This is a genomic window from Streptomyces sp. V1I1, from assembly GCF_030817355.1.
Classification (GTDB): Bacteria; Actinomycetota; Actinomycetes; order Streptomycetales; family Streptomycetaceae; genus Streptomyces.
The window spans coordinates 171,898-226,493 of sequence record NZ_JAUSZH010000001.1 but is presented as its reverse complement, the minus strand read 5'-3'; the positions used below and the strand labels follow the sequence as shown (position 1 = coordinate 226,493).

Here is a 54,596-nt window from a genome sequence, read left to right as displayed (position 1 = left end):
CGCCGCCCGCCACGGCAAAGCCCCCAGCTACCCGCACTCCGATCTCGAACCGGTGCTGTCCGATACGTACGGGGTGGTGATCTGGCACGAGCAGATCATCGACATCGTCGCCACCCTGACCGGCTGCGACCGGGCGCTCGCCGACATCGCCCGCCGCGCCCTCGGCGATACGGAGCGCATGCCCGAGGTCCGCGCCTGGTTCCTCAAAGAGGCCTCCGCCCGCGGCTACCCGTCCGACGTGCTGGACAAGGTGTGGGACACGCTGGAGGCGTTTGGCGCCTACGGCTTCTGCCGCGCCCATGCGGTCGCCTTCGCCGTCCCGGCCCTGCAGTCGGCCTGGCTGAAGGCCCATCATCCAGCCGCCCTGTATGCGGGCTTGCTCGAGCACGACCCGGGCATGTGGCCCAAGAGGGTCATCGTGGCCGACGCTCGCCGCCACAACGTCGCGGTGCTGCCCGTCGACATCAACCACTCCAAGCCCACGCACACCATCGAACAGGCCCCGGACGGCACCTGGGGAGTGCGCCTGTCCCTGTCCGGCGTTCGCGGCATCAACGAGGGCGAGGTTTCCCGGATCGCCGCCGGCCAGCCCTACACGTCCCTGTCTGACCTGTGGCAGCGCGCCCGCCCCAACCGGCCGACCGCCGAACGCCTCGTCAGCATCGGCGCCCTGGACGCGCTGCGCGGCGCCCTCTCCCGCCGCGATCTGCTGCTGAACATCGCCGAGCTCCACCGCCAGTACCGCGGACGCCGCCACGATGACGGGCAGCTCCCGCTCCACACCGGCGACGAGGCGGCCGGGCAGGCAGCCGGGCTGCCGGAGATGACCAGCCGCGAAGCCCTCAGCTCGGAACTGCAGATCCTCGGCATCGACGTGTCGCAGCATCTGATGGACCACCACCATCAGCTGCTGCGCGAGCTCGGTGCCACCGACGCCGCCCACCTGCGTGCACTGCGCCCAGGCCGGCGCGTTCTGGTGGCGGGCGTGCGGGCCTCCACCCAGACGCCGCCCATCCGAAGCGGCAAGCGGATCATCTTCGTCACCCTCGAAGACGGCTCCGGCATGGTCGACCTGGCCTTCTTCGAAGACAGCCACGACGCCTGCGCGCACACGATCTTCCACAGCGGGCTGCTCCTGGTCCGCGGCACCATCCAGCGCCGCGGCGGCCGCAACACGATCACCGGCACCATGGTCTGGGACCTCGACAAACTTGCCGCCGCCCGCCGCGACCACGGCCCCGAAGCCGTTCATCGCCTCCTCGGCCCCGACGCCACCCCCACCCCGGCCACGCCGACGGCCAGGGGCGATGCGCCGCAGCGCACCATCACACAGGAGACCGGAGCCGAACTGCACCCGTGGGCCGACCTGCAGCCGGCCGGGCAGCGTTCCGCCGACCTCAAAGCCCTCGGCTACACGAGTCCAGGAAGCGCCGGGTGACAGTCATGACGGAACGGCATATTCTCCGGATTCACTTCCATCTGCCCGACACGTCTGACGCCGATGTGTATGAGCGGCTGGTGGAGCAACTGCACGGCATCAGCCCCCGCACCCAGGCCCTGCCGCCCGCGGACGCCGACTGCGATGTGACCGGCGCCCTGCGCTACTACGGCCGCACCCCGTACGAGTTGGCGCAGCTGATCCAGCTGCGCGCCCTGGCCTTGTACGGCATCGCCACCACCATTGGCTCGGCGGGCAATCGCATGCTCGCCGCCATGGCCGCCGACGCCACCGCCCCGGGCGGCATCAGTCACCTCGACAACAGCCCCGAGGCGATCGCCGGCTTCCTGCGCCCCCGCCCCATCGGTGCGCTGTACGGAGTCGGCCCGGCGACCGCGAACCTGCTGGCTCGGCACGGCCTGCACACCATCGGCACGGCCGCCGACACACCGCCGGGCACCCTGCAGCGGCTCCTCGGCAAGACCCACGGCCGCCTGCTTCACGAGCGCGCCCGCGGCATCGACGACCGTTCCGTCGTCCCGCAGGCCACGGCCCGCTCCTGCAGCGCCGACCATGTCTTCGACCGCGATGAACTCGACCCCGACCGGCACCGCCAGGCCCTGCTCGGCCTCACTGAACACCTCGGCACCATACTGCGCACCGAGCGGCAGATCGTCCGGCGGCTCACCCTGACCGTCCGCTACGCCGACCGCACCGCCACCGTGCGCACCCGCACTCTGACCGAACCCACCCACCACACCGCGGCCCTCACCCGCGCCGCGTACGACATCTATGCAACGCTCGGCCTGCAACGGGCCCGGGTCCGCGGCATCGCCCTGCGCGCCGAAGACCTTCAGCCGGCCGAACGCGCCACGACACAGCTCACGTTCGACCCCGGCGACGACAAGCGCCGACGGATCGAGGCCGCCGCCGATAAGGCCCGCGCCCGCTTCGGCCCGGCCGCCGTCATCCCCGCCACTACAGCCATACCCGGAACCCCTGGGCCCTGCCGATCCTACGAATGACCGGCTCGGAACCACGGCTGAAACGTAGGACAAGCTGCACCGAGTCGGACACCCTTTCCGACGCTGCCCGATGCCGCACCCTGTACGGGAAGTTCGCCGAGTTCGTGGTCGACCCCGAAGCACCCGCCAGCCAGACCCGAGGCATCAAATACCAGATCGACGACAGCTACCTCGAGCCCTAGGCAGTCCGCCAATGGTGGCTGTGTCTGTTTCTTCAGGAGGCGTTCTGGGAGCGTTCACTAGATCAACATCGCTGGGAGATTTGATGTCACTTGGGCAGCGGTCTGCCGGGGTGGGAAGGCCGTGAAGCTGCGCGAAGTGTGCGCGTCTGGCATCCGGTGGAGACTGGCTGAGGGGGGACTGGACGGTGAGGACTTATGCGGGCGGCTTATCACGAGGAGTTGGCGTCGATCAGAGACGGCCTGGTGGAAATGGCACACCTGGCCGGTTCGGCCATGGGTCGGGCCACCAGCGCTCTACTGGATGCGGATCTGCAGCTTGCGGAGAGTGTGATCTCGGCCGATGTCACGGTCGATGCTCTGCAGCGGGATCTGGAGCACCGGGCGATCGCGCTGCTGGCGCGGCAGCAGCCGGTCGCCACGGATCTGCGCCTCGTGGTCACCTCGCTGCGCATGAGCGCGGATCTGGAGCGCTGTGGTGATCTTGCCCAGCACGTGGCCAAGCTGGCCCGGCTTCGCCATCCCGAACGAGCGGTGCCAGGCGATCTGCGGCGCACCATTTTGGAGATGGGCCAGCTTGCGCAGCGTCTGATGGCGCAGGCCGCCGAAGTGCTCATCACTCCGGACGTCGATGCTGCGCTGCAGTTGGAGAAGGACGACGACCGTATGGACGAGCTGCATCGCGTGATCTTTGAGCACCTGCTGGACGACCGGTGGCAGCATGGTGTGGAAACGGCCGTGGACGTCACGTTGGCCGGCCGTTATTACGAGCGTTTCGCTGACCATGCCGTCTCGGTGGCCCGCCGCGTGGTCTACCTGGTCACGGGCAAGTACGCGGACGAACTGGCCACGGATCCGCCCGCGCCTGCGTGATCACTCCGGCCCTTGGACAGGAGCGCAGCGGTCGAAACACTGGCAACTGTTCCGGCGCCATGCTCAGGCGTGACCCGCTGAAACCGCCGCGCCGCGGCGGTGCCCCGTGGCCCATATGACTAGAGATACGGGTAACCGCAGCATATGAACGTGCCAGCCGTTCTTGCGGCCGACCGGGCCCAGCAGGCCGCGCAGGTAGTCGCGCATCCGCCGACGCGGCTCGATGCGCGAGAATCTGCTCGCCGAGGAAATGGTCCGCTGCGCTCGGGCGCGCCGAGCCCGCCGGGCCCGATGACGCGTCAACGCAGCCACGCTGCGAAGGCGACACGTCACCACTCTGCGTCGGCGCTGCTACCCCGGCTCATCCCCGGTTTGGGGCAGCTCGCGAGGTCCCAGAGGCCGGATGGCAGGCCCGTGCAGGACCGAGCCGTCCGTCGCAAGCGGGAGCCGTGGCATGGGCATTCCCAGATCCGCTCGGCATCGTTGAACTGCATGAGGCAGCCGAGGTGACTGCATCGTGCGGAGAACACGCTGGCGTGGCCCTGCTCGTCGCGGTACACGGCGCAGCGCCTTCCGTTCAGCCGTAAGACCGCTCCGTTGCCGGGCGGGATGTCATTCACCGAGTCGACGTGGCTTGTATGCAGGCAGTCGCCGACAAAAGTGCCGGGCGACAGCAGTCTGGAATTTCGCCAGCTCCGCTGTCTCGCTCACCCGAGGCAGGCTCCTCGGGTCGTACAGGTCGGTCCAGGCAGGCCGTGCTCCTCCGGTGGTGTGGGCTGCGAGCAGGCGGCCGGCCATCACTCCGTTGCTCAGCCCCAGCCGCCGAAGCCGGTGGCCACGTAGACGTGTTGGGTGCCGGGGTCGGCATGGCCGACGTACGGCAGGTGGTCGCTCGAGTCATTGTCCTGCGCGGCACAGTGATATGTGATCTCGGCCTCCGCGAAGCCGGGCATCCGCTAGCGGGCCCATGAGTCGAGGCGCGCGAACCGTTGCCGTACGGATCCGGCTACGGGATCGTGGCTGTGGTGTATCCGATCACTCCGGCGGCGATCCGGTCCGCCTCCAGAACGACGACGTCCAGCCACGCACTGACCAGTTCCCATGCTTGGCGCGACGGGGACGCCCGGCTCGTTCCCGGCAGCGGTGGTGGGCCAGGTCGGCATCGTAGATTCCGTAGTCGTGGGGCGGCTGTTGCGCCGCAGCTCCCGGCTGACCGTCGACGGTGCCCGGCCGAGCCGGGCGGCTATCTCCCGGATCGTCAGGCCGCGTTCGCGCAGCGAAGCGATCCGCTGGCGTTCCAGCAGGGACAGGTACCGCCCTGACCGGGACGCAGCCGGAACGTAGTCCGGCTCCAAGCCTCCATTCTCCGCCCGCCACCGGTACCCGGTCTTCCGCCCGATCCTCAGTTGCTTGCACGCGTCCACAGTGCCCACCCCGGCCGCCAGCAGACGCCAGACTCAGCCTCGAGCTCCAGCCTGCGTTTACGTCCCCGCCTCGCCACCAACACACCCCTAATGATCAAGGAATGTTGCGATAAGCGTTAGAACCCAAGCGTCGATACTGGTCCACTTTTCAGCCGTCGCCGACAGACGGTCCCGGTCAGGCGGCGGCTCTCAATTGGCCGGGCAGCACCGGCAGTAGCGCACACGGGCGGCGAATTGGTTCGCGGGTAATCGGCCAACGCGGAACGGGCCAGGTCAGCCCCGAGTGGCGCGAACCCGGTCACCTGGAGAACCCGGGGCCTGTCGGCGCAGTGCGTGCTCAAGGGCGAGACGGAGAGTGAGATCGATTTCGCCGGTGTGCGCCCAGGCAGTCAGGGCCTCCGCGAGGCAGCGCAGGTGAGGTGGGTGTGCTGAGAGACCTCCTGCAGGACACTCCAATGCCTGCCCAGTCACGATGCCGTCGCCTGGTCAATCACCGCGTGTGAGACCAGAGCCTGCTGCACTGTCCCACCTCCTGCAGCATGGCCACCGAGTCCTCGGGCGCCGGTGCGGGATCCCGGGGCCGGGTTCTCCCAGGTCGTGGGTTGCCTGTCGTGCGCCATGGCTCCTCCCGGGCCTTCGGAACGGTTGGCAAGGGCCTGCTGCAGCGCGGATTCCGGGTCTGTACCAGCAGCAATCGGACGGACACGCACCGTGGCGTCGCACGCCCCCGGCCGGAACCTGGTTCAGCTGGCAGCGAGTACTGAATCGTCCTCGGGACGGGCGCCGGGAAGCTGGTGGCGCGCAGCGATCAGGGCGGCATCCACGTCGCAGGTTCCAGTCGAGACGCACAACGTGTAGGCCACGTCCTCCATGCGCTGCCGCCCCGCAGGCCCGCCCTTCTCAGCATTCAGCGCCCGCAGCGTCTCGTACTTTTCGACCAGGTCCGTCAACACCGCCGGGTGAGCCATCAGCATGATGCGCCTCCTCCACAACAGGAACCACCCCCGTCGCCTATGAGCCGCATACCCGCGCCCTGCATCTACATGCGGCCGCTCCCCTCCACGCCAAGCGCTCCAGACTATGGAGTGGCTCGGCGAAGCCCTGGACAGCGCCGTCACACCCCGTCCAGGGCTTCGTCCTTACCCAGGGTGCTCCCGACGTGCCCACGTGCGCCATAGGTCTCAGACGCGCAAAAGAACCATGGTCCAGGCATCTGGCTGACGGACCGCAGGGCGCCGGTGCTGCCTGGTCGGTGAGAGGCCTCGCGTTTTCCGGACAGGCGTCTGACCGTCTATTTCACGCGGCGATTCGCAACTTCTCGTACTCGGCGTGGACTTCACGCGGAGGGCGGTAACCCACCGCCGAGTGGAGGCGTTTGCGATTGTAACAGAATTCAATGTACCGCGTGATGTCCTGTCGGGCAGCCTCTCGGGTCAGGTAAGTTCGTTCTTCAGCGTGCCGAAGAACGATTCGGCCATGGCGTTGTCGAAACATATCCCGGTGCGGCCGGAAGATCTGCGGAGTCCAAACCGGTGAGCACCTTCCCGAACTCGGCTGACATGTAGTTACTGCCGCGGCCCAGCTGGGCCCGGATGCGCCGGTGTCCGTAGGTGCTGTCGGATGTGTCGAAGGCCTTCTTGATGAGCAGTTTCAGATCTCCGCGACGCCGGGCCGTCGCGGATTCCGGGCGGGATCGCCAGTCGTAGTAGCCGGATCTGGACACGCCGAGTCGGCCGCACATGAACTCGACGCTGTATGCGTACTCCTCGGTGTCGAGCCGCACCTCGTCGATGAACTCGTACTTACTTGCTACCGGGGATCCTTCGCGAAGTACGCTGCGGCTTTTTTCAGGAAGGTAACTTCCATCTCCAGCTCGCGGTTGCGTCGTTCGAGCTCCTTCAGGCGCGTCCGCTCGTTCACCGTCAGTTCCGCATCGGGAGCCGGTTCCTGCTGCTTCTGGTGCTTCTTCACCCGGCCGCGTAACGTCTCCGGGTTCAACTCAAGCTCCCGGGCGACTTCGGAGATCGTCTTGCTTGACCTCAACACGATCTGGACGGCTTCCTCGCGGAACTCCGGCGAGTACTTACTGGGTGGCGCCACTTCTTCCTCGCTTCCTGTTCAGGACAACCCTATTGGGTGCCTGTCCGGAAACCTCGTGGCCCCTCATCGGCGGGGTTGGTCCAGCTGCTGCGATGTGCGTTCGGCGGAGCCTGTGACCCGGCCGACGTTCTCTGGGTTCGGCGTACGGCGGGCGCGATATCGTGGGGCCCCTGATATCCGCCTCTTATTGTGTCTGGCAGGAGCGCCCCGTGCCCGAGGACCCCATCGCTCAGAGCGAGATTGTTGCGCTCACCCGCCGTTTTGAGCAGGCGGAGGAGAGGACGGATCGGGAGTTCGGGATCGTCAGAGCGATCTCACGGCGGTGCGTCTGCAGGTCGGCAACTTGATCAGAAGGTGGGCAATCTCGATGGGAAGGTGGACCGGCTCGCTGATGACGTTCGGGGCCTGAACGAGAAGATCGACCGCAACCAGGCGCGATCGTCGAGCTACTGACGTAGCTGGTCGGGAAAGAGCCCGGACGCCGGTTGACCGTTGTGCCGCAGCCGCTACGGCAAGCGGGAGCAGGAAGGGCCCGAGCCCTGGTCACCGGGAGGTTCGGGCCTTTCTGTATGCCTATCTCTCACCCACGTCCGATGGCCAGAGACGTCATCGGGCCAGGTTCGTGTGATCACGCGGGCGGAGGCAAGGGTGAGCCACCGCTCGAGGGTGGGCTGTTCTCCATCGAGCCACCGGGCCGGTGAGGCCGTGTTGAGGGGAAGGTCGGCCATGAAGTGGGCGATGTCGACGTAGTACGTGTAGTCGCCGCTGCGGGTGAGGTCGTTCAGGCGCGCGATCTAGGCGGACACTGCGTGGTCAGCGCCTAGGACGGCGTGGTGGAAGCACAGGGCGAGTTCGGGGATGGGCTCGGCGACGGTGACGCCGGCGAGGCTGATCTCGGTGCGCAGCAGCTCGGCCCGGTTTTCGATGTCCTGGGTGGTTCGGCGTCGCGGATGAGCGCGGCGATGCGAACGGTCGCGCTGGTCACGTGCAGGACGAGTCCGGTGAGCAGTTGTTCGGCCAGCTCGATTTCGTCGGCGGCTTGGTGGGGTCGAATGAAGGGGAAGGTGAAGGCGCGTTGGGCTTGGGAGGTGGCGCGTTCGCCGGCGATGCCGTGTTCCTCGGCTTCGGTGCGGGCCGCGCCGTGCAGTTGATGAGGGAACAAGTGGTGCGCGGGCTGCCGGTCGTCGAAAACGGGCACCCGGTTGGCATAGTCTCCCTCGGCGACCTGGCCATCGAGCGCGACCCCGGCTCCGCGCTGGGCGACATCAGTTCGGCCGAACCCAACCAGTGAAACGCCACAGCCGGTGTGGGACCCCCGGATTCGACTGCTGACAGGTTTCCTCCCGGTTGCCAAGGGGCACCCGCGGGGTGCGGCTGAGCGGCCGCGGTGGGATGAGGGCCGGGCACGGAGTCCAGGGGCTCCGTGCCCGGCCCGCGGACCGCCTGGGCGATGGTCGAGCGGTCCCGGCCCGCCCTACCCGGACGGGCCAGCAGGCCAGCGGAGTGGCTACTTGCCGCGGCCGGTGATGAAGTTGCGGGCGCGGTCGACCAGTCCGGCCCCGGGCGCCAGAAGCTTGTTGCCCGGCGGTGTATCAGGTGCACTGGGGTGCGGGCGCGTGGGGGCAAGCTTCTTCGCCGAGCGGATCTTGTCTCCGAGTTCTTCCAAGTCGCCGGGTGTGCACGCGGATCGCAACTGTACGAAGAGGTTGCTCTCCTCATCCGCCACGTGGGCTTCCACCTCGGTCCTGAGCTGCGCGAGGAGGTAGTTGAACTCGGGATCGTCGGCCTCGCGCCCCTCCAGGTCCTTGAGCAGCTCCTCGACCCTTCCGTGGTCGGCGATCTCCTTGTCAGCAAGCGCGTCGCCGCCCGGCAGATGCCTGCGTACCGCGGGATACAGGTGCTCCTCCTCCGCGACGGAGTGCCGCACCAGTTCGATGGTCAGCCGGTCGGCCAGGTTCTTGCGCTCCGGGCTGCCCGGCGCGGCCTCCTCGATCTGTTCGAAAAGGCCATCCACCTCGCGGTGGTCCGTGGTCAGTTCGTTAGGCAGGTCCCGAACTCTGCCCGCGTGCTTCACCGGTGACCTCTTGGCCGGACTCACGGGCCTGATCGGTCACCTGCGCCGCCTGGTCGCCGGCCTGTTCCTTGGTGGTATGGGCGGCATCCGCGGCGGTGTCCTTGACCTGCTCGGCTGCCTGCTTGGCGGTCTCGGTGGCGTCCTCCCTCAGCTGCTGGGCCGATTCCACCACCGCCTGCTTGACCGGCTCGACAGCCTCACTTTCGGCGAGCTGTGTGGCTGCCTGCTGCTCGGTCTCGGAGACCGGCAGCAGTGAAGCGCTCAGCAGGCCGGCGCCGAAGGCGATCAGCCCGGCGGCGAGCGGATTGCCCTGCGTCTGCCGCACGGCCTGCTCCGGTGCGCGTCCGACCGTCTCACCGACCCGTCCGGCCGCATCGCCGACCTGCCCGGCGGCCTCTCCGGCCGCCTGGCGCACGGCGTCCGCGGCTTCGCCCGCGCTCTCCTTCGCCGACTCGGTGGCCTGCTGGGTTCGACCCCGGGCCGTCCCGGCGGAGTCGGCCACGGTCCCCATGACACGGTCACGAAGCCCCGACACTGCACCGCGCACCCGCTGCTTGCGGCGGCGCACCATCTGTCCGGGGCTGGCGCGGTCGGCCAGCCGGTCGACGTTCTCCGACAGCCGCTCCCGGGTGGTGTCGATCTGGGCCCTCATTTGGTCGGGTGACGTGCCCATTGCGCGTCCTCCTTCAGTGTCTCTACGGTCTGCTCGGGTTTCGGGGAGACCTCCCGCATCCGGGTGCGGCCCATTGCGTACAGCACGGCTGCGATTGCCGCCCACACCGCCGTGATGATCAGTGCCGACCACGCGGCGTCCATCACGTTCGATAGGCCGAAGACCGCTGCGAGCGACAGGAACAGCGCCACCATGTATCCGGCGAAACCGGCGCCTCCGAACATGCCGGCGGCCTTACCGGCCTTGGTGGCCTCCTCGCGGATCTCCGTCTTGGCAAGCTCCACCTCCTGGCGGAACAACGTCTGCACGTCCGAGGTCACCGCGGACAGCAGTTCGCCGACCGAGCGGTCGCGGCCCGAACCTTCCGCTCCAGGTGGCTGGGGTGAGATCGAGGACATCTCACACCCCCGGACGACCGGGCAGCTCCGACGGCGCGGTACCGGGAGGCAGCGAGCTGCTCTCCTCCGGCAGCGGCCGCACAGCACCGGGAGGCAGCGAGCTGCTCTCCTGCGGCAGCGGCCGCGTGGGCTGCGGGGACCGGGCGGCCTTGGTGCTGGCCTTGGCCAGGCGGCCGACCACCAGACCGGCCAGCACCGCCCCGCCCAGGAACGCTCCCGGCCGTCGGCGCCCGAACTCCTGCAGATCGCCTATCAGGCCCTCCACGCCGTTCTTGTCCAGGTAGTCCGCCGCACGATGGCCCCCGTCGGCGGCCTGGGCTGCCAGGCCGCGAGCCGGGGAGTCACCCGAAGCGTTCTCCGCCATCCCGGCAAGATCATCGGCCCACTGCCGCACGGAGGCGGCAAGACGCTCCACCTGTCCCTGGCCCTCGTCCTGCACCTGCTGCCGCAGATCACGCATCGCACCACCTGCCTGCTGGCGTGCCTCACCGGCAACCGCTTTGACCTGCTCGGCCGCAGTACCGGCGACCTCACCGGCCGCCTGTCCGGTCCGATCGGCGACAGCCGATGCCTGTTCCTTCGCCGTCTGCCCCGTCTGCTGAACACGACCGGCATCACTCATAAGCCATTCCTCCTCCGATGCCCGGAACGCCGACGGAGTCGGCTCCTCCGGATTCACGTCCAGGAGGGCGAGTACCCCACATGTCTATGCAAAACGGTCAAACAGTGGCAAATAGGTGGCACCGTAGTTCGGCAAGAGCACTGGGAGGGCCTGAGCGATCTGTCAGCGACCAGCATCTTGACTGCGGCGTCCGGCGACTGCCCTGCTGATCCGACCCTGAGACGGATAGCGGCCGTGTCTTTTGGACCTGCTGGGCTCCATCGAATGAGGCATAACATGCGAAGACTTGCCCAACCTGGTCACGGAGCTGCTGAAGGCCGATCCTCGGTTTGCTGCCGTGGGTCCGCGGCCTCCGGACCTCGTCGACCACCCGGCAGGCATCCTGGTGAGCATGGCCGCCCGTCGACCGGGAGTTCTTCATCGACATGACGCCTGCCTGAGAGCCTGATTTTCGAAGCTGCGACGGGGCCACTGCTTCAGTGATGAGGATCAGGCGGCAGCCAGCCCGGCCCGAGGAGCGGCCAGTTCTCAGTCAGGTAGAACAGCCGGGCCACGACGGGTGCCTGGGCCCCGACCACTGTGAAGGACATCTCTGCCTCACGGGCCCTGGCTCGGGTTCGCAGCAGGACGTTCAGTCCCGAGCAGTCACAGAAGGTCACGAGGTTCAAGTCGGCCTCGATGCGGTGGGGGTGGTCGGCCAGTGCTTCATCGAGTGCCTCTTGAAGCTGCGGGCCGGTCGTCAGGTCGAGCTCTGATTCTCGACGCTGAAGTCGGTGATCAGGCGGTCCGCGCCGTCAGCGGAGATCGGTGCCGTGAAGCAGCAGTTGGACGACATCGGCCCCGGCAATCGCCATGGTGGCCCGGAAAGCGAGCTTTCCGTCGGCCGCGCCGAGCGGTCGGTCAAGGGCGGCCGTGCACAACAGCGTCGTGGACCCCAGTACTGCCCAGCCGGACACGGAGACCGGCCCGGGAGGCGCCAGGACCAGAACGAAGGACGAAGCGAGCACCAGGAGAGCCGCCGTTGGGCCGGCCCGCCGCCTGCCCAGCCGCTGGGGAAGACCCGTCACGCCTGCTGCGAGGTCATGGTCGATGTCCGGCAGCACATTGGCGAAGTGGGCCCCCGTGCCCAGCAGAGCGGCGGCGGCCGTCAGCCACAGCGGAGGCCATGAGCCGCCGGGCAGGGCGAGGGTGACGACGGCGGGTAGGGTGCCGAAGGCGAAGGCGTACGGCAGCCAGGAAGCGGCCGTGCGCTTCAGATGGAGGTTGTACCACCAGGCTGTCGCTACACCGCCCAGATGAATGCAGCCCGCGAGTGGTCCACAGGCCACCGACAGGAGAATGCACAGCGCGAGGGCCGAGGCTGCGGCGACGGTCACCGCCCCAGCCCGTGCTTGGCCGGTGGCCAGCGGCTTGTCCCTGCGCTGGGCTTTTCGGTCGCGCTGCAGATCGATGCGATCGTTGCACCAGCCGACTGAGAGCTGTCCGGCGGCCACCGCGCATACCGTGACAGTGCCGCTGAGGAGGCTGTGCTCCACTGCAGCGGCCAGAGCGGCGGTGAAGGCGGTTACTGCTGCGGCGGGAAGCGGGTGACACGCTGTCAGCAAGCCTGTCGCTGGCCTGACCGGGAAGTCGATGGGTGCCGCTACGGTGTCCTCGGCGCTGGGGGTGCTCGGCACGATGTCACATTACGTCGCGCCACACCCTCTTTGCCACGTTCAACACCTTCTGTTAGTTCTTGTCTATGGTGGATCAATGACGCGTGTCCTGGCAGTGAGCACGGTGTTGCCGCCCCACCGCTACACGCAGGCCGACATCACGGATGCGCTCGCCCGTTGTCTCCCGACGGGTGCGGACGCCGGTCTGCTGCGCCGTATCCATGCCTCTGTGCAGGTCGAGGCCCGGCATTTGGCGCTGCCGCTGGACCGGTACGAACGGCTCGGCGGCTTCGGCCGGGCCAACGACGCCTACATCGAGGCGGCGCTCGATCTCGGGGCCCAGGCCATCGAAGGGGCGCTGGCCGAAGCCGGACTGACCGCCGACACCATCGACCTCGTGCTGTCCACCTCGGTCACCGGCATTGCCACCCCGTCCTTGGAGACCCGGTTGGCCGCGACCGTCGGACTACGCCCCGACGTGAAGCGCGTGCCCGTCTTCGGACTCGGTTGTGCGGGCGGCGCGGCCGGCACCGCCCGAGTCCACGACTATCTCGTCGGGCGGCCGGATCATGTTGCGCTGTTGCTCTCCACCGAACTGTGTTCGCTCACGCTGCAGACCTCGGACACGTCCACCGGGAACCTGGTGGCAGGCGCCCTGTTCGGTGACGGAGCAGCAGCTCTGCTGGCCGTCGGCCGTGACCACCCCCGACATGGCGACGGCCCCGGTCCGCAGGTGGTGGCAGGCCGCAGCCGCCTTTATCCGGGCACCGGAAAGCTTCTCGGGTGGGAAGTCGGCGAGTGGGGCTTCCGCATGGTCCTCGGCAGCGACTTGCCCGAGGTGATCAGGCTGCACGTGGGAGAGGAGATCGCGTCCTTCCTTGCCGATCACGATCTCAAGCCACCGGACGTCACGGCCTGGATCTGCCATCCCGGCGGGCCGAAAGTCCTCGACGTGCTGGCTGAAGTCCTCGGGCTGCCGCAGTCGGCGTTCGAGTTGAGCCGGCGCTCACTGGCCCGCAGCGGGAATCTCTCATCGGCGTCCGTGTTGCATGTGCTGCTCGATGCGATGACCTGCGGACCGCCCGAGTCCGGGTCCACCGGGCTCATGCTGGCCCTCGGGCCCGGCCTCGCCTCCGAACTCGTCCTTCTGCGCTGGTAATCGCTCGTGAACGCCTTGGCCGGGCTGATGCTCCTGGTCACCGTGGAGCGCCTCGCCGAACTCCTCGTGGCTCGCCGCAACAGCGCATGGAGCCGCGCACGCGGCGGCAGGGAATACGGGCGCGCCCACTACCCGGCGATGGTCGCCCTCCATGCCGGCCTGCTGGTGGGCTGCGTGGCCGAACCGTGGGCGTTCGGCCGTCCCTTCCTCCCGGTGCTCGGCTGGCCCATGCTGGCACTGGCCGTTGCCGCACAGGTGTTGCGCTGGTGGTGCATCATCACCCTCGGCCGGCGCTGGAACACCCGGGTCGTCGTGGTCGAAGGACTGCCGCTGGTCACCTACGGCCCCTACCGATGGCTGCGGCATCCCAACTACCTGGCAGTCGTGGTCGAGGGGTTCGCCCTCCCCCTTGTGCACACGGCCTGGGCGACCGCGCTCTGCTTCACCGTGCTGAACCTCGTGCTGCTCTCCGTGCGTGTCCGCTGTGAGGAGAGGGCGCTGGTCGGCGACCGTACCGTACCGATGCCGGGTACCGCACGATGATCGATCTGCTCGTCGCTGGCGGCGGCCCGGCAGGGCTGGCCACAGCCATCCACGGCGCGCTGGCCGGCCTCGAGGTCGTCGTCGCCGAACCCCGACCCACACCCATCGACAAAGCCTGCGGCGAGGGGCTGATGCCGGGGGCCCTGCGGGCACTTACGCAGCTCGGTGTCACGGTCGCCGGACAGCCCTTCCGCGGCATCCGTTACGTGGACGGCATCACCGGGCGCCATGCGGAGGCACAGTTCCGCTCCGGCCAGGGCCTCGGCGTACGACGCACCGGCTTGCACGCGGCCCTGGCCGCCCGAGCCGCCCAGCTGGGGGTGCGGCTGGTGCAGCGCCGCCTCGACAACCTGTACCAGGACGGAGCGTGCGTCACCGCCGGCGGGCTGACGGCCCGGTACCTGGCCGCTGCCGACGGTCTCCACTCCCCGACGCGTCGCGCACTCGGCCTGTGTGCACCGCACGATCCACATCGGCCCGCGCGCTACGGACTGCGCCGCCACTACGCCGTCGAACCGTGGAGCGACCTGGTCGAGGTCCACTGGTCGGGACGCTCCGAGGCATACGTCACGCCGCTCGCGCCCGACCTCGTCGGCATCGCGGTCCTCACCAGCGAGCGCATGGCGTTCGAGGCGCAGCTGAGCCGGTTTCCCGTCCTGATGTCACGGCTGTGCGCCGCCGCGGGCACCACCCGGGTGCGTGGCGCCGGTCCGCTGCGACAGCGGGTGCGCTCGCGCGTCGCGGGCCGCGTCCTTCTCGTGGGTGACGCGGCCGGCTACGTGGACGCGCTCACCGGGGAGGGCCTGACGCTGGCCCTGACCGCCGCCGGTGAACTGGTCCGGTGCGTGCGAGCCGGACACCCGCAAGACTACGAGCGGGCCTGGAGAAAGCTCTCGCATAGCCACCTGCTGCTCACCGGCTCCTTGCTGTGGGCCCGTGAACAGCCACTCGTCGGACCGCGCATCGTGCCGCTCGCATCCCGCCTGAGCTGGCTGTTCCGGCAAGGCGTCAACCTCCTTGCCTGAGCCACAGGCGTTCATCCCCTGCCCTTTTCGGCCGGTGAATGGGCAATGGGCAACAGCTTATGGCGAAGGTGCCCGCGGCTGATCAAGGTGGTTCAGCCCGGGCGTGGGGTACCAGGAGGCCAGGAGCGCTGGGCGGGAACCCGAAGGACACCCGGGCCGTTCACCGATATGTCCCTCCTGAGAGGAAGGAGTCGCTCCAACGCGTCAACGACTGCGCTTCGACGGCTGGATCGCTGGTCTCGGAACCTCCTCCAGTGTTCGGCTGGTGCTCGGACACTGGGCACGGTCGCCGTTCGGGCCGTTCAGTGACGTGATGCTCGAGCAGGCGAACGGAAGGGGTCTTCTGTTGGCTCCCACTGCAGAGATCGGGGACTTCATCGTCGGCACCTATACGTTTGACGAAGTGCAGATCGTACCGGTCACAGTCGACATCGCAGGAGAAGACTGGTCCGTCACGGCGCCGTCGCTGGACCTATGTTTCACCACCGGTCGGCGAGACCCGCTAGGGGCGCTGCTGCATGTCGTGCCTGGTTGGCTCGCCATTCGCCCGGCCTGGAGCGCACTGGTCGATGTGCCGGCTCAACTGCTGTTCGGCGTACGGACCCGCGGCAGTACCAGGGCGGGCCGTCGTGAGTGGTATGGCGTGCAGGACCTTCTGCCGATCTCCACTGCCGCGGCCATCTTCGGTGGAAACGACTTGGGCCCGCTCGCGCGGGTCGAGCCTCCCGTGCATTTCGGGGCCGGTTCCGTCCCCCGGAAACCCGCCGTTGTGCGGCTCACCACAACGGTAGGCCTGGAGAGAGGCGCTTCCCTTTGAACAAGGCGCCTCGGCTGTCCGGACGGCCCGCTGGTTCGTCAGCCCGGTTCCTCAGAACGCGTCACGTGGTCCGTGGGGTGGGCACGATGTGGTCGCACTGGACTGACGCCAGTCGTAGCTCCACTGCTTCAGGTGACTCGCAGGGCACCCGTTGTTGAGGGAGTCACCTGAAGACCGAGGCGGCGACGGGCCGGGGCATGCCGATACGGGCAGGCCCGACGCCGGGTGAATAGTGGACAACCGGATCGGTCGCGGGGGACGAGAGGCCGGCGTCGGACGTGAGCGTCTGCTGCAGCTGGACAAGAATGACGCGGGCGAAGGGCCAAGGCTGGTGTCGGACCGGCGTCTGCCACAGCGTGCCCGCCCGCAATGAGAAGGCTCTCCATCGGGAGGTGAGCCAGCGGTCGAATTCATCTGCGCTGATCGGTGGACCGGTCTCGACGGTGAGCTGGTAGGAGGCCCCTGCTCCGCGGCGCCGCCCCGCGTAGTGGACGAGGGGGCCGTCAACCCGGACCGTAAGGTCGGCGAGGTGGTAGGGAACACCGAGCGCTCGGGCCGCAAGCATCAGCGGATGGGTGACGTCCAGGGACAGGAACCACAGCCCGCTGCGTCCGTCCGGCAGCCGGACGTAGGTGCGCAGGTTCGTCTCCGGAAAGGTCGAACGCGGCAGCGGCGCTACGCCCCCGAGCCGGACCGATGCCATGACAAAGGGAGTCAGGCCCACCCATGCCCGGCCGTGGTAATCATCCACGCGCAGCCCGGCGGGCAGCAGCGCCTGTACTTCCTCCGTCGGGTAGGGCCAGTGCACGAAGGTCTGCCGCAGCCATCGTGCCGTCAGCGCCGCTGACCTCACCGATCGATCGGCGAGACGTTCAGCTCCCGCCAGCTGCGCAGCTGGCGGTCCAGCCGGATGCCTCGCTGCTCCAGAGGATTGAACTTCATACGATCACCGACTTCCAGGAGAAACGACGCACCAGCACGCCCAGAGTGACGCAGCTCTTGATAGATCGGACTCGCGCTCTCATGCCCCGGAACGTGTCTCACCCCATCGGCGGACACGAACCCCTTCGGTCACGTCCGGGAGTGGTGTATCGACGGCCACTCGGTGATCCAATTTTGAGGCTATGCGGTGAGTTCGCTCTGGAGTGCGGGTTCGTCGGTTTCTGACTCGATCGGGTGGAGGCGGGCCTTGGCGAGGAGTTCGCGGCCCATGTAGCGGCGGGCTTCGGTCCACTAGTAGGGCTTTGTTAGGTGGGTCTTGTCGCGTTGGGTGTCTGGTAGTTCGCTGTTGGTATGAGGGTCGGGGAACTCGCTTCGTGTCGTGTCCGGTTGGAGGAGTTCGGTGGGGAGGTGTTCGCGCCGCTGGTGCGGCGGGATCAGCGTGAGAAGGGTGCCCTGTATCTGCGGGGGCTGCTGCTGGACGGCCGGCGTAAGTCGATGCAGCCGATGGCCGGGCGCCTGGGGGTGGACCACCAGCAGCTTCAGCAGTTCATCACGTCCTCCACCTGGGCCTTTGACGCGGTGCGGGCCCGGTTGGCGTGGCGGGCCGTGCGGGTGGTCCGTCCTCAGGCGTGGGTGGTGGACGACACCGGGTTCCCGAAGGACGGCATCTCGTCGCCCGGGGTGGCCCGGCAGTACTCGGGCACCCTGGGCAAGGTCGGTAACTGCCAGATCGGCGTCAGCGTCCACGCCGCTTCCGACACCGCCTCGTGTCCGCTGTCCTGGCGTTTGTTCCTTCCCGAGAGCTGGGACACGCCAGAAGCGGCCAGCCGTCGGGAACGCTGTCGCATCCCTGATGACGAGCATCACCGCCCGAAGTGGCAGCTGGCGCTGGAGATGCTCGACGACCTGGCCGGCACCGGGCTGAAGCCGGCGGTGCTGGTCGCGGACACCGGATACGGCGCCAACGCCGACTTCCGCCGCGGCCTGGAAGACCGCGGCCTGGCCTACGTCCTGCAGGCCAAGGCCGAAATGACCGCCCACAGTGAGGATGCCGAACCCCACCAGCCTGCCTATGGCGGCCTGGGGCCCAGGCCCCTTCCGCGTTACCGCACCCGCCCGGTGTCCTTACGGGATCACGTGCTGGCCGCCGGACGACGCCAGGGACGAACCCTGACCTGGCGCAGGGGCTCCAAAGCCGCGATGAGCTCGCACTTCGTTCTTGTGAGGATCCGTCTCGCGGGGCGGCGGCCCAAGCCCGCCACCGACGGCACGATCCCGCTGACCTGGCTCATCGCCCAGTGGCCCGAAGGCGAGGACGAGCCGGTCAAGTACTGGATCTCGAACCTGCCCGCAGACATCCCCGCCCGCGACCTTGTCCGCATCGCGAAACTGCGGTGGCGCATCGAGCACGACTACCGCGAGCTGAAGACCACCCTCGGCCTCGACCACTTCGAGGGCCGCTCGTTCACCGGCTGGCACCGGCACGTCACCCTCGTCACCGCCGCCCACCTGTTCCTGACCGAACAGCGGACCTGCCCAAAAGCCCCTGCCAGGGCCTGACCCTCTACCAGGCCCTGGATCTCCTCCAACACCTCCTGGCCACCTGGACCGGCACCTGCCCCACCTGCCGACAACCCACCCCCTGGCAGCCCTACGACACCACCTAACAAAGCCCTACTAGAGGGTGTCTCTTCGATCAGTGATTCGTTGTTCTGGTCATGCTGAGCAGGGGGGATCTGACCGACGACGAATGGGCGGTGCTGGAGCCGTTGCTGCCCATGAGCAACAACCGGTGCGGCCGGTGGCGTGATCACCGGCAGGTGATCAACGGGATCATTCATCGGCTCAGCACCGGCTGTCAGTGGCGCAAGCTGCCCGAACGTTTCGGCTCATGGCAGACCGTCCACAAGCGGCACATGCTGTGGTCGGCCGACGGCACCTGGGAGCGGCTGCTCCAGCACGTCCAGGCGGTCGCCGACGCCGCGGGCGACGTCGACTGGAACATCAACATCGACTCCACCTCGGTCCGCGCTCACCAGCACGCCGCCGGCCCCAACAGGTCCGCCGCCGGCACCGCCCAGTACCTCAAAAGGGGCCGTACAAAGATCAGTTCACATGCGCGTGCACATGCGCCTGCGCCCGTTCCTGGCGGAGGCGGTGCGTCAGGCGAAGCACTCGGGCGCTCCCGCAGCGGGCTGACCACGAAGATCCACCTGGTGGTCGAGCAGGGCCAGCGCCCGCTGGCCCTGCTGATCACCGCCGGACAACGCGGCGACTCATCGCAGTTCGCGAACCTCCTCGACGCAATCCGCGTGCCCAGGCCCCGACCGGGCAGTCCGCGCACCCACCCGCGGCGGGTGCGCGGCGACAAGGCACCCCATGCGGCTATCAGGTCAAGCGGCCGTCGTGAGCGGGGGTGGGGCGGGTGTGCTGAAGGCGATCGTTTCGTCGAACTTCTGGCGGTTGCTCAGGCAGTGGTGGAGCTGGCCGAGCATGCGGTTGAACAGGTTGCGGAGGGCGGCGTGGTAGCGGTCGCCGGTATCCCGTCGGCGGTTGTAGTGGGCATGGGCGCCGGGTGAGGCGGTCAGTGCAGCGAACGCCCAGTGCCGGCCGGTCGAGGCCAGGCGGCTGTTCTTGATCCGACGGTGGGTGACGTGGCGGCTCTTGCCGGACTGGCGGGTCACTGGTGCGCTTCCGGCATAGGCCTTCAGATCGCCGGCCCGGGTGAACCGGCTGCGGTCGTCGCCGATCTCGGCGAGGATCCGCGCGCCGGTGAGCGTGGCCAGGCCGGGGAAACTCGTGATGATCTCCGCGTCGGGATGCTGCAGGAACAGTTCCTCGGTGTCGCGTGCCAGGCCGTCACATGCCTGGCAGGCTGCGTCGAGTTGGGCGAGGAGGGCGAGTGTCTGCCGTCCCATCGCCTTCTCGACCAGGCAGGCTGGCGGAGCCAGGTTCGGCGGAACACTTCAAGGAGCCGGTCGGTCTCGGCCTGGATGCGGCGTTGGCGTCCGGCCCTGGTGACGGCGGTCCTCAGTCGGCCGCGCGTCAGCCGGGTGGCCTCGGCCGGAGTGGGCGCGATCGCCAGGATCGCGCGGGCCTCCCGGGACAGCAGCCGCTCACGCTTGTCGGCAAACGCCTCGAGGATCGCGGGGTAATACTCGCGCAGGTGGGATCGGAGCCGGTTGTGGGCGCGAGTGCGGTCCCAGACCGCGTCCTGCTGAGCCCTGGCGAGGACGGCTATCGCTTTGACCAAGTCGGAGTCTGCCGGCAGCGGACGGTGCAGCGAGGCGTCAGTGCGCAGGATGTTCGCCAGGACGACGGCGTCTTGGTGGTCGGACTTCTTCCGGGAGACGGCGTGCCGGTCGCGGTAGCGGGCGACGGCCATCGGATTGATCGCATAGACCCGGCGCCCGGAGGCCTGCAGGCAGGCCACCAGCAGTCCCCGGGAGGTCTCGATCGCGACCGGGATCGGATCGTCCGGGCTGTCGCCTTGCTCGGCGAGCAGGCGCAACAGGTCCTGGAACCCCGCCACGTCATCGCTGATCCTGAGTTTGCCGAGCAGCCGGGCGTCGGAGTCGACCACCGCCACATCGTGGTGGTCCTCGGCCCAGTCGATTCCGCAGGTTACGTGCACCACGCGCTCCTCTCAAGGCTTCGCTGTCCATCGGCATCAAGCCGCGGCAGGACCACCCGGCGACCTAATAGAAGCGCTCGCGGGCGCACCACCCCATCAGCCGTCCGTGGCCCCAGCCCTGCTCAGGGGCCTCACTCTCGTGAAGAGCTCGACGGCTCCAGCTGAGTCGGGAGGTGGCCCTGGGAATGGCTCGAATCACGGAACGGTACGGCGACCGAACTCGCAACGGCAGGGGCCGGAACTCCATCCCTCTTGTCGAAGCACTCCCGGTGCTGCATACAGCCCAGACGTCTCGCCCGGCCCCTGCCTGGACTGGCTCAACGGCCAACCCACGTGCCTATTAGGCATACAGCAACGGCCTGATCCGCTCCTACCTGCGACGACGTGGCATCCGGCACGTGATCCCAGAGAAGAGCGACACCAAGTCCGCCCGCCTCGGCAGGGGTTCACGCGGCGGTCGGCCACCCGGCTTCGACAAGACCCGGTACAAAGCCAGGAACACCGTCGAGCGGGCGATCAACAAACTCAAGCAGTTCAGAGCCGTCGCCACCCGCTACGACAAGCGCGGATACGTCTTCCTCGGCACCGTCACCGCTGCCGCACTCCTCATCTGGCTCCGCTCGTGATCGAGGAGACAAGGCCACTAGGCGTCCCGGTATTGGTCCCGGACCTCGGGGCGTTGCTGGAAGCCGGCTGACTTGTAGGTGGCGACGGCGCCGACATTGGAGCTCGGGGCGCAGACGATCGCGCTCGACGAGCCCAGCTCCTGGAGTGCCGCCGCCGCGGCGACGGTGATCGCCTCGCCGTAGCCGTGACGGCGATGTTCCCGGTGCACGCCCATCGGTTCGAGCAACCCGGGCCTACCCGGACCGGCCGACCACACCGTCACCGCCGCCACCGCGTTGCCCTGGTCGTCGTACGCGACCAGACACCGAGCGTCGGCGTACGGCAATCCGGCCGCCATCGCCTGCCAGCGCTCGTCCGTGAACCTCGACCCGTCGAACGCTGCCCGATGTACGGCGGCAAACACGAGCGCCTGCTCCGGCCCGACCACCTCGATCCGCACGCCTGGGTTATTCACCGGCTTCGTGAGGTCGCGGCGCAGCGGCGTCCACGGCTCGTCGGCGTTCCAGCCGTCCTCGAACAGCAGATCTTGGATTAGTGCACCCATCGGCGCCTCGATGTTCGCCTTCCCCTCGGGCAGCACGCCGCGCTCCGGCTCGGTCACGTCTTCAACCAACTGCTGCGCCAGCTCCTCGTCCCGCTGAGCGTCTGGCGCGATCGTCAGCCGCAACAGCCTGGGACCGTCCAGCAGCCCGACGGCGAGAATCTGTCCGTCCCGGCTCCACGTCCTGACCGCCGCGGCGGTCGCTTCCGCACCTAACCGCCAGAACCAGCCCAGGTCCCCCGGATGCAGTTGCATCGGCGCCCCGTCGTACTGCCACTCCCGCAGCACGCCCACAGCCTCGCTCAGCGCGTCGACTCCCGGCTTGCCTAACACAATCGCCACACCCCCGATCACACACCACCGCACCGACAGTCCGCACCCGGTTTCCGACCGGCCGGCGTGGTGCGGGTTTGGGGGCTCGGGAAGGCAGCCGATGATCGAAGAGACACGGCCTAGTAGGGCTTTGTTAGGTGGTGTCGTAGGGCTGCCAGGGGGTGGGTTGTCGGCAGGTGGGGCAGGTGCCGGTCCAGGTGGCCAGGAGGTGTTGGAGGAGATCCAGGGCCTGGTAGAGGGTCAGGCCCTGGCAGGGGCTTTTGGGCAGGTCCGCTGTTCGGTCAGGAACAGGTGGGCGGCGGTGACGAGGGTGACGTGCCGGTGCCAGCCGGTGAACGAGCGGCCCTCGAAGTGGTCGAGGCCGAGGGTGGTCTTCAGCTCGCGGTAGTCGTGCTCGATGCGCCACCGCAGTTTCGCGATGCGGACAAGGTCGCGGGCGGGGATGTCTGCGGGCAGGTTCGAGATCCAGTACTTGACCGGCTCGTCCTCGCCTTCGGGCCACTGGGCGATGAGCCAGGTCAGCGGGATCGTGCCGTCGGTGGCGGGCTTGGGCCGCCGCCCCGCGAGACGGATCCTCACAAGAACGAAGTGCGAGCTCATCGCGGCTTTGGAGCCCCTGCGCCAGGTCAGGGTTCGTCCCTGGCGTCGTCCGGCGGCCAGCACGTGATCCCGTAAGGACACCGGGCGGGTGCGGTAACGCGGAAGGGGCCTGGGCCCCAGGCCGCCATAGGCAGGCTGGTGGGGTTCGGCATCCTCACTGTGGGCGGTCATTTCGGCCTTGGCCTGCAGGACGTAGGCCAGGCCGCGGTCTTCCAGGCCGCGGCGGAAGTCGGCGTTGGCGCCGTATCCGGTGTCCGCGACCAGCACCGCCGGCTTCAGCCCGGTGCCGGCCAGGTCGTCGAGCATCTCCAGCGCCAGCTGCCACTTCGGGCGGTGATGCTCGTCATCAGGGATGCGACAGCGTTCCCGACGGCTGGCCGCTTCTGGCGTGTCCCAGCTCTCGGGAAGGAACAAACGCCAGGACAGCGGACACGAGGCGGTGTCGGAAGCGGCGTGGACGCTGACGCCGATCTGGCAGTTACCGACCTTGCCCAGGGTGCCCGAGTACTGCCGGGCCACCCCGGGCGACGAGATGCCGTCCTTCGGGAACCCGGTGTCGTCCACCACCCACGCCTGAGGACGGACCACCCGCACGGCCCGCCACGCCAACCGGGCCCGCACCGCGTCAAAGGCCCAGGTGGAGGACGTGATGAACTGCTGAAGCTGCTGGTGGTCCACCCCCAGGCGCCCGGCCATCGGCTGCATCGACTTACGCCGGCCGTCCAGCAGCAGCCCCCGCAGATACAGGGCACCCTTCTCACGCTGATCCCGCCGCACCAGCGGCGCGAACACCTCCCCACCGAACTCCTCCAACCGGACACGACACGAAGCGAGTTCCCCGACCCTCATACCAACAGCGAACTACCAGACACCCAACGCGACAAGACCCACCTAACAAAGCCCTACTAGTCGTTCTGCTCGGCCAGCACGGCGCCGACCAGCCGGATCAGGGCGGTGCGGTCGGGGAAGATCCCAACCACGTCGGTGCGACGCCTGATTTCCTTGTTCAGCCGTTCCTGCGGATTGTTCGACCAGATCTGCCGCCAGATCTCGCGGGTGAAGGCGGTGAACGCCAGCAGGTCGCCTGGGGCGGCGTCCAGGTGGGCTGCATGCTTGGGGAGCTGGGCGGTGATGGAGACAGCACGGATCCCGCACGAGCTGATCGGCTGGTCGTCCATGCGCCGCGAGTGGATCCTCGCCGCCCTGGAGGGGCGGACCGACACCTACGTCGCCGACCACGGACGCCAGCCGGGGGAGCGGGCCCGGCACGGGCTGGCGCGGTGGGCGGCTGAGAGCACCGGCCGTCGAAGAAGCAACTGCTGCCCCTTCACGTGCTGCGGGAGCGGTGGCGGGAGTCAGCGATCCGACGGTTCGGTGTCGCCCTGGTCGACGGACCCCTGGCGCGGGCCCGGGCCGCGGCCGCTGTGATCCGGGCTCGAGTGCGGCCGGTCGTCGATGTCGCGGCAGTGGTCTACGTGATGCGTGGCAGCTTCGCCCGCCGGCACCTGCTCGCCGAAGCCCGACGGCACCTGGCCGAGACGCTGCGCGGACATCGCCATGACCCCGGCCTGGACGACTGGATCGTGGACATCGCGCTGCGCTGACACGACAGCACCGCCGCACCGACGAGAACCGACACCGTGGTACCGCCTGGACGAAGGCCCCGGGACTCCGCCCCTGTGGCGGGCCGGGGCCTCTGAGCAACACGACCCTTCAGTATCCGATCGTGAAGCGCCGCTGCACGAACTGCGGCAGCTCCGCCTCGTCGACCAGGGCGACCGCCGCGTCCTCCGCCGAGATGCGGCTGCGCCCCTCCGCGTCGCGGACCGCCTGGTCGCCGCCGATGCGGAAGCGTCCGGTGCGCTCGTCGGGGGCGATCTCCTCGGCGGGGCTGAAGTAGGTCCACAGCCGGTTCGAGGTGCGCAGGACGTTGAAGCCGTCGCGGGCGCCGCGCGCCGCCGCCGCGTAGGCGCGGGGCAGCCCGAGCTGGTCGAGGGTCTCGTGCATGCGCTCGTCCGAGTCGGCGAGCACCAGCCCGGGCTCGACCTCCAGGCTGCCTGCGCCGCCGATCACGATCAGCCGGGTCCGCGGGTGGCTCTCCAGGGCCTTCAGCAGGGCGCGCGCCACGGTGGAGTGGACCGTGGGGTCGGCGATCGAACGCCGGACGGTGTCCTCGAAGTCCTTGGCGGCATTGCCGGGCTGGTAGGCGCTGATGAGAACGTCGAGGCCGGGCAGCACGGCCATGATGCTCGCCGCATCCAGGACATCGACGCCCGCCCAGGTGATGTTCTCCCGCTTCTCGTCGGCCTGCGGCCGCGTCGCGTCACGGCTCAACGCCCTGACGTGATGCCCCCGGTCGAGGGCCTCAGTAACGACCCGGCTGCCGATGGTCCCCGTGGCTCCGACGACTCCGATGTGCATGGTTCTCCCCTGTTCATGCGGATATGAGGGCGCAACCAACAAGTTTGGGTACGTCCGTGTGACAACTATACGCCGTGAAGATTCTATACGGCCATCAATGTGGGTGACGCTGTAGAGTGTCTGGGTGGCAAGTACAGCGAGCAGGGCAGGAAGCAAGGGACGACGCGAGCGCCTGCGGGCCGAGACGACGGCCGAAATCAAGGACGTGGCGCTGGAGTTGATGGCCTCGGGCGGGCCCGAGGCCATCACCCTGCGGGCCATCGCCCGCGAGATGGGCATGACGGCCAACGCCATCTACGGCTACTTCGCCACCCGCGACGACCTGGTCACCGTGCTCATCAACGACGTGTACACCGAGCTGGCCGACGCCGTGGACGCTGCATGGGAGAGCGCCTCCGCCGAGGGTCCGGCCACCCGGATCCAGGGGTGGGCGGGCGCCTTCCGGAGCTGGGCCCTGGCCAACCCCGAGGGCTTTCGGCTTGTCTACGGCGATCCCGTTCCCGGCTACGACACCCCCCACGGAGGTGCCGCCCCGGAGGCTACCCACCGGGTCTGCGCGGGGCTCACCGCGCTCGCGGCAGCCGCCTGGCCGCACGCCGAACACCTTCATGAGAGCAGCGAGTTCGAGTGGTCCGACTTCGACGCCGGGCTCGTCGACACGGTCCGCGCGGACTTCCCCGGCCTGCCGCCCGCTGCCGTCGCACTCGCCCTGCGCCTCTGGGGGCGTCTGCACGGCCTGGTGTCACTGGAGGTCTACGGCCATCTGCGCACCCAGACGACCAGCCCGGACAAGCTCTTCCGGGAGGAAGTGACCCAGCTCGTACGGTCGTTGGGCATCCCCCTCCGAAGCTGAAGCCTCGTTGGGTGCAGCTCGGCGCATGCAAGAATTTTGTAGCCGAAGATCACCATCGAGCGGCGGAGTGGTCCGGGTAGCGGCGGCGTAGGTGTGCGATCAGCACGACCCGCTGGCACAGGAGCGCGACGCCTGCGCGACCTCCCATGATCCGCTTCTGGAGTTTCACGTCCGTAATGCGCCCCTCGTTGCCCCCGGAACTGAACGAGGTGGTGATCCCCTGGATAACCGCTGCCTGCTCTTCGGGGATCACCTTCGCCAAGCCGACCAGGGCAGGGAGACTGCTCGCGACGAGCCGGTCGAGCCAGTCGGGCAGGGATGCGGCGTCACGGGCAGCGAGCATGTCGGCGAACTGACATACCAGCTCGTGCGTGCGGTGCAATTCCGGGCACTGTTCGAGCAGCCGGCGCAGGCGCTGTTCGGTCTCAAGCCTGCGCCGGCCGGGGGCGGTGGAGATCCAGCGAGCAGCTCGCGTGGTGAAAGCGGCCGCTCGCGCGGCTCGTCCAGGGGCAGACCGCGGCGAAGGGGCGCTATGGCCATCTTTACTCGCTGGTAGTGGCCGAGGTAGCCCTTGCCGGACAGTTCCTGGTGCAGGATCTTGGCGTTGTGTTCGCCCTCGTCCCAGCGTTGCTGCAGGTAGTCGAGGTACGGATCAAGACTGGAGGAGCGGCGGGGAGCCCGACGCATCACCTCGTGCCAGGTGCTGGCCCGGGCGTACTTGCGCACCGTGCGGCGGTCCAGTCCGAGCTCGCGCTGCGGCGCTGTAGGGGCGGCCGGCATCAGTCAGCGCGTGCACGGCCTCGAACAGCCGCCGCGCATGCCGACCAGCCGGAGTGCCGGCGCCGTCGTCGAGCCCGCCTGGTCGCTGAATCCGAGCGTGGCATACCTCGACTTGAACTTCTGCGCGCTCTGAAAGTGGGCGGCCTTGACGATGGCGTGGATCCGCTCGGCGAGGACGCGGTCCGCCTCCGGCATCTCGGCGATCTTCGCGAGCACATCCCGCTCCGCTGCCGCCTCCTTCTCCGCCCGCGAACCGCGCCGTGCCGCCGCCTGCTTCTGCTCCTGCGCGTGCTCCTTCATCGCGGCCCGCTCTTCGGCGGTGAATCCGTTGTACTCCTCGGCGGCCGTGCCGGAGGTCTCGGCAGACGACTTCGTGTGCTGCATGGCAGATTTCCCCTCTCGTACAGGGATGAGGCAGGTCCGGGCGGGAGCTCAGGGCCGGGAGTCAGGACCGTGCAGACGCCGTGGACGGCGCGGGGGTGAGCGACGTGGCGGCCTCCCAGGCGAATCCGTCCGGGTCGGTGAAGGGGCCGGCGGTGCTGCCGAGGACGATGCGGTGCGAGCCTGTGCCCTCGGCGGGGACGCCGAGGTCCTTGGCCAGGCCACGGCGCGTGTACAGCGCCAGCTTGACGGGGCTGGACTCGCCGGAGGCGAACTCGGCGTACTTGCCGCCGAAGCTCCTGGCCACGGTCAGGCCCCGGCCGACGTAGAACCGCTTGCTGGCCTTCACGTCCTCGACGCCGAGCAGGAGGACGATCTCGTCGATCTCGCGGGTGGCCGGGCCGGTATCTTTCTTCGCCGAGGTCGCGACCTTCCAGATCGTCTCGTCCGGCGCCTGGACGACGCCGCCATAGCCCCACAGCGACTTCGCGGCGGGCTTCAGCACCGTGGCGCCGGCGTCCGCGGCGGCGCCGAGGAAGCTGTCGACGGTGGCCGGCCGGGACACCGTGAGCGCCAGGGTGAAGCCGCGGAATCCGGTGGAGTGCGCCTCGGACGCCCGCAGGCGTATGTGCGTGTCCACGCCGAAGGCGGTGTAGAAGCGGTGGGCGGCCTCGGGGTCGGCCACCTCGAGGGTGACGGATGCGATGGACGTGGTGGATGCGGTGGTTGCCATGGCCATCACGCTAGGGGCTGCTCGGCGGCCGGGGCTTCTCGATTCCTGACCGGTCTTGTCACCTGCTTCGCCACACACGCCGGCATCCCCTCCACCGTGACCGCAGGCCCCGCATCACCGACCGTACCCGCGGCATCGGCACGGTCGGCCGCCGCATCCGCCGCATCCGCCGCATCCGCCGCATCCGCCGCGCGGCGCCGGAAAGCCCCGGGCGGCATGCCGACCAGCTCGGTGAAGCGGGTTGTGAACGTGCCCAGCGACGCGCAGCCGACCGCGAAGCAGACCTCGGTGACGCTGAGGTCGCCACGCCGCAGCAGCGCCGTCGCGCGCTCGATGCGACGCGTCATCAGGTACGCGTACGGCGACTCGCCGTAGGCGGCCCGGAACTGCCGGCTGAGGTGCCCGGCGGACATGTTCACACCGCGGGCGAGCGCCTCCACGTTTAGCGGCTGCGCGTACTCCCTATCGATCCGGTCGCGGACGCGGCGCAGCCGCGCGAGATCGGTCAGGCGCTGCGCCTCGACGCGTGCATGCCGCCACTCGGGCTGACACATGGAACACTCCCCTTACTTTCCTCTTCAATCGACGCCTACAAGCGCCTGGGGTGCCTGCCGAGACAGGCACCCCAGGCGCTCGGTGATGAAGACCGGCCCGCCGGAGCGGACCAGCCGGTCGAGCAACTGACGGACAGCAGCGGGACGGACTCCGGGCCCCTGTCCGGTTCAACGAGGATGCGGACGCGGCCCTGGTGGGCGGCCAGGCAGGGCGGGCACCTCTGCGATGGTGCGCCGCGTTCTTTGCAGGTGGTCGCAGTGCCGACCAGCACGGCCGCATCGATGCCCGCACGGCTCAGCGAAGCTCCTGGATGCGGACCAGGTTGCCCGCGGGGTCGCGGAAGGCGCAGTCACGGATGCCGTACGGCTGCTCGGTCGGCTCCTGGACGACCTCGGTCTCACCGGCCTGCACCTTCTCGAACGTGGCGTCAAGGTCCGGGGTGGCCAGCAGGATCCAGCCGTAGGTGCCCTTGGCCATCATCTCGGTGATGGTGCGGCGCTCGTCCTCGGTGACTCCCGGGTCGGCGGCCGGCGGCGCCAGGAGGAGGGACGTGTTCGGCTGACCGGCCGGGCCGACCGTGATCCAGCGCATCCTGCCCTGCCCGACGTCGCTGCGGACCTCGAAGCCGAGGACGTCGCGGTAGAAAGCCAGGGACGCATCCGGGTCGTCGTGCGGCAGGGAACTCGTGTGAATGGTGATGTCCATGACGAACAGGCTAGAACCGGCTCCGTGTCCCGCGCTTCTCGATACCTGATCGATCCGGCCACGCTTGGACGTTCACGTGCACTGTCGCGGGAAACAAGTGCGTTCCGCGTGACATTCAGGCCCGGCGTGGGCAAGGCCACCGTCCGGTTCATCGAGTCCACCACGCTCGGTGCCTCCGGCCGGGATCTCCCCAACACCGGCCGACCGCCCCCTGCGTGGACGTGTGAGCCTCGGCTCGAGCGAATACAGAGCCCTCCGGACCGAGGAGTGCACCGAATCCGCCCGGCGTTGCTTCTCAGCGCCGACTGCCACTGGGCGCGAGCAGGCTGGTGACCTCGGCGATCGAGGCGATCCCCGTCGCGGCCCCGGTCCATCCGATCGGCAGGTCGAGCAGGGCTATGGTCACCGCGAGCATCACGGCTATGCCCAGGTGATAGACCGCCACGTGAGCGATCAGCGCCCCGCCAGGACTCCCTGGCCTTCGCTCCGCCGGCACCCGGATCCGGGCGGCCCTTCGCAGCCGCCTAATTGTCCGTCTGCCAGCTGCCCAGGCCGAGAACGGCGGCGAAGATGGCGGGACGGTGCATGGTGGAGGTCTCCTGATCTCGAAACGGCGTGAAGGGGAGCGGGGCACCGGCCTCTTGCCGATGCTGCGGTGCCCCGTTGAGATCTCGCCCCGGCCGCTGTGGCCGGGGCGAGGTAACGCGTACCTCAAGTGGTACGACGTCCACCACACGGAACTGGCTGTCGCACCGGAAGTCCGGGAAGAGGCGCGCGGGTTCCTCCGCGCCGAAGCGGCCGCCGGGAGGCTGGACCTCCGCAACGAGCTGGGTTTGTGATCCTGCATCGCTCCGGGGAGATTTTCTTCCTCATCGTCTGTGTCTGGCGCAGTACCAACGAAATGTGGCAGACGTTGCACTTCAAGGAGGAAGGAGGCTTCGAGCCGTATCCCCGGGAGGGGATACTCAAGCCGACGCAATGCGTGTGGGAACTCGGCCCTACCGCTCATGAGCAGCAGGCGTGGTCGCGCTACCTGTCGTCTCGTCGAGACGAAGACGCGAAGCGCGCCTACATCGAGGACCGCCTCACCGCACTCGTCTGACCCGTACGTGCTGTGAACAGTCGCACTCAGCGGATGTTGGAGTCGGGGATCCGGCGCGTCATCCGGGCACGTGGCAAACGGCCTCGATGTTGTTGCCGTCCGGGTCGAAGACGAACGCTCCGTAGTAGTGCTGGTGGTAGACCGGGCGAGGGCCGGGTGCGCCGTTGTCCACCGCACCGGCCTCCAGCGCGGCCCTGTGGAAGGCATCGACCGTGGGCCGATCCGCCGCACTGAACGCGATGTGCACCCGCTGCGTTGGTTCCCGGGCTGCGACGAAGAACCATGGCATGCCCTGGTCCCCGAACCCGACGTAGCCCGGAAGGTCGAGCACGATGCCCACTCCGAGAGGGGCCAACGCACGCTCGTAGAACGCCCTGCTCGTCGCTACGTCCCCGACGCCGATCACCACGTGGTCGATCACAACATCCGCCTCACCTTGGCCGACCCGGCAGACCCGGGCTGCACTTAGCGGTCCTCAGACTGTCCCCGCATCCTGCCGTAATACCAGACCAATCCGACGGGGCTGACCGGCTGCGTTCGATGCAGCGATGCGGCACCCGTGAGCCGGGCAGCTGAGACGACAGTGCCCAGGTGGTGGCCGTGGCTGCCACCATGGCGGCATGACCATCGACCTGCTTCCTGCGACGGGCGTACGGCTGCCCGGCCCGCTGCCCGAACTGGTCTTCGGCATGTCCGAGCAGTACGCCCGTCGCGTCCTGGCGCCGCATGCGGCGCTGTCGGATGATTTCGTCTGCGGGACCGATTGGGCGGTTGGTTTCGACTTGCCCGGATGTTCGATCACCCTTTCGGCCTCCGACGGAGGCGGCCTTTCGATCATTTCGCTGTCGCGGCGGCCGGTCGACGAGCGAGTGGCATGCCCGGTTGCGTTCCAGGGCGTCGACGTCTTCGGGTGGCCGGCAGCCGAGATCATCGAGGCGCTTCACGAGCAAGGCGAGACGGTACAGGAGCGTCACTCCGGCACCGTGTGGATCGGCAACCTGCACCTCTCTTCCGCTCCCGGCCCCCGAACGACGGCTTCCACGAGGAAGAAGCCGCGCTCAGCGCCGCGGTACGTGTTCGACTTTGCCTGCCTATACGAGCCGGGCATGCTGTCACGAGACCGCCGACGGTAAGGGCACCTCACAACGACTCTCTGGCCTGTTGCCGAGCTGGCTGGACCTGTGCGACTCCTTGGTCCTGGCGGGCTGATACTGGTGGCGTGGACAACGCGCCGCGAGTGGACATCCGGGCAGCCGGCCGCATCCCGGAGAAGACGATGTCGGTGAGCGGCTTGGCAGCGGCTAGCGTTGCCGCCTCGTCCTCGCTGGGTGCCTCGCCACGCTTCAAGAGGTCGTTCACCTGTCGCAGCAGGGACCGCGTCTCGGAGGCATGACGATGCTCAACGGCGTTCTGCAGACGCGTGAAGAGGACCTGACGCAGCCGGTCCTGTCCTTGGAGCCAGGTCTGAGCAGCCGACGTGGCGGCCTCGAGCTTGTCGAGAGCGAGTCCTTCACACCGGCCCATCTCGTGCTCGGCCTCCCGGCACAGCCCTCGTACGAGGATGATCTCGCTCGTCCGTACGGCCGTGTTGAGTCTGCGGACCAGGGCCCCGATCCGAACCGGAACGTGCGCATCAGGAAGACTGGTAGAACGTCGGCTCGCTGACACCGGCGCGGTGTCCTGCTCGGCCCTCGGCTCGGGCACTGCCGGCGCCGGACCGCCTTCGCGCCAGACGCGGGCAACCAGGGGAGTCTTGAGCAGGCCCTCGGGAGTGACCTCGCAGTCGGCGGTGTCGTACCCCCAGGTAGTACCCTCGCGGGGGACTTCGGTGCCGAACTGCAGGATGCGCTGGTTGCCGTCGCTCACCAGCTTGACGCGGTTGACGTAGCCCCGGCGGGCCAACTGGCCAGGGGAAATGCGTACGCCCGGCCCCAGAATCAGCTCTCCGTCCTCGGCATCCCAGTCGGGCTGCACGGAGGGGTTCATGTGGATGCGCATCTTGTGCCCGTCCAGGTCGATTTCCACGACGGAGCCGATCGGCGCATCGTCAGGGTCGATGAAGCGGTAGCGCGGCGTGTGTCCTTGCCGCTGCAGCCATGCCTCTGTCGCGGTCTTCACATACAGGTGGTCTGCGCTGCTCACACCCGCGCACGTCGTCCGCATTCCGGCCGCAGACCCTCTGGATCGGGCAGATGAGCAAAGTGACAGACACGATCGTGCAGCGCTTGGTCGTCAACTGCCCGCCACAGCCGCCCAGCAGAACACCGCACCAGAACGTCCAACCGCAGTACTCCTCACGGAAGGCGTCCAGCTCAAGCGCATCCGTCGGACAGATCAGCGGCTCGTCAGAGACGGCTTCTCCCTGCACCGCTGTCTGGATCTGCCGGTGTCACAGTCCATCGCCAGCCCCCTTGCCAGCAACTCCACCTAGCCGTCTTCATGCCAGCCGACACCTGCTCACCCGCACAGAGCTCCGTGGCCAAGGAGAACGGACAACCCATCAGGTTCTGACTTTAACGAACACCACTGACATCCCGGGCGGCTCGGTATCGATGGTCAGCTGTGTGACATGTCCTAGCCGACCGACATCGAGGGTGGCTGCACCGGTGCGGCCACCCCCGCCGTGGCGCAGCCGGTGCGGTCCGGCGACTGGTCGGAGCACCTGGCGCAGCTCGCCCGGCAGCCGTTGAGCGAGGACATGGCCTCGTGAGGCCCCTAGCGAGACGGATGTCGCCAGCTCCGGTTGCGGCTGATCATCCCGTGCTGCTTCAGCCTCCCGCGCTGGTACGCCGTCGAACTCGTGCTGGACAGACCGACCTGCTGACCGATCTCCCGGATCGTCGGCCCCTCGCTGTGCTCGACGATCCACTCCCGGACGCACCGCAGTTTACCGACCATTGACGCGTCCAGATCGCTTCTGATCTGGGCTGGTACGTCGCGAGTGAGTCAGGACGCTGCGATCTGCTGGCGGTCGGCCGGCTGACGCACGGGGCTGGATCCGGGCCTGGGATCTGCTCCAGCAGGGGGATCACACGCCTCAGATCCCCCGCCGACCGGTAGGCGCCGGGACTGACTGGGAGGGCCTTCACCGCTGAGAGTACGTCAACGCTCCCTTGTCCATTTTCGCGTCGGTCAGGTCTGCCCCCCGCAAATCCGAGCGGGCCAGGTGCGCGCCCCGTAGGTCAGCGCCAGCCAGGTGCGCGCCCTGCAGGTCAGCGTCAGTCAGGTCGGCGCCAGTCAGGTCGGCGCGGGCCAGGTCGGCGCCCGTCAGGTCAGCGCGGGCCAGGTCAGCGCGGGCCAGGTAGGCATTGGTCAAATCGGTGGGGGTCTTGTTGTGGTTAGTGGAGAGGACAGTTAGAGCGGCATTTATATCGGTTCCTAGGCGTGGCTTTGTGGAGGCCCATTTCGCGAGTGTGGTGGAGCGGGTGCGTATGAATGCGGAGAGGACACGGACCACCGTGGGTTCGTCTCGTGGGGAGTCCTCCATGATGCGCTGGAGGGCGTAGATGCCGCCGAGGCGTATGTCGAGTGAGTCAGAGCCCAGGTTCTGCACGGCTGCGTTGTACCGGTCGGTGATCTGTCCGTCGCGGGTGATGTGTTGGTCGCTGTTGACCTGCTGGATCGATATCCATGCGAAGGCGGCAACGGCCAGTGTGGCCGTGCTCACCAGCAGTCCCACAGTGCGTTCCATCCGCGTCCACCACGTAGCCTCGCTCGCGGCCGTCCCGCTGGCCGCGCGCTGCTGGCTGGCAGTACTTGGCAGGAGGAACGTGCGGAGTCGCTCGGTGGCACGTCTGCTCGTGCTGGCCTGCGGGGCGGGCGGCAGCATCGCGGCGAGCTCCGTGACGAGTTCCGGGTTCTGCGCCAGGATCCTGCGGACCTGCAGGCGCAGCGCCGCCACCGCGTCCGGGTCTTCCCCGCCTGCGGCGAGATCGGCCACCGCCGATTCCAGCCGCCCGCGCTCAGGGGCATGGCGCAGGAGCCGGGCCAGGATCCGCTGGCCCAGGTTCACCGTGGCGTCGACCGCCGTGTCCTGCGCCTGGGTGAGCACCCCCACCCCGTACGCCCCCACCGCCGCGCCGATCGCCGGCACCACCTGGTCCACCGTCGCCTCTACCTCGGGCACGGACACCCCCTATCGCAACTGGCGCAGCGTCAGAAATACCTCTGAGTCCGGCTGCCCGGCGTCAGTGTGAAGAACCGGATCAGCTCTTCTTTGTTGATCTCCGAGAAGCCGCGCAGCCGCGCGAGCTCATCGTCCGAGAACACACGGGTCGCCACCAATCACCCCCAGCCCAGCCGTTCGTACGCGGTGGCCTCCGGGGCCCGCTGTCGTATCGACGGCTTACCGCACTGCATGGTGAACGACCGGGTCCCTGCCCAGGACACGACCAACCGTCATGATCACCATCGCCCCAGGTCAGCAATATCCGCTGTTTTTGCGGCGGATACTACGGCGACCCCCTTCATGGGCTGCACTCGAAGGTCCTCAAGGATCATCCCTCGCCGCATCCGCCCCTCAACGCCACGTGGCGAAGAGGCTTTCCACGCTCGGTAAAGCAGAAGCCCGACCACGGCTGTCACCAGCACAAACGCTCATATCTCCAAGACAGAGGCGCAGCCGTTCCCGCAGGGGCTTGCGCACTCACCAGTCGTTCCACCGCATTTCCGGGTGACCGTTGGTGCACGTATAGATGAAGATGGTGCTGTCGATGTAAGTGGGGAGGCTGAGGCACAGGTTGGTGTGAGCGGCGTTCCTGATGAAGGCTGGTCCCCCATCGGCGGGGAAGGCCACATACCATCGCTGCATGTAGCCAAAGGTCTGGAAGTCACAGCGGCGCATGTACACGGAATACCGGCTCCCGTTTGGCCACAACGTCAGGCACAGATCGCTCTGCTCCTGCCGCATCGGGGTGGCGGTCCGGGGGGTGTTGTTCCAGCACCACTTCTGAAAGTCGCCTGAGTTGCAGCCGGTTGCGTACACATCGTTGTCGTCGCCCTCCTTCCTGGCGGCGTAGTAGTCCAGACACCAGCCGTCTTGATAGTTCCGGAACCTGGTCACCACCACGCCAATGTCGGTGACGCTGGCGTGGGGGTCACCAGTACTGCGAGCACGCTCAGGATCACGGCCAGTGCCGCCCAACCTGTCTTCCGATTCATCGGCTCCCCTCCCGCACGCGCACCCGCCCACCGGGACGCGTACCCTTCTTGTGCATGGTCTGCCCGAGCGGCGGCCAAACCTGACATGTCCCGGCCGCACCGTTGGAAGACCCCGGATAAGCTCCCCATGTCCGGAGTCCAGGAAAGTGCTCACCTCCGGTGAATGGAGCGCCGGAGGTGACGGCAAGCAGCGGGACACCGCTGTCGGCGCAGAACCTGCTCCAGGTCGCCCAGTCCTGGGCGTAGCCCTTGCGGGAAGCGGGGGCTGTGCCTCGACCACGGCAGCAAGCCCGGCCCGTCCGGGGTCTGTCGGGAGTGCGAGCTCCTGCAGCCGATCGGCGGTGGCGCGGCGGCGCTGCCGGCCCCGCGTGAGCGGGAGGCCCGCCGCGCGGCTCCTGCGGCGAGTGTGGGTGCCGGATCTTCCTGACCGGTCCGGCGCTCGAGGACGGCTTGTGCAAGCCGTGCCGTACCGAGCTCACCGAGCTGGGTGGCAGCACCGGTGCGGCCACCTCCGCCATGGTGCAGTCGGCGCGGTCCGGCGACTGGACGGAGCACCTGGCGCAGCTCGCCCGGCAGCCGTTGAGCGAGGACATGGCGTCGTGAGCCAGCATTCGGACGCGCGCCGCATCGTGCGGCGGACCAGCGGTGACCTTGGCCCTGTGAGCACGTTGTACCGCAGAGCCCCGGGCAGCGGAATGCTGAGTCTGAACTGGCTACCGAGAGATCAACACGGCTCCTGCAGGCCGAGCAGCCGCCGCAACCTCGCGTACTTCTCGCCGAGCTGGGTCCGGGTCGGTTCGTCGAGCAGGGCGAGCCGGTCCGCGTTGGCGTTGTGGGCGAGGTCGGCCTCCTTGATGAGGCGGGCGCCCGGCGTGGCGAGGATCCGCTGCGTGTACGACTCGTCGCCCTCGCCCGGGCGCTTGGTCATCGCGTCGACCAGGTCCTTCACGTCCTGCGGAAGTTCGGCTGACTGGAACCACTCGCGGGAGAGCACGTCGTCCTCGATCGTGTCGTGCAGCCAGGCGGCGGCAATCTGTTCGTCGGAACCGCCCCGCGCCCTCACCCCGTCAACCACCGCCTGGACATGCTCCAGGTAGGGCCGTCCCGCCTTGTCCCTCTGGTGCGCGTGACCTTCGCGGGCGATCGCCTCGACCTGGTAGAGGGTGAGGTCCGGCATAGGTACGACTCTACAGGCGCCGGGCCTTCGCCGCCCGGCTCACGGCTGCTTGCGGCCAGCAGCTAAAGGCAGCTCCGACCGGCGCTCCCGCGCGGCCTGTAGCTAGAGGGCCCCCTTCTGCCTTGAACGGCCACTAAATCCCTTGAGCGGTCAGCTGACGGGCAGCCGGGTGGGAGTCCGTGCAGCGATGAGGGTGATGTCGTCGCGGCTGTCACCCAGGTCGTCGGCGAGTGTGGCGCACAGCTGGGGAGGTGGCAGGTAGCGGTGGGTGATGGCGTGCTGGCGCAGGCGGATCATGCCGTCGTCGAGGGAGCGGGTGCGGGATTCGACGAGGCCGTCGGTGTAGAGCAGGAGTGTGGTGCCATCAGGCAGCCACGTGTGGTGGTGGGGCGCTCGGCCGTAGGCTCAGCCCCAGGAGCATGGCGTGTGCCCCGGTGAGGTAGGTGGCGGCGCCGTCGTGGGTGATCGGCAGGGGGCGGGGTGGCTTCGATCGTTTGTACTCGTGAATAAAGCCAGGCGGGGGTGGCCTACGACGGACCAGGATGCCTGCCATGCCCCGTGTGTGGTCCGGTGCAGGCGGGTGAGGATCGCGGTGGCCGAGTCGGCGAGGGTCAGGCGGGGGGCGGCGTCCAGGCGGCGCAGGATCTGGCGGGGAACCTCCGGGTCGGTCGACAGCCAGGACGCGGAACCTGTTGCGTAGTTCGCCAAGGCCATCGACCACGGAGCCCGCCTCGGTATTGACGTCGAAGTCGTACGCCGTGATCCCGCAGTCAAGGTCATCCCGCGCTGCTGGGTCGTCGAGCGGACCTTCGGCTGGCTCATGGACCACCGCCGCCTTGCCCGCGACTACGAGACCCATCCGCACCGCTCGGAGGCCATGATCCACCTCGCGATGATTGACGTCATAAGCCGACGACTCACCCGCGAATCAACCCCGATCTGGCGCGACACGTGAACCCGGAACCAAACAACCCGCCGGGACAAAACGCTCTTTGAGCGGCACGGGGGCTCTTCAGGACGCAGCCTTGCGTCGGCCCCGTTTGCCGCGGAGAGCCTTGAGGAGGTCCTCGCGGTTCATGGAAGAGCGGCCAGGGATACCGGCGTCCGTGGCGCGCTGGTAGAGCTCTGCCTTGGTCAGGGAATCGAATGACGAGGCCTTCGACTGCTTCTTCGCCTTCGCTGTGTTGCCGGCCCGGCGCTTGTCGGCGGCGTCCTTGATCCGCGCTGGGGGAGCGCCGGTGGATGTGGCCTTCTCGTCGCCGCGGTCTTTGGGGCTCTTGGCCCGGTCGACGCTGGCGCGCAGCGCCTCCATCAGGTCGACCACGTTCGTGGCCTTTGCCGGGGGTTCTGCTTTCTCGACCGTCTTGCCGGTGCGCTTGGCCTCGCTGAGCTTGGCGACCTGTTCCTGGAAGGTGTCGTGGAACTCCTCCGGCTTCCATTCCATGCTGAGCGCGTCGATGAGCTGCTCGGCCATCTTCAGCTCGCGGTCGGTGACTTGGGCCTTGCCGGGCAGGTTGTCGATCTCCTTGCGCGGGTCGCGGATCTCGTCGGCCCAGTGCAGGGTGTGCAGTGTCAGCAGGCCGGCCTTGGCCTTCACCGCGACCAGATACTCATGGTTTCGCATGACGAACGTGGCGATCCCGGCCTTGTCCGCGCCGGCTAGTGCCTGCTCCAGCAGGGCGTAGACCCTGGCGTGCTCCTTGCCTTTCGGGCCGAGGTAGTACGTCTTGTCGAAGAAGATCGGCTCAACCTGTTCCAGTCGACGAACCCGATGATCTCCAGGGCCTGGGAGCGTCCCGGGGCGATGTCGTCCAACTCGCCGGGCTCGACGAGCACGTACTCCTCGCCCGCGTCGAAGCCCTTGACGATCTGGTCCAGGGAGACTTCCTTGCCGGTGCGCTCGTTCACCCGCTTGTTGCGCACCGGTCCGACGTCCCGCGCTGCAGCTGGTGGAAGTGGATGGTGTGGCTGTCCGTCGCGGTGAACAACTTCACGGGCAACGACACCAAGCCGAAGGTCAGAGCACCACTCCACACGGGACGCCCCGTGATCGCTGCCATCTCCTCCTGACTTCTTCCATGGCACCCCCGCCCGCGGCGCATCGGATCCCGGAAGCCGGACGCTCCGGCAGGCCGAGAACCTGGGGGGCGCCTCACGTGTCGTCGGTTGCCAGACGTTCTGTTTGCGCGGCCGCGTCCTGTGCGTGGCGGCGTGCTTTTCGCGCCGCCGTTTCGGCTTCCCGGGCGCGGTTCCGTGCTTCGCCTTCACCGTCACGGGCAACTCGTTGGCGCTCCTTGGCCTGCTTGAGTTGCTCGGCCAGCGCAGCGGTCTCCTTCTCTGCCTCCTGCAGCCGCTTCTCGGCCCGCTCTCTGTCCGTTTCGGCCTGCGTCAGCTCCTCCTCACAGGCCAGCGCCTGCTGCTCGGCTGCCTTCGCGTCCTTCTTGGCCTGGCCGAGCTGTGCGCGCTTCTCCCTTCGGACCTTCTTGGGCTCCTCGGCAGCAGCGGTGTCGGGTTGGCCGGTGGAGCTGGGTGCCGGGTGCGGGACGGTGTCCGCGGTGGCGGCGGTGAATCCGACGGGCGGGCTCAGCGGTTTCGTGAGCTGGCCGGCGACCCACTCCTGTGCTGCCTGCGGGTCGGCGAGGACCGCGTGCAGGGTGGCCTCGATCTCGTGCTGGATGTCCTCACTCACCGGGTGGCCGACCTCGGCCGCCAGTTGCCGTGCCTGTCGGGCCACCGTGCCGACCAGAGCGTGCTGTTGCCGGCTGAGCTCACGCAGCTGCTCGCCGTCGAGTTCCCGGTGCGCTTGGCGCAGGCTTTCGCCGAGGCTGATCAGCGGCGGGACCTGGTCCGGCTGTCGGCGTACGAGTTGGTTGCTGGCCCAGGCCGAGAGGGTCGGGCGCCGCAGGGCCTGGATCCGCCCTGCCAGCGTGCGGTTGCCTGCCTTTCTGGCCGCGGCCGCGTGCTCGTTTCTGGCTGCGGTGAAGTCGGCCGGGTGCAGCCCGTACAGTTCCCTGGCGATGCTCTCCAGATCCACAGCTCACCCAACGCCCTTCACTCGGATAGAGACGAGTTTGCACTCTTTGTCCGGGTAATTGCCTTACATGAGTCTTGAGCCTCCGGTGGAGCCGATGCTGGCCCGAGCGGTGTCGCGTCTCCCGGGGCCCGCCGCCCTGCGCGGCACGGTGCTGGAGCCGAAGTACGACGGGTTCAGGCTGCTGGTGTTCGCCGGCGCCGATGGCGAAGTGTTCTTGCAGTCCCGCAACGGACGTGACCTCACTGGAGCCTTCCCCGAGATCGCTGACGCCGCCGCGGCGCTGGGCGAGGACGTTGTCATCGACGGCGAGGCCGTGTCTACACGGGCGGCAAGCGATTGACGGGGTGGCGCCATCGGCCGCGATCGACGGCACCCGATCGGGGAAGCAGGCGTTGCGGAACAGGGAGTCGGCTGCCGGCGTTTCTTCGACCCGTCCCTCTGCAGTGAAACCAGTCGGGGGAGGGGGCAAGGCCGCGGCAGGCAGAGAGGGTGGGTCCTGCCTGGTCGTGGCAGGTTGCCGTGGGGATGCCGCCGGCGGACTCCCGGGAGCAGGTGGCTCACTTCCGTGATGGCCGCTATCACTCGCAGGGGGCAGACGAAGATCCAGGAAAGCGGCAAGGCACCGACGCCCAAGGCCGTACCGCTCGCGGTCGTGAAGTCGCCCGCCAACGGTCGCCACACCGGGGTTCACCCTCCGCTCCACGCCCACGACAGCGGACAGCGAACGGCGCCAGAGCGGGCTAGAGACCACTGCCTGCCTCCTCGCGAGCACCGTTGTTGGCGATGTGCTGGGCATCAGGAGAGGCGGCACCCACCCACGGGGTGATCCGGCGGGAGTGAGTCAGCGGCGGGTGGGGTGGTGGCGCCTTGGGGTTCACCCTGGGCGGGGATCGCTGCCACGGTGCCTGGCTCGAGGATCGCGCGCTGAACGGTGCGCGACCCGCCGACGACGCGGGTGATGAGAGTCGGCGCCGACGCGCCCACCAGGCATGCCGCCCAGGAATCGGTGATCTGGTCGGATCCCGCGAGGAGCGCCCCCAACGCTGCACCGAGTCACATATGGGCGGCGACAGAAACGATTTCTGGTGCGGGGTCCCAGCAGCCGCTGAACGGCGGCCGGTTGACGCGGCTGTGCACCCGTTCGAGATGAACGCGCCGGGCCTCCTTCCAGGCAGTGATCTGCTTGATTAAGTCCAGCAAGCCGCTCAGCGAACCGCCGACGGCGGAGAAAAGGACCAAAGTCCACATGACAGAAATACGCTCCTCCCATCGAATTGAGGGGAGCGTAGCGCTCCGCCCCGCGCACATTCGTGAGTTCGGTGGTTCTGTCTGCTCGCGGGGAAGGCATCTGGCCTCTGTACTCAACCAGGCGCCCGCGGCCCGCGGGAATCGATCACGGTAGTTGCGTCTGCCACCCGGGAAAACCCCCTGCGTGACTGGTAGAGGTGCCCTCTACCACGATGTCCTACCAGTCGGCTCGTGACCTTCCGTCCTTCGTCGCGCTGCAGCAGCTGTCAGCCATGCGCTTTGCCGGTCGCGTGATCGGCGTTGACGTGAGCGACTTCGGTCGGCGGATGCAGCAACTGGCGGACACGGATCTGTGCTGAGCACGTCCGCGACCGCTGCGGCATCCGCGAGGAGCGGCATCACCGGCTCCGGCAGATCATCAACACCGCGAATGAAGCACGGGGGTCTTCGTCTTCCCGTGCTGATCGTTGGACATGTGGCGTCCCGTCTCGCTGGTGACGTGCTGACCAGAGGCTTTCCAGCGGACAGTTGCAACGATCTTTGGGGGCGCGTCACGTTCGTGTGTATCCATGCATGCGCGCCTGACACACGAGAGAGCGCAGGCCTGTCCGCGAGGGGGGACGCAGACAGGCCGGGGCGGTGATGGGAGCGGGCGCTATCCGCGAGCGCGGACCAGGAGTGTGCCGACCTTCCGAGGGCCGGGCGGGGCGGGCAGGACGCGAGCCGACGCCGCGGTGAATCCGTGATCGGTCAGGATCTCCATCCATCGCTCGGGCTCGTAGTCCCAGCGCTTCACGACGAGGGGGTCCTCGTCCTCGGACCGGTTGATGTACGAGGCCTGGCATCCATAGCAGCCCTCGATGGCGGGGCGTTGGGAGAAAGCGAGGACTCCGCCGGGGCGCAGCCGCTTGCGGATGATGGGCAGTAGGTCGTCCGGGTCGGTGAACCATGCGGCGCCGAACACGGAGTAGACCGCGTCGAATTTCTCGACCCTTTCGGCGCAGAGCTGCACGGCGTCGCCGTGGCGCAGGGTCATACCGTCGACGTCGCCCCAGCGTGCCTCCGCGGCCTTCAGCTGTGCGAGGGATACGTCGACGCCGACGGCGCGGGCTCCGAGCGTGGCGCAGTGGGCGAGGTTGCCGCCCTTGCCGCAGCCCAGGTCCAGCACAGCGGCGCCCGGGCCGATGCCGAGGACTTCCGCGCCCGGGCCGTGGTCGGGGTACTGGGTCCAGTTGAACCAGGTCGTCTCGCCGGCGGCGTTCGTGGGGCGCCGCTCGGGCTTCTGCGTGGAGTAGGTGTCCCACGCCTTGGTGTCCGTCACTGCTGCTCCGTTCGCGGGGCCGGCCGCCCGGTGCATGGACCAAGCGGCCGACGTGGTCCTGCTACTTCTTCTTGCCGCCGTTGGGGCTGTCCGTGCAGCCCGCGTGGCACTGGCTGCACTCACCCATCTTGGCGGCCGGAGGCCACAGATCGGCCTCGATGGTGAATCCCGCTCCGGCGATGGCGGCCAGGGTGCGCTCCCGCGCCACCTCGGGACCGCCGTCGACCTGCTCGCCGTCCACGGTCGGGACGTGGTGGATGAACCGTCCGGCGACCCGCTCGCAGAACGCGGCGTAGTCGACGGTGTGGAGGATCCAGGTGTGCCAGCCGATGTCTACGAGCTTGCTCGGCGACAGCTCCGCGCCGGGGCGTTCGGCGCCGGCGGCGAGGAACGCGGCGGTCTGCGCGATGATGCGCCGCGCGGTGGCGTGGTCGATCTCAGGGTGGTCCTTGACGATGCGGGCGCTGAGGCGCTCCGTCATCTCGGAGCCGACGAGCTCGGCCGGGTCGGTGGTGCCCACGGGGTGCCTTAACGCGATGGTCATGCTTCCTCCTGTGTGGACGTTGCCCTCGGGCGAGGGCCTAGCCCCGTCCGCACCGGGTCAGGGGTGCACCGGTGCGGACGGGAGTTGGTGGGGTGTAGCTACAGGCGGCTGGCAGTCGGCGGGTTCGGCGTAGGTGACGACGCGGACGTCGGGGCCGGACATGCGGGGCACCCAGTGGACGAGCCCGTTGTCGGTGTGCTGGCCGCAGGCGGAGCACATGCCGGGACCGTGCTCGGGCTCGTCGTCCCACCTCGGGCTCACTGGGTGCTCGCCCCACGGCAGCGCGGGCAGGCGCAGGGCGGGTAGGCCATGGAGAACGGCAGCGCCTTGGCCGCCGGCAGCGTGCATGCCTTGACCGGCGTGCGCGCGTTCGTCTCCCGGTCGACCCGGTAGACCTTGATGCTCAGGCCCTTGCCGGTACCGCCGCTGCCTGTAGTCGTCACGCATTCAAGATGGCGCGGCCACAGAGAGTTGCGCGGCGTCAGTGGAGGCGTCAAAGCGGCGACATACGGGGCGTCACTTCGGTGTCATCCGAGGGGGGTTGGGTCTACCGTTCTCCCATGGCCACACCGAACAGCGCACTGCGAGCAGTCCGCATGGGCCTGCTCATGTCCCAAGACGACTTCGCCCGTGCCGTGCGAGATGCCGGCGCCCGCGCGGGCCAGCCCAACGACGCCAACAAGCGGCTCGTACAACGCTGGGAATCCGGCGCGACCACCGCGCCCCGCCCCGTGTACGCCCGCGCCCTGGAATCCGTCACCGGCCTGCCCATCGAGTCCCTCGGCTTCAGCGGCGTCGTGCCGATGGCGCGCGTTTCCGAGGACGGGCAGGGCGGTCACGACGTCGAGGCGTCCGTGAACGGCATCGCCCCTGCAGCTGCCGCGCCGCAGCCCGAACCGCAGGGCGCCCACCGCAACTACTCGGGCGTGTGGCTGTCCCGCTACGAGTACTTCTCCAGCGGCCGTGACTCGTCCTTCACCGGGCAGCACTACGTCGTGATGCTGCAGCACGGCAACCGGCTGTCCGCGCGGAGCCTGCCCGGCTCCAGCGACTCGCCGCTGACGATGGATCTGGAGATAGACGGCCACGTCGCCACCGGCACCTGGACCGAACAGACCGAGACCGATGGCTACTACCGCGGCGCCCGCTACCACGGCGCGATTCAGCTGCTCGTCGAGCCGACTGGCCGGCGCATGACCGGCAAGTGGGTGGGCTTCGGCAAGGAGTTCGACGTGAACACCGGGCCGTGGGAGCTCGTCTTCCAGGACGGGTCGACGAACAAGGCGACCCTCGCGGCGTACAACAAGCGGCCAGACGCCTGACCCCGGACGCACGAATGCGCCCTTCCCACCGAAGGTGGGAAGGGCGCATTGCGTTACGCATTGCGCTACGGGTACTGGCGGCGGCTCGGGTCGAGGGCGGCAGACGAGAGCAGGCCGGGACTGTCGGGCGGGGGCGCCCCGTCGGGCGGCAGATCAGATCGGCCACCGTCCGTCCGCTGGTGATAGCCGTGCACGCGTCCGGACCGCGCCCCGCAGGCTGGACAAGCGGCCGTCCCGAGTGGCGTCCGCGCCCGCACCAAGATCCGCTCGTTTTCGTCGGCCACGTCCTCGATGATCAGCGGAGACAAGCCCGAAAACACCACGTGTACAAGCTCGTTGACATCTTCCATGTGCTGTCAAGGACGCCACCAGCACACTCCGGTCTGGTCGAGTCGTTGACTGACGTGCAGTGGGCGCGTGTTGAACCGGTGCTGCCCGACCGGACACCGAAACGAGGCGGCCGTTGGCGTGATCACCGACAGGTGATCGACGTGATCGCATGGAAGCACCGGACGGGCCGGTGCCGCGGGCCCCGAGTCCTCTGCCCGGTCGGGTCAATGGCGCGACACGCCTTGGCCCACTTGCACGGCCTCGGGGGTGTCCTCCATGGTGCCGATCCAAGTGCGCACCGGGGGACGGCCGACGAACTTGCCGAAGACCAGTGCCGCGGCGGTGGCGGTGAGTATGCCGGGCACCATCTCGTAGATGCCTGTCTCCAGCGGCCCGAGGAGCGGATCGATGTGCTTCCACAGGACCACGGTGAGCGCACCGGCCACCATGCCGGCCTTCGCCCCGGCCGCCGTCATGCGCGGCCAGTACAGTGACAGGAGGATCACCGGGCCGAAGGCCGCGCCGAAGCCCGCCCAGGCATACGCGACGATGTCGAGCACGGCGCCGCCGCTGAGTGCGATCACATAGGCGACCAGCGCCACAGCCACCACACTCCCGCGTCCAATCAGCAGCAGCGACGTGTCAGAGGCCCGCCGACTGAGGAACGCTCGGTAGAAGTCCTCGGTGAGGGCGGTCGCCGACACCAGGAGCTGACTGTCCGCTGTGGACTTGATCGCGGCCAGCACCGCCACCAGCAGGATGCCCGCGACCCAGGGGTTGACCAGTTGCGCGGAGAGCGCGATGAAGACGGTCTCCGGGTTGTCGAGCGGCTTGTCGAGCACGGCGGTCCCGACGAGCCCGATGAGCGAAGCGCCCGCCAGAACAACGATCACCCAGCCCACACCGATTCGGCGGGCCAGGGGAATATCGCGGGTGCTGCGGATGCCCATGAAGCGGGCCAGGATGTGGGGCTGGCCGAAGTAGCCGAGTCCCCACGCGAGCAGGGAGATCACCGCGACGGCGCCGAGCGGCTCGCCGGCCGTCCACTCGCCGTCGGTGAAGCTGGCCTCGGCTCCCATGTCAAGCAGTGCCGGGGTTCTGGCGGCGAGCTCGCTGTGCAGCGCATCGAAGCCGCCGAGCACCCCGATGCCGATCGCGGGGAGGGCGACCGCAGCGAGGAACATAAGCGTGCCCTGCATCGAGTGCGTCACGCTCACGGCCCGGAAGCCGCCGAGGAAGGTGTAGACGACGATCACCACGGCGAAGACGGTGAGCCCGAAGTCGAAGCCGACTCCGAAGATCTCATCGAACAGAAGGCCGCCGGCGACCAGGCCGCTGGCGACGTAGACAGTGAAGAACACGACGATGACGATTGCCGAAAGGAGCCGGAGCGTCCTGCTCCGGTCCTCGAACCGCTCCTCCAGGTACGCAGACAGGGTCACAGAGTTGCCGGCCAGCTCGGTGTAGGTGCGCAAGCGGGGTGCGACGAACCGCCAGTTGAGAAACGTGCCTATGACGAGGCCGACGGCGATCCAGGTGGCACCGATCCCGGCCGCGTACACGGCACCGGGCAGGCCCAGGAACAGCCAACCGGACATGTCGCTGGCCCCGGCGGACAGGGCGGCCACCGGGGCGGTGAGCTGGCGGCCACCGAGGGCGAAGTTGTTGAACGTGCTGGTCTCCTGATAGGTCCAGATTCCTACCACGACCATTGCGATCAGAAAGACTCCGAAGGCCATCATGACCGGGACGGTCAAGGCGATCATCTGTTACTCCCGTGGCATGGGCGCTGCCGACCACGCATGGGACGGCCTCTCCGGGTTGGAGTGGCGGAGTATAGGGGCCCCGCGTGTGTACCGGCGAGGGAAGATACGTTCGGGTCCCGAACGGCATCGCGATCCTGATCCGGGGGCGGGGTGCGACCGCTCACCTGCGGAGGTGCGGCTGCACTCGCTCGCCGATCAGAGCGCGGCTGCGTCCTCCTGACCAGCGGCCAGCGGCCAGCGGCCAGCGGCCGGCAGAGCCGGGGCGAGCGCGCGGCGGACAGAGGAGTATCAGGCCCGGCAGCGAGCCGCCTTGATGCAGGCACGGAAGGTTTCGCCGTATGGGCAGGCGCTCTGGTCCGCCCCGGCCTAACTCACATACGGCGCCATGGCCTTGCGTACTCCGACAGCTTCGCCTCGAGCCGTCCCGTTGGGGTCCATTTGGGTCCCGTCGCCTCACCTCGCCCCCGACGAGGTGGAAGTGCTCACACGCGACGGACTACCGATCCGCAATCCCCGGCGCTACGGACCCGCATTCACGGACAGCATGCAGCCGCCGCGCCTGACCCTCGCCACGCCCCATGGACCGGGCGTCCCCGTCCCTGCATGGGTCAAGCCCCCCGCGGTGGAGACCATCCTGGTTAAGCACCTCCCGTACGTCCTGTGGCATCTGGAGAACACGGTCACGGTCGCACGAAGAAAACTTCCAAGCAATCGCATCGATTACCTCGCGGTGGTCCCGTCACCGGCCGCCCCGCTTCGGCGTCCGGTCCGGAAGCAACGGCTCGATCCGCGCCCACTGCGCGTCGGTCAACGGCACATCCGGACCAACGATCAGATGATCCGAACGAAACGGCCTAGGTGTGTCAGGTCCAGACTGGCCAGAAGCAGGAGGACGATGCTCGCGGCGGAGGTCAGGAACTCGGCGGCGAAGGCGTCAGCTTCGCGTTCCTGGCGAATGTCGCCGGTCGCGTCGCCGTGCAGGACTGGGTGGCCGAGTTCGTGGGTTGCGGTGAACCGGTGGCGGCGTCGGGCGCGCCGTGACCGGGCAGCACTATGCGGCCCACCGTGCCGTGCGCGGTCTTTCCCGGATGTTTCGCAAGGGCCCGGTGCAACACTTCCGGCGCACCTGGCCGGATTGGCAGGGGCACCGACTATTGGTCTGTACCTTCCCCTTGACAGCGTGAGAGGTCCAGTCCACTTTCCTTGAACGAGCCAGTTGCAAGCGCCGCCATACGTCGTGCACCCAAGCCGCCGTTCAAGGAGTCGAACATGCGCTGGACCAGGGCAATCACTGCCTCCCTTGCGATAGTCGCCGTACTCGGGCCGCCATCACCCGCACTGGGCGTCACCCCCGCCTTACCCGACCGGGGCCCCGCCCCGGATCCCAGGACGTCCGCCTTCATACACTCCGCGCTCAAGCCCACCGCGGCGAGCCAGTCCGCGACCCTCATCACCGGAGACCGGGTCGTCGTCCGCGAACTCGCCCAGGGGAAGCAGTCGCTCACCGTCTTTCCCGGACCCGGCCGGCAGGACGTGGGATTCATCAAGCAGGGCCACACGGACAAGAACGGCCTGCGTCACCTCGTCGTCCTGCCCAACGACGCCGCGCCGCTGGTGTCGTCGGGCGTGCTCGACAGCCGTCTGTTCGACATCCCGGAGCTGATACGCCAGCACCGGGACGACGCCTCCCGTACGACCCTCCCGCTCATCGTCACCTCCCGCGACTCCCGTTCCGGTGCCGCCCCGGACGCCGTGCGCCGCCATGCCCGGGCGACCCGTGCCCTGCCCGGCGTGGGCGGTTCGTCGGTCGTGACCGACAAGAAGCGGCTCGGCAGGCTCTGGACCTCGATCGTCGGCCCGCCCTCCGCGGCGCGGATCGAGCGGAAGGCGTTCACCGGCGGCGTCGGCAGAGTCTGGCTCGACGGCGAGGCCAGACTCTCCGACGACCAGAGCAACAGCCAGATCGGTGCGCCCGCCGCCTGGGAGGCCGGATACACCGGCAAGGGGGTCAAGGTCGCCGTTCTCGACGGCGGTTACGACGCCATCCACCCCGATCTCGCCTCCGCCGTCACCGAGGCGAAGGACTTCACCGCAAGCTCCGCGGGCGTCAAGGACACCTTCGGGCACGGCACCCATGTCGCCTCGACGATCGCCGGCTCGGGCGCGGCCTCGAGCGGCAAGTACAAGGGCGCCGCCCCCGACGCCCAGCTGCTCGTGGGCAAGGTGTGCGCCGGGGAGACCTGCGACTACTCGGCCATCCTTGCCGGGATGGAGTGGGCCGCGCAGCGCGCGAAGATCGTCAATATGAGCCTCGGCGGCAGCGCAAGCGATGGGACCGACCCGCTCTCCGCCGCGGTCAACCGGCTCTCCGCGCAGTACGGCACGTTGTTCGTCGTCGCCGCGGGCAACGCGGGCAGCCCGCTGACCGTCGGCACGCCCGCGGCCGCGGACGCGGCCCTCGCGGTCGGCAGCGTCTCCAAGACCGACCGTGTGAATTCCTTCTCCTCCCGCGGGCCGCGGCTGCGCGACTACGCGGTGAAGCCGGAGATCGTCGCGCCAGGTCAGTCGATCGTCGCGGCACGCGCCGCCGGTACGTCGATGGGCTCGCCGCTCGACGCCAACTACACCAGCGCCAATGGCACGTCGATGGCCACCCCGCACGTGGCCGCGAGCGCCGCGATCCTCGCGCAGCAGCAACCCGACTGGAGCGCCGGCCGGCTCAAGGCCGCGCTGACCAGCACCGCCACGACGCTGGACCGTGCGGGCGTGTACGACCAGGGCAACGGTCGCCTCGACATCGCCCGCGCCGTACGGCAGTCCGTCACCGCCGCTTCGTCCACGGTGAACTTCGGACTGCTGAAGTACCCGCAGGCCGATCTGCCGCCCGTCACCAGGGCCGTGACGTACGCGAACGACGGCGACGCCCCGGTCACCCTCGCCCTCCAGGTCGCCGGCTCCGGACCGGGTGGATCGGCGCTCCCCGAAGGCGCGTTCGCGCTCGATGGCAACGATGTCACCGTGCCTGCACACGGCACGGCCGAGGTCGGCCTCACCGTGAACCCCAAGGCGCTGAGCGCCGATATCGGCTCCTACGGCGGCCGGGTCACCGCGACCGCGCCCGTCGGCATCACCGTCACCACCGCGTTCGGCGCCACCACCGAGCCGGAGTCCAAAGAACTCACGATCCGGGCTGTCGACCGGGCGGGCAACCCGGCGAGTTCCGCCCTGACGCACTTCTTCTACCTTCTCGGCCTCGACAGCGGAGACACCCCCAAGCTGCCTCCGCTCACCGACGGCTCGCTGACCGTGCGTGTCCCCACAGGCACGTACGCCCTCAATGCCTTCGTGGACACCCCGATGCCCGGCCAGCCGGCACAGCGGGCGAGCAGGACCTGGACGGCAGTGCCGAGCATCGTCGTCGACAAGGACATGACCGTCACGCTGGACGCCCGCGCGGGCAAGCAGATCCGGGTCCGGACCGACCAGCGGGCCGCCGTCCGCGATGTTGCGGACATCGACCAGACCCAGTCGTCGGCGAACGTCTCCCTGCTGATCGGCTACCGGACCTACGACAGCGCCGAGGAACTGTACGCCGTCCCCGTGAAGGCCGATCCCGCCTCGTTCGCCTTCGGCGTCTACCAGACCCTGGTGAACCCGCAGGCCAGCAGAGAGAAGTACGCGTACTTCTTCGCCAGGCCCAACAAGGGCCAGATCCCGGATTCGCTCGACTACCGGGTCAGGGACAACGAACTCGCCCTGGTGCGCGCCCTGATCCGGGCACAGGGCATCGCCGCGCACGGCACCCGCTCCTCCACGCCGTTCTACCTGCCCGGACAGAGCATGGTCGTGGCCGCCTTCAACGAGGTCACGCTCCCGGTGTGGCGCAACGAGTTCTATTCGGCGGGCGAGGACATCTCCTTCAGCCACTACCTGTGGCAGCGCGGTATCGACGAGCCCACGCAGTACAACTTCGACGGCGAGATCGAGGGCGGCTACTACGGCTACAAGCCCGGAGAGCGGCGAACGCAGACCTGGAACTCGGCCGTCCACGGCTCCGACATCTCCATGCACCCGTGGAACCGGGTGCTCAGGTACGGCGACACCCTCCTCGCCCAGACATGGCCCTACTCACCCAGCGAGCCCGGGCAATCCGCCGCCTCCGCCTTCAACGCGCAGTACGCCACCTCCACGACCACCCTGTCCGCGGCGGACGGCACGGTGATCGGGAGCAGTTCCCAGCCGTGGGGTTTCTGGCGCACATCGCCCGACAAGGGCCGCTACACCCTGGAGGTGAAGTCCTCCCGCACGCCGACCTGGTCGGCGCTGGCGCCGCAGGTCAGCACCCGCTGGTCGTTCGAGACTGCGACCACGGCCGAGAGCATGTATCTGCCCTTGCTCACGCTCCACGTTCGGGGCCCGTTCGACGAGTACAACCGGGCTCCGGACCTTCCTCTGTTCCCGCTGGAGATCAGCGTCGGAGCGCAGAAGGAGTCCTCGGGAGCCGGCGAGGTGGACAAGGTCACGGTGCAGCAGTCCGCCGACGACGGCACGACATGGAAGCCGGCCCGCGTGTACCGCGCCAACAGCAAATGGTACGCGCTGCTCACTCATCCGCAGGGGGACACGAAGTTTGTCTCGGTACGGGCCAGGGCCGAGGCGTCGAACGGTGACGCGGTCGAGCAGACCACGATCCGGGCGTACGGACTGGAGTAAAGCAACTCCCGCGCGGCCGGTGACGACTCGCCCGTCTCCGGCCGCGCTCACCACTCGGGCTGGATTCCTAGGACGGTGTACACATATCGCCGTCGTGGAGGGCGAGTTGGTGGTGTGGGCCTACCCCATATCCACCGAGCGCACTGATCATTGGCACCGGAGCGTGATGACCACTACGTTCGCGTCACCGAAGATTGTGGACTGAGGACGCAGGGGGTGACGGGGCGGTGGAGGAGCTCGCCGAAACGCGAGCGGTGGCAGGCTTCGTCTTCGCCACGGATGAATCTCCTGTCTATCTGAAGGCGGCAGCGGTTGGGGAGCGGGTGACGCTGCCGCTGTTCAAGCCGCCGTGGATCCTGGTCGATCACACGCCGGAGCGAGTGCTGGTTGCCCGATGGCCGGGGCGGCTTTTCCGCGCGCACGTGGTCTCTCCGACAGGGATGCGGAACGTGCCGCGATGGCACGAGCCGCCGAAAACCTGCGGTCTGACGCCGGCTACACCCGCGCCATCGCTGTCGACCTGCTGGAGGAGATGTCCCCGTCGGTTCTCTTCGGCCCGCAGGGTGACGCAGTGATCCGCGTCATCGAGGCCGCGATTGCCCTGGACGAGGAAGGCGCGCGGAAACTCGCTTCCGCGCCTCATCCCGCAGCCGATCGGGAGTACAGCAAGGCATGGGACCGGTGGCTCGCTGAGCAGCCGAAAGCCGCGCACAACCGGCATCAGGATCACGCGTCCACCCTGTTGATCCGCGGGGCCGGAACCTCGGGATCGCCAATCGGAGACGGGTTCCCCATGGTCTGGCACATGCTCAGGAAGAGCGCTCTGAGCTTGTTCCGCTTTGACGGACACCGTCGGTGTGGTGGTCAGGCCGCGAGTGCGGTCTCGTAGTCGGCGGGACTCCGGTAGCCGAGGCTGCTGTGCAATCGGTGCAAGTTGTACCAGCCTTCGATGAAGTCGAAGATCGCGGTGCGGGCGGCGGCCCGGCTGGGCCAGGCGGTGGTGCCGAGCAACTCGCGCTTGATGGTGGCGAAGAACGACTCGGCGAGCGCGTTGTCCCAGCATTGGCCGGTGCGGCCGACCGAGAGCCGGATGCCGAACTCACTGCTGAGGGCGGCGAATTCGGTGCTGGTGTATTGGCAGCCGCGGTCCGAGTGAAAGATCACCGACCGGCTTGGGCGACGCTGTCGACAGGCAGATCGCAGGGCATCAGCAACCAGCTCGGTCCGCAGGTGATCAGCGGTTGCCCAGCCGACCACCCGGCGCGATGCGATGTCGATGACAGTCGCCAGATAGAGCCAGCCTTCCTCGGTCGGAACGTAGGTGATGTCACCGCACCAGCGGGTGTCGATCGCCATGGGATCAGGAGCGAAATCACGCAGGACCAGGTCGGGGCGGGTGGCGGCTCGCGGGTCTGGGATCGTGGTCAGTTGTCGGCGTCTGCGATGACGGCCCTGCAGCCCGGCATTGCGCATCAGTCTGGCGATCCGGCGCCGGCCGCAATCCTGGCCTGCCTGTTGCAGGGCAGCGTGGATGCGCGGAGAGCCGTAGGTGCCCCGCGACCACTCGTGGACTTCGGTGATCCTCCCGGTCAGCTCGGCATCGCGGACCGCCCGCGGTCCGGGCTTGCCGCCGCGGCGGGCATAGAAGGCGGTGCGGGAGACCTTGAGCAGTTCACATGCGCGCTTGACGTTGTGACCGTCCTGCTTCTCCGCCTCGATGAACGGGTGCACGCTCACCGGGTCTCCTTCGCGAAGAAAGCCGTTGCACGCTTGAGGATGTCGACGTCCTCGCGCAGGCGACGGTTCTCCCGCCGCAACGCGGCCAACTCCTCACGCTCGCTGCTGGTCAGGCCGTCCTTCTCGCCCGCGTCGACCTCAGCCTGGCTGGCCCACAGCCGCACCGCGGTCTCCGTCAGGTCGAAGTCCTTGGCGATCTGACCGACCGAACGGTCACCACGCCGGCACAGTTCAACGATCTCGGCCTTGAACTCCGGCGTGAACGAACGGCGAGGCCGAGGCTTCTTCTTCCCCATGCTCTCCATGATGGACATCCTTCCGGGGCAGAACCCCTGATCTCAGATGTCCGTCAAAGCGGATCAAGCCCACTCAGCTCCGCGGTCGCGCGGAGTCGTTCGCCGTTGACGAGGACGGCGACGAGGTGGTGTTGGATCCATGGCGGACGGCCGGTGGTGCGCTACTCGATGCAGCGATGGCGTTTGGCGCGCCGCACCTGGTGGACAGTCACGCCCTCGCGGTGCTGACCAGGGCCTGGAACGTGGTGTTTCCGAGCCTGGATGAAGCCTCTTGCCCCCCGAAAGGCACAGCGGAAAGCACTGGTTGACCATAGCGCGCAGCACGTGCTCCGTGCGGTCCGCTCCGGACCCCACTCGCAGTGCCTCGGCCCGGCCATCAGCTCCAGCAGGCTGACGCCCTGCTCTCCACTTCAAACCGTCACCTCAGCTGCGGAACTCAGGCCGGTCGGTTCCCGCCGGTTCGCCGGCCGCGCAGGCCCGCGCTGATCACCCGGCCGGTGCGTCGAGCGGCGTCGGCCAGTCGCTCCAGATGGTGCGCGGGATCGGTTGCGACGCACAAAGCCGCTACCGGGGCACCGCCCACCTCGTACAGGGGCACTGCTGCGCAGCACACTCCCGCCACCAGTTCCTCCCGGTTGAATGCGACACCGCGATCCCTGATCGCGGCGGCCTCCTGCCGCCAGGAGGCGGGAAGCGGACCCAGCAAGGGATCCGGACAGGCCGCGGCCACCAGCACCTTGCCCGCCGCGGTGGACCACGGCCAGGTCATGCCGCTCTGCAGCGGGGCAAGCAGCTCGGACTCACCGGGCGCCCATTCCACGATGAGTGTCTGGCCTTTCGACAGCACGCCGATCCCCACCGCCACGCCCGTGAGCTCCACAAGTCGGCGCATCGGCTCCCTCGCGGCGGACCGCAGACCGGGATGCGGCTGCCACCGGCACCCGAGGTGGAACATCTGCAGACCCATCCGGTAACTCCCGTGGCACCGCTCCAGCGCGCCCAGATCGGCCAGCTGTTCCAGCAACCGGTACGCGGTCGTCTTGGGCAGTCCGCAATCCGACGCGAGCCTTGTGAGGCCCGCCTCTCCGGCCCGTCCCACCGCTTCCAGCAACCCGAAGGCGCCTTCCAGTACGCTCCGTCCGCCCGCGCCCGGTGAAGGCGGCGGGCCAGCGGGCCCGTATGCCGGCAGCTGCTTCGGAAGACTCTCCGACCGCTGCGCCGAAACCCGCATCTGCGGTGCGATCACTCCTCGTCCGCTCAAGCCCCTCGCCCCCCATTTCGCAGCCAATGAGCGACGCCCCCCCGCCGCCCATGCCCGGGCCGTATACGGCCCTCGCACATCCGCTCAATTGCGCCTCAGTAGGTTCGCATCCAGGTATGGCTCGAAACGTTGTCGATAGCCAGTCGCTCGTCCCGCAGCGTCCGTGAAGAATGAAGAGGGGCTCTTGGTAGGGGGGCGGACATCATGGTGGACGTGCAGTTGCTCGGGCCCGTGGAACTGTCGGTGCGGGGGGACGCGGTGGAGGTGGGGCCGCCGCAGCGCCGTACCGTGTTGGCGGCACTGGCGGTGGACGTCGGTCGGCCCGTCGCGGTCGACGTGGTCATCGAACGAGTCTGGGGCGCCGATCCGCCGGACGGGGCACGGCGCGCGGTGCACGCCCACGTCACCCGGATCCGGCGGGTGTGCGAGCGAGTTGCCGACGCCGGTGAGGGATCGTTGCGCTTGGTGCGCCGCT

General features: G+C 68.4%; 58 protein-coding genes and 11 pseudogenes (2 of these 69 only partly in view). 25 read left to right on the top strand and 44 right to left on the bottom strand.

Annotated features, from left to right (window positions below; all coding sequences use genetic code 11):
- The 4 genes from QFZ67_RS01170 to phoU form a co-directional block, all read left to right on the top strand.
- On the top strand, positions 1-1,438 hold the end of the coding sequence (locus QFZ67_RS01170; protein ID WP_307659225.1) for a DNA polymerase III subunit alpha. The gene continues 2,015 nt to the left of window position 1, outside the view; the window shows 1,438 of its 3,453 coding nt (coding positions 2,016-3,453); its start codon lies off the left edge, out of view; the stop codon is at positions 1,436-1,438.
- A 5-nt stretch (positions 1,439-1,443) separates the two neighbouring features.
- Complete coding sequence (locus tag QFZ67_RS01165) at positions 1,444-2,463, top strand: hypothetical protein (RefSeq protein WP_307659224.1); 1,020 nt, start codon at positions 1,444-1,446, stop codon at positions 2,461-2,463.
- On the top strand, positions 2,460-2,645 hold the full coding sequence (locus QFZ67_RS01160) for a hypothetical protein (protein WP_307659223.1): 186 nt from the start codon (positions 2,460-2,462) through the stop codon (positions 2,643-2,645). Before QFZ67_RS01165 ends, QFZ67_RS01160 begins: the two co-directional genes overlap by 4 nt.
- 195 nt (positions 2,646-2,840) lie before the next feature.
- Positions 2,841-3,515, top strand: a complete 675-nt coding sequence (phoU, locus tag QFZ67_RS01155) for a phosphate signaling complex protein PhoU (protein WP_307659222.1) — start codon at positions 2,841-2,843, stop codon at positions 3,513-3,515.
- A 329-nt stretch (positions 3,516-3,844) separates the two neighbouring features.
- On the opposite strand, the gene QFZ67_RS01150 is transcribed toward phoU, so the two are convergent.
- From QFZ67_RS01150 to QFZ67_RS01130, 5 genes and pseudogenes are all read right to left on the bottom strand, one after another.
- Positions 3,845-4,135, bottom strand: a complete 291-nt coding sequence (locus tag QFZ67_RS01150; protein WP_307659221.1) for a Rieske 2Fe-2S domain-containing protein — start codon at positions 4,133-4,135, stop codon at positions 3,845-3,847.
- Between the two features lie 189 nt (positions 4,136-4,324).
- On the bottom strand, positions 4,325-4,468 hold the full coding sequence (locus tag QFZ67_RS01145) for a hypothetical protein (protein WP_307659220.1): 144 nt from the start codon (positions 4,466-4,468) through the stop codon (positions 4,325-4,327).
- Positions 4,469-4,471: 3 nt separating this feature from the next.
- A complete protein-coding gene (locus QFZ67_RS38940; protein ID WP_373429913.1) occupies positions 4,472-4,939 on the bottom strand; it encodes a helix-turn-helix domain-containing protein in 468 nt (155 codons plus the stop codon).
- A gap of 743 nt (positions 4,940-5,682) precedes the next feature.
- Positions 5,683-5,913 (bottom strand): DUF5133 domain-containing protein, encoded by a 231-nt coding sequence (locus QFZ67_RS01135; protein ID WP_307659219.1) that lies wholly within the window; start codon positions 5,911-5,913, stop codon positions 5,683-5,685.
- A gap of 322 nt (positions 5,914-6,235) precedes the next feature.
- Positions 6,236-7,039 (bottom strand): annotated as a pseudogene (locus QFZ67_RS01130) (transposase).
- A gap of 1,135 nt (positions 7,040-8,174) precedes the next feature.
- Between QFZ67_RS01130 and QFZ67_RS01125 the strand changes: the two are divergent.
- Positions 8,175-8,330: pseudogene (locus tag QFZ67_RS01125) on the top strand (CBS domain-containing protein); the annotation flags it as partial.
- A gap of 216 nt (positions 8,331-8,546) precedes the next feature.
- On the opposite strand, the gene QFZ67_RS01120 reads toward QFZ67_RS01125, so the two are convergent.
- The 6 genes and pseudogenes from QFZ67_RS01120 to QFZ67_RS01100 form a co-directional block, all read right to left on the bottom strand.
- A complete protein-coding gene (locus QFZ67_RS01120; protein WP_307659218.1) occupies positions 8,547-9,113 on the bottom strand; it encodes a hemerythrin domain-containing protein in 567 nt (188 codons plus the stop codon).
- Positions 9,079-9,786: a DUF3618 domain-containing protein gene (locus QFZ67_RS01115; protein ID WP_307659217.1), complete on the bottom strand. Its 708-nt coding sequence runs from the start codon at positions 9,784-9,786 to the stop codon at positions 9,079-9,081. Before QFZ67_RS01115 ends, QFZ67_RS01120 begins: the two co-directional genes overlap by 35 nt.
- The gene (locus QFZ67_RS01110) at positions 9,762-10,106 is read right to left on the bottom strand and encodes a phage holin family protein (protein ID WP_307659216.1); all 345 of its coding nucleotides are present in this window, start codon (positions 10,104-10,106) and stop codon (positions 9,762-9,764) included. The genes QFZ67_RS01115 and QFZ67_RS01110 overlap by 25 nt, the downstream gene beginning before the upstream one ends.
- 79 nt (positions 10,107-10,185) lie before the next feature.
- A complete protein-coding gene (locus tag QFZ67_RS01105) occupies positions 10,186-10,806 on the bottom strand; it encodes a hypothetical protein (RefSeq protein ID WP_307659215.1) in 621 nt (206 codons plus the stop codon).
- Between the two features lie 476 nt (positions 10,807-11,282).
- Positions 11,283-11,558, bottom strand: a pseudogene (locus tag QFZ67_RS38935) (STAS domain-containing protein); the annotation flags it as partial.
- 42 nt (positions 11,559-11,600) lie between these two features.
- Complete coding sequence (locus QFZ67_RS01100; RefSeq protein WP_307659214.1) at positions 11,601-12,482, bottom strand: UbiA family prenyltransferase; 882 nt, start codon at positions 12,480-12,482, stop codon at positions 11,601-11,603.
- Positions 12,483-12,558: 76 nt separating this feature from the next.
- On the opposite strand from QFZ67_RS01100, the gene QFZ67_RS01095 reads away from it, so the two are divergent.
- The 4 genes from QFZ67_RS01095 to QFZ67_RS01080 all read left to right on the top strand — a co-directional run bounded on the left by QFZ67_RS01095 (position 12,559) and on the right by QFZ67_RS01080 (position 16,005).
- Positions 12,559-13,620, top strand: coding sequence for a type III polyketide synthase (locus tag QFZ67_RS01095; protein ID WP_307659213.1), 1,062 nt, complete (start codon positions 12,559-12,561; stop codon positions 13,618-13,620).
- 27 nt (positions 13,621-13,647) lie between these two features.
- A complete protein-coding gene (locus QFZ67_RS01090; protein ID WP_307665697.1) occupies positions 13,648-14,163 on the top strand; it encodes an isoprenylcysteine carboxyl methyltransferase family protein in 516 nt (171 codons plus the stop codon).
- Positions 14,160-15,188 (top strand): NAD(P)/FAD-dependent oxidoreductase, encoded by a 1,029-nt coding sequence (locus QFZ67_RS01085; RefSeq protein WP_307659212.1) that lies wholly within the window; start codon positions 14,160-14,162, stop codon positions 15,186-15,188. Before QFZ67_RS01090 ends, QFZ67_RS01085 begins: the two co-directional genes overlap by 4 nt.
- A gap of 313 nt (positions 15,189-15,501) precedes the next feature.
- Entirely contained in the window at positions 15,502-16,005 is a 504-nt protein-coding gene (locus tag QFZ67_RS01080; protein ID WP_307659211.1) for a hypothetical protein, read from the top strand.
- Positions 16,006-16,168: 163 nt separating this feature from the next.
- Here the strand turns inward: QFZ67_RS01080 and QFZ67_RS01075 are convergent, their stop codons facing one another.
- Positions 16,169-16,858 carry a YqjF family protein gene (locus QFZ67_RS01075; protein ID WP_307659210.1) on the bottom strand — a complete coding sequence of 230 codons (690 nt, stop codon included), beginning with the start codon at positions 16,856-16,858 and terminating at the stop codon, positions 16,169-16,171.
- Positions 16,859-17,298: 440 nt separating this feature from the next.
- Here QFZ67_RS01075 and QFZ67_RS01070 point away from each other — a divergent pair, with 440 nt between their 5' ends.
- Both QFZ67_RS01070 and QFZ67_RS01065 read left to right on the top strand, forming a co-directional pair.
- Positions 17,299-18,507, top strand: a complete 1,209-nt coding sequence (locus tag QFZ67_RS01070; protein WP_307659208.1) for an IS701 family transposase — start codon at positions 17,299-17,301, stop codon at positions 18,505-18,507.
- Between the two features lie 161 nt (positions 18,508-18,668).
- Entirely contained in the window at positions 18,669-19,526 is an 858-nt protein-coding gene (locus QFZ67_RS01065; protein ID WP_373430190.1) for an IS5 family transposase, read from the top strand.
- Positions 19,527-19,562: 36 nt separating this feature from the next.
- On the opposite strand, the pseudogene QFZ67_RS38930 reads toward QFZ67_RS01065, so the two are convergent.
- Both QFZ67_RS38930 and QFZ67_RS01060 read right to left on the bottom strand, forming a co-directional pair.
- Positions 19,563-19,697 (bottom strand): annotated as a pseudogene (locus tag QFZ67_RS38930) (transposase); the annotation flags it as partial.
- A complete protein-coding gene (locus tag QFZ67_RS01060; protein WP_373429912.1) occupies positions 19,655-20,584 on the bottom strand; it encodes an IS110 family transposase in 930 nt (309 codons plus the stop codon). The pseudogene QFZ67_RS38930 and the gene QFZ67_RS01060, both read right to left, overlap by 43 nt.
- Positions 20,585-20,925: 341 nt before the next feature.
- Between QFZ67_RS01060 and QFZ67_RS01055 the strand changes: the two are divergent.
- Positions 20,926-21,207, top strand: a pseudogene (locus QFZ67_RS01055) (IS5/IS1182 family transposase); the annotation flags it as partial.
- A gap of 17 nt (positions 21,208-21,224) precedes the next feature.
- On the opposite strand, the gene QFZ67_RS01050 reads toward QFZ67_RS01055, so the two are convergent.
- From QFZ67_RS01050 to QFZ67_RS01040, 3 genes and pseudogenes are all read right to left on the bottom strand, one after another.
- Entirely contained in the window at positions 21,225-22,091 is an 867-nt protein-coding gene (locus QFZ67_RS01050) for an N-acetyltransferase (protein WP_307659209.1), read from the bottom strand.
- A gap of 231 nt (positions 22,092-22,322) precedes the next feature.
- A complete protein-coding gene (locus QFZ67_RS01045) occupies positions 22,323-23,531 on the bottom strand; it encodes an IS701 family transposase (RefSeq protein WP_307659208.1) in 1,209 nt (402 codons plus the stop codon).
- Between the two features lie 59 nt (positions 23,532-23,590).
- A pseudogene (locus QFZ67_RS01040) lies at positions 23,591-23,803 on the bottom strand (transposase); the annotation flags it as partial.
- A 210-nt stretch (positions 23,804-24,013) separates the two neighbouring features.
- Between QFZ67_RS01040 and QFZ67_RS01035 the strand changes: the two are divergent.
- Positions 24,014-24,286, top strand: coding sequence for a hypothetical protein (locus QFZ67_RS01035; protein WP_307659207.1), 273 nt, complete (start codon positions 24,014-24,016; stop codon positions 24,284-24,286).
- A 109-nt stretch (positions 24,287-24,395) separates the two neighbouring features.
- On the opposite strand, the gene QFZ67_RS01030 is transcribed toward QFZ67_RS01035, so the two are convergent.
- Positions 24,396-25,103 (bottom strand): NAD(P)-dependent oxidoreductase, encoded by a 708-nt coding sequence (locus tag QFZ67_RS01030; protein WP_307659206.1) that lies wholly within the window; start codon positions 25,101-25,103, stop codon positions 24,396-24,398.
- A gap of 124 nt (positions 25,104-25,227) precedes the next feature.
- Between QFZ67_RS01030 and QFZ67_RS01025 the strand changes: the two genes are divergently transcribed.
- Positions 25,228-25,956, top strand: coding sequence for a TetR/AcrR family transcriptional regulator (locus tag QFZ67_RS01025; protein WP_307659205.1), 729 nt, complete (start codon positions 25,228-25,230; stop codon positions 25,954-25,956).
- Between the two features lie 49 nt (positions 25,957-26,005).
- On the opposite strand, the gene QFZ67_RS01020 is transcribed toward QFZ67_RS01025, so the two are convergent.
- From QFZ67_RS01020 to QFZ67_RS00995, 6 genes and pseudogenes are all read right to left on the bottom strand, one after another.
- Complete coding sequence (locus QFZ67_RS01020; protein ID WP_307665696.1) at positions 26,006-26,413, bottom strand: transposase; 408 nt, start codon at positions 26,411-26,413, stop codon at positions 26,006-26,008.
- A gap of 195 nt (positions 26,414-26,608) precedes the next feature.
- Positions 26,609-27,120: pseudogene (locus tag QFZ67_RS38925) on the bottom strand (hypothetical protein).
- A gap of 61 nt (positions 27,121-27,181) precedes the next feature.
- On the bottom strand, positions 27,182-27,850 hold the full coding sequence (locus tag QFZ67_RS01010) for a glyoxalase (RefSeq protein ID WP_373429911.1): 669 nt from the start codon (positions 27,848-27,850) through the stop codon (positions 27,182-27,184).
- Between the two features lie 5 nt (positions 27,851-27,855).
- Positions 27,856-28,404 carry a helix-turn-helix transcriptional regulator gene (locus tag QFZ67_RS01005; protein WP_307659203.1) on the bottom strand — a complete coding sequence of 183 codons (549 nt, stop codon included), beginning with the start codon at positions 28,402-28,404 and terminating at the stop codon, positions 27,856-27,858.
- A 295-nt stretch (positions 28,405-28,699) separates the two neighbouring features.
- A complete protein-coding gene (locus tag QFZ67_RS01000; RefSeq protein WP_307659202.1) occupies positions 28,700-29,110 on the bottom strand; it encodes a VOC family protein in 411 nt (136 codons plus the stop codon).
- A gap of 295 nt (positions 29,111-29,405) precedes the next feature.
- Positions 29,406-29,555: a hypothetical protein gene (locus QFZ67_RS00995; RefSeq protein ID WP_307659201.1), complete on the bottom strand. Its 150-nt coding sequence runs from the start codon at positions 29,553-29,555 to the stop codon at positions 29,406-29,408.
- Positions 29,556-29,945: 390 nt separating this feature from the next.
- Here QFZ67_RS00995 and QFZ67_RS00990 point away from each other — a divergent pair, with 390 nt between their 5' ends.
- A complete protein-coding gene (locus tag QFZ67_RS00990; RefSeq protein ID WP_307659200.1) occupies positions 29,946-30,212 on the top strand; it encodes a hypothetical protein in 267 nt (88 codons plus the stop codon).
- 58 nt (positions 30,213-30,270) lie between these two features.
- Here QFZ67_RS00990 and QFZ67_RS00985 read toward each other — a convergent pair whose 3' ends face one another.
- The gene (locus QFZ67_RS00985) at positions 30,271-30,633 is read right to left on the bottom strand and encodes a VOC family protein (protein WP_307659199.1); all 363 of its coding nucleotides are present in this window, start codon (positions 30,631-30,633) and stop codon (positions 30,271-30,273) included.
- Between the two features lie 199 nt (positions 30,634-30,832).
- Here QFZ67_RS00985 and QFZ67_RS00980 point away from each other — a divergent pair, with 199 nt between their 5' ends.
- The gene (locus QFZ67_RS00980; RefSeq protein ID WP_307659198.1) at positions 30,833-31,345 is read left to right on the top strand and encodes a hypothetical protein; all 513 of its coding nucleotides are present in this window, start codon (positions 30,833-30,835) and stop codon (positions 31,343-31,345) included.
- 7 nt (positions 31,346-31,352) lie between these two features.
- On the opposite strand, the gene QFZ67_RS00975 is transcribed toward QFZ67_RS00980, so the two are convergent.
- From QFZ67_RS00975 to QFZ67_RS00955, 5 genes are all read right to left on the bottom strand, one after another.
- The gene (locus QFZ67_RS00975) at positions 31,353-32,354 is read right to left on the bottom strand and encodes a hypothetical protein (RefSeq protein WP_307659197.1); all 1,002 of its coding nucleotides are present in this window, start codon (positions 32,352-32,354) and stop codon (positions 31,353-31,355) included.
- A gap of 573 nt (positions 32,355-32,927) precedes the next feature.
- Positions 32,928-33,110: a hypothetical protein gene (locus tag QFZ67_RS00970; RefSeq protein WP_307659196.1), complete on the bottom strand. Its 183-nt coding sequence runs from the start codon at positions 33,108-33,110 to the stop codon at positions 32,928-32,930.
- A gap of 187 nt (positions 33,111-33,297) precedes the next feature.
- On the bottom strand, positions 33,298-34,317 hold the full coding sequence (locus QFZ67_RS00965; RefSeq protein ID WP_307659195.1) for a pentapeptide repeat-containing protein: 1,020 nt from the start codon (positions 34,315-34,317) through the stop codon (positions 33,298-33,300).
- 50 nt (positions 34,318-34,367) lie between these two features.
- Complete coding sequence (locus tag QFZ67_RS00960) at positions 34,368-34,493, bottom strand: hypothetical protein (RefSeq protein ID WP_307659194.1); 126 nt, start codon at positions 34,491-34,493, stop codon at positions 34,368-34,370.
- 364 nt (positions 34,494-34,857) lie between these two features.
- Positions 34,858-35,277, bottom strand: coding sequence for a ricin-type beta-trefoil lectin domain protein (locus tag QFZ67_RS00955; protein WP_307659193.1), 420 nt, complete (start codon positions 35,275-35,277; stop codon positions 34,858-34,860).
- Positions 35,278-35,822: 545 nt separating this feature from the next.
- Here QFZ67_RS00955 and QFZ67_RS00950 point away from each other — a divergent pair.
- The gene (locus tag QFZ67_RS00950) at positions 35,823-35,975 is read left to right on the top strand and encodes a hypothetical protein (RefSeq protein ID WP_307659192.1); all 153 of its coding nucleotides are present in this window, start codon (positions 35,823-35,825) and stop codon (positions 35,973-35,975) included.
- Positions 35,976-36,096: 121 nt separating this feature from the next.
- On the opposite strand, the gene QFZ67_RS00945 is transcribed toward QFZ67_RS00950, so the two are convergent.
- Both QFZ67_RS00945 and QFZ67_RS00940 read right to left on the bottom strand, forming a co-directional pair.
- Positions 36,097-36,549, bottom strand: a complete 453-nt coding sequence (locus QFZ67_RS00945; protein WP_307659191.1) for an HD domain-containing protein — start codon at positions 36,547-36,549, stop codon at positions 36,097-36,099.
- Positions 36,550-36,699: 150 nt separating this feature from the next.
- Positions 36,700-36,927: pseudogene (locus QFZ67_RS00940) on the bottom strand (SpoIIE family protein phosphatase); the annotation flags it as partial.
- A 334-nt stretch (positions 36,928-37,261) separates the two neighbouring features.
- Between QFZ67_RS00940 and QFZ67_RS00935 the strand changes: the two are divergent.
- Positions 37,262-37,504, top strand: a pseudogene (locus QFZ67_RS00935) (transposase); the annotation flags it as partial.
- Positions 37,505-37,561: 57 nt separating this feature from the next.
- Here QFZ67_RS00935 and QFZ67_RS00930 read toward each other — a convergent pair.
- Together QFZ67_RS00930 and QFZ67_RS00925 are read right to left on the bottom strand one after the other, a co-directional pair.
- A pseudogene (locus QFZ67_RS00930) lies at positions 37,562-38,457 on the bottom strand (Ku protein).
- Between the two features lie 244 nt (positions 38,458-38,701).
- Complete coding sequence (locus QFZ67_RS00925; protein ID WP_307659190.1) at positions 38,702-39,583, bottom strand: hypothetical protein; 882 nt, start codon at positions 39,581-39,583, stop codon at positions 38,702-38,704.
- 67 nt (positions 39,584-39,650) lie between these two features.
- Between QFZ67_RS00925 and QFZ67_RS00920 the strand changes: the two genes are divergently transcribed.
- A complete protein-coding gene (locus QFZ67_RS00920; protein WP_307659189.1) occupies positions 39,651-39,923 on the top strand; it encodes a hypothetical protein in 273 nt (90 codons plus the stop codon).
- Between the two features lie 713 nt (positions 39,924-40,636).
- On the opposite strand, the gene QFZ67_RS00915 is transcribed toward QFZ67_RS00920, so the two are convergent.
- The gene (locus tag QFZ67_RS00915; RefSeq protein ID WP_307659188.1) at positions 40,637-40,831 is read right to left on the bottom strand and encodes a hypothetical protein; all 195 of its coding nucleotides are present in this window, start codon (positions 40,829-40,831) and stop codon (positions 40,637-40,639) included.
- 212 nt (positions 40,832-41,043) lie between these two features.
- Between QFZ67_RS00915 and QFZ67_RS00910 the strand changes: the two genes are divergently transcribed.
- Positions 41,044-41,190 carry a hypothetical protein gene (locus tag QFZ67_RS00910; protein WP_307659187.1) on the top strand — a complete coding sequence of 49 codons (147 nt, stop codon included), beginning with the start codon at positions 41,044-41,046 and terminating at the stop codon, positions 41,188-41,190.
- 296 nt (positions 41,191-41,486) lie between these two features.
- Here QFZ67_RS00910 and QFZ67_RS00905 read toward each other — a convergent pair whose 3' ends face one another.
- The 4 genes from QFZ67_RS00905 to QFZ67_RS00890 all read right to left on the bottom strand — a co-directional run bounded on the left by QFZ67_RS00905 (position 41,487) and on the right by QFZ67_RS00890 (position 43,139).
- Positions 41,487-42,152 (bottom strand): bifunctional 2-polyprenyl-6-hydroxyphenol methylase/3-demethylubiquinol 3-O-methyltransferase UbiG, encoded by a 666-nt coding sequence (locus QFZ67_RS00905; protein WP_307659186.1) that lies wholly within the window; start codon positions 42,150-42,152, stop codon positions 41,487-41,489.
- A 61-nt stretch (positions 42,153-42,213) separates the two neighbouring features.
- A complete protein-coding gene (locus QFZ67_RS00900) occupies positions 42,214-42,696 on the bottom strand; it encodes a hypothetical protein (protein WP_307659185.1) in 483 nt (160 codons plus the stop codon).
- Between the two features lie 57 nt (positions 42,697-42,753).
- On the bottom strand, positions 42,754-42,957 hold the full coding sequence (locus tag QFZ67_RS00895; protein ID WP_307659184.1) for a hypothetical protein: 204 nt from the start codon (positions 42,955-42,957) through the stop codon (positions 42,754-42,756).
- On the bottom strand, positions 42,954-43,139 hold the full coding sequence (locus QFZ67_RS00890) for a hypothetical protein (protein WP_307659183.1): 186 nt from the start codon (positions 43,137-43,139) through the stop codon (positions 42,954-42,956). The genes QFZ67_RS00895 and QFZ67_RS00890 overlap by 4 nt, the downstream gene beginning before the upstream one ends.
- Positions 43,140-43,256: 117 nt before the next feature.
- On the opposite strand from QFZ67_RS00890, the gene QFZ67_RS00885 reads away from it, so the two are divergent.
- Together QFZ67_RS00885 and QFZ67_RS38920 are read left to right on the top strand one after the other, a co-directional pair.
- Positions 43,257-44,018 carry an XRE family transcriptional regulator gene (locus QFZ67_RS00885; RefSeq protein WP_307659182.1) on the top strand — a complete coding sequence of 254 codons (762 nt, stop codon included), beginning with the start codon at positions 43,257-43,259 and terminating at the stop codon, positions 44,016-44,018.
- Positions 44,019-44,032: 14 nt separating this feature from the next.
- Positions 44,033-44,524, top strand: a pseudogene (locus QFZ67_RS38920) (hypothetical protein); the annotation flags it as partial.
- Between the two features lie 48 nt (positions 44,525-44,572).
- Here QFZ67_RS38920 and putP read toward each other — a convergent pair.
- Complete coding sequence (gene putP, locus QFZ67_RS00875) at positions 44,573-46,114, bottom strand: sodium/proline symporter PutP (protein ID WP_307659181.1); 1,542 nt, start codon at positions 46,112-46,114, stop codon at positions 44,573-44,575.
- A gap of 831 nt (positions 46,115-46,945) precedes the next feature.
- Positions 46,946-47,095: a hypothetical protein gene (locus QFZ67_RS00870; RefSeq protein ID WP_307665695.1), complete on the bottom strand. Its 150-nt coding sequence runs from the start codon at positions 47,093-47,095 to the stop codon at positions 46,946-46,948.
- 288 nt (positions 47,096-47,383) lie between these two features.
- On the opposite strand from QFZ67_RS00870, the gene QFZ67_RS00865 reads away from it, so the two are divergent.
- Together QFZ67_RS00865 and QFZ67_RS00860 are read left to right on the top strand one after the other, a co-directional pair.
- Positions 47,384-50,827 carry a S8 family serine peptidase gene (locus tag QFZ67_RS00865; protein WP_307659180.1) on the top strand — a complete coding sequence of 1,148 codons (3,444 nt, stop codon included), beginning with the start codon at positions 47,384-47,386 and terminating at the stop codon, positions 50,825-50,827.
- Positions 50,828-51,284: 457 nt separating this feature from the next.
- Entirely contained in the window at positions 51,285-51,716 is a 432-nt protein-coding gene (locus QFZ67_RS00860) for a hypothetical protein (protein ID WP_307659179.1), read from the top strand.
- Here the strand turns inward: QFZ67_RS00860 and QFZ67_RS00855 are convergent.
- The 3 genes from QFZ67_RS00855 to QFZ67_RS00845 form a co-directional block, all read right to left on the bottom strand.
- Positions 51,692-52,564, bottom strand: coding sequence for an IS3 family transposase (locus QFZ67_RS00855; RefSeq protein ID WP_307659178.1), 873 nt, complete (start codon positions 52,562-52,564; stop codon positions 51,692-51,694). The genes QFZ67_RS00860 and QFZ67_RS00855 overlap by 25 nt on opposite strands.
- Positions 52,561-52,869, bottom strand: coding sequence for a transposase (locus QFZ67_RS00850; RefSeq protein WP_307659177.1), 309 nt, complete (start codon positions 52,867-52,869; stop codon positions 52,561-52,563). The genes QFZ67_RS00855 and QFZ67_RS00850 overlap by 4 nt, the downstream gene beginning before the upstream one ends.
- A 427-nt stretch (positions 52,870-53,296) precedes the next feature.
- Entirely contained in the window at positions 53,297-53,971 is a 675-nt protein-coding gene (locus tag QFZ67_RS00845; protein ID WP_307659176.1) for an IclR family transcriptional regulator, read from the bottom strand.
- A 354-nt stretch (positions 53,972-54,325) separates the two neighbouring features.
- Here QFZ67_RS00845 and QFZ67_RS00840 point away from each other — a divergent pair, with 354 nt between their 5' ends.
- A protein-coding gene (locus QFZ67_RS00840; protein ID WP_307659175.1) for a BTAD domain-containing putative transcriptional regulator crosses the window boundary here: on the top strand, positions 54,326-54,596 show its beginning. 2,618 nt of this gene lie beyond the right edge of the window; only the first 271 of its 2,889 coding nucleotides appear in the window; its start codon is at positions 54,326-54,328; its stop codon lies beyond the right edge, outside the window.

What these genes read in the sequence shown, in the direction of transcription:
- QFZ67_RS01135 (WP_307659219.1), bottom strand. Translation starts at nt 5,913, where the DNA reads ATGCTGATGGCTCACCCGGCGGTGTTGACGGACCTGGTCGAAAAGTAC.
- QFZ67_RS01115 (WP_307659217.1), bottom strand. Translation starts at nt 9,786, where the DNA reads ATGGGCACGTCACCCGACCAAATGAGGGCCCAGATCGACACCACCCGG.
- QFZ67_RS01165 (WP_307659224.1), top strand. Translation starts at nt 1,444, where the DNA reads ATGACGGAACGGCATATTCTCCGGATTCACTTCCATCTGCCCGACACG.
- QFZ67_RS01080 (WP_307659211.1), top strand. Translation starts at nt 15,502, where the DNA reads ATGCTCGAGCAGGCGAACGGAAGGGGTCTTCTGTTGGCTCCCACTGCA.
- QFZ67_RS00850 (WP_307659177.1), bottom strand. Translation starts at nt 52,869, where the DNA reads ATGGAGAGCATGGGGAAGAAGAAGCCTCGGCCTCGCCGTTCGTTCACG.
- QFZ67_RS01045 (WP_307659208.1), bottom strand. Translation starts at nt 23,531, where the DNA reads ATGAGGGTCGGGGAACTCGCTTCGTGTCGTGTCCGGTTGGAGGAGTTC.
- QFZ67_RS01160 (WP_307659223.1), top strand. Translation starts at nt 2,460, where the DNA reads ATGACCGGCTCGGAACCACGGCTGAAACGTAGGACAAGCTGCACCGAG.
- QFZ67_RS01095 (WP_307659213.1), top strand. Translation starts at nt 12,559, where the DNA reads ATGACGCGTGTCCTGGCAGTGAGCACGGTGTTGCCGCCCCACCGCTAC.
- QFZ67_RS00910 (WP_307659187.1), top strand. Translation starts at nt 41,044, where the DNA reads ATGTCCTACCAGTCGGCTCGTGACCTTCCGTCCTTCGTCGCGCTGCAG.
- QFZ67_RS00860 (WP_307659179.1), top strand. Translation starts at nt 51,285, where the DNA reads ATGGCACGAGCCGCCGAAAACCTGCGGTCTGACGCCGGCTACACCCGC.
- QFZ67_RS00900 (WP_307659185.1), bottom strand. Translation starts at nt 42,696, where the DNA reads ATGACCATCGCGTTAAGGCACCCCGTGGGCACCACCGACCCGGCCGAG.
- QFZ67_RS01105 (WP_307659215.1), bottom strand. Translation starts at nt 10,806, where the DNA reads ATGAGTGATGCCGGTCGTGTTCAGCAGACGGGGCAGACGGCGAAGGAA.
- QFZ67_RS00980 (WP_307659198.1), top strand. Translation starts at nt 30,833, where the DNA reads ATGACCATCGACCTGCTTCCTGCGACGGGCGTACGGCTGCCCGGCCCG.
- QFZ67_RS00920 (WP_307659189.1), top strand. Translation starts at nt 39,651, where the DNA reads ATGAGTCTTGAGCCTCCGGTGGAGCCGATGCTGGCCCGAGCGGTGTCG.
- QFZ67_RS01090 (WP_307665697.1), top strand. Translation starts at nt 13,648, where the DNA reads ATGCTCCTGGTCACCGTGGAGCGCCTCGCCGAACTCCTCGTGGCTCGC.
- QFZ67_RS01005 (WP_307659203.1), bottom strand. Translation starts at nt 28,404, where the DNA reads ATGTGTCAGCCCGAGTGGCGGCATGCACGCGTCGAGGCGCAGCGCCTG.
- QFZ67_RS00865 (WP_307659180.1), top strand. Translation starts at nt 47,384, where the DNA reads ATGCGCTGGACCAGGGCAATCACTGCCTCCCTTGCGATAGTCGCCGTA.
- QFZ67_RS00915 (WP_307659188.1), bottom strand. Translation starts at nt 40,831, where the DNA reads ATGTGGACTTTGGTCCTTTTCTCCGCCGTCGGCGGTTCGCTGAGCGGC.
- QFZ67_RS00885 (WP_307659182.1), top strand. Translation starts at nt 43,257, where the DNA reads ATGGCCACACCGAACAGCGCACTGCGAGCAGTCCGCATGGGCCTGCTC.
- putP (WP_307659181.1), bottom strand. Translation starts at nt 46,114, where the DNA reads ATGATCGCCTTGACCGTCCCGGTCATGATGGCCTTCGGAGTCTTTCTG.
- QFZ67_RS01145 (WP_307659220.1), bottom strand. Translation starts at nt 4,468, where the DNA reads ATGCCCGGCTTCGCGGAGGCCGAGATCACATATCACTGTGCCGCGCAG.
- QFZ67_RS01030 (WP_307659206.1), bottom strand. Translation starts at nt 25,103, where the DNA reads ATGCACATCGGAGTCGTCGGAGCCACGGGGACCATCGGCAGCCGGGTC.
- QFZ67_RS01070 (WP_307659208.1), top strand. Translation starts at nt 17,299, where the DNA reads ATGAGGGTCGGGGAACTCGCTTCGTGTCGTGTCCGGTTGGAGGAGTTC.
- QFZ67_RS01010 (WP_373429911.1), bottom strand. Translation starts at nt 27,850, where the DNA reads ATGGCAACCACCGCATCCACCACGTCCATCGCATCCGTCACCCTCGAG.
- phoU (WP_307659222.1), top strand. Translation starts at nt 2,841, where the DNA reads ATGCGGGCGGCTTATCACGAGGAGTTGGCGTCGATCAGAGACGGCCTG.
- QFZ67_RS00970 (WP_307659196.1), bottom strand. Translation starts at nt 33,110, where the DNA reads ATGGTCGGTAAACTGCGGTGCGTCCGGGAGTGGATCGTCGAGCACAGC.
- QFZ67_RS01000 (WP_307659202.1), bottom strand. Translation starts at nt 29,110, where the DNA reads ATGGACATCACCATTCACACGAGTTCCCTGCCGCACGACGACCCGGAT.
- QFZ67_RS01085 (WP_307659212.1), top strand. Translation starts at nt 14,160, where the DNA reads ATGATCGATCTGCTCGTCGCTGGCGGCGGCCCGGCAGGGCTGGCCACA.
- QFZ67_RS00945 (WP_307659191.1), bottom strand. Translation starts at nt 36,549, where the DNA reads ATGCCGGACCTCACCCTCTACCAGGTCGAGGCGATCGCCCGCGAAGGT.